This is a genomic window from Pedobacter sp. GW822-FHT03F06, from assembly GCF_058801365.1.
Genome location: NZ_JBXANE010000006.1, coordinates 347,198 through 404,868, shown reverse-complemented (window position 1 = coordinate 404,868; position 57,671 = coordinate 347,198). Strand labels below are relative to the sequence as shown.

General features: G+C 36.8%; 39 protein-coding genes (2 of these 39 running past the window's edge). 12 read left to right on the top strand and 27 right to left on the bottom strand.

Annotation, left to right across the window (positions count from 1 at the left end):
- From AC1RJ8_RS13240 to surE, 17 genes are all read right to left on the bottom strand, one after another.
- Positions 1 to 1,295, bottom strand: partial view of a 3-keto-disaccharide hydrolase gene (locus tag AC1RJ8_RS13240; protein WP_492953949.1) — the 5' portion only. Its footprint begins 109 nt before the window's first position; only the first 1,295 of its 1,404 coding nucleotides appear in the window; it begins with the start codon at positions 1,293 to 1,295; the stop codon falls past the left edge of the window.
- A gap of 90 nt (positions 1,296 to 1,385) precedes the next feature.
- Entirely contained in the window at positions 1,386 to 3,674 is a 2,289-nt protein-coding gene (locus AC1RJ8_RS13235) for a GH92 family glycosyl hydrolase (RefSeq protein ID WP_492953950.1), read from the bottom strand.
- 35 nt (positions 3,675 to 3,709) lie between these two features.
- A complete protein-coding gene (locus AC1RJ8_RS13230) occupies positions 3,710 to 4,381 on the bottom strand; it encodes a basic secretory protein-like protein (protein WP_492953951.1) in 672 nt (223 codons plus the stop codon).
- Positions 4,382 to 4,650: 269 nt separating this feature from the next.
- Complete coding sequence (locus tag AC1RJ8_RS13225; RefSeq protein ID WP_492953952.1) at positions 4,651 to 5,631, bottom strand: basic secretory protein-like protein; 981 nt, start codon at positions 5,629 to 5,631, stop codon at positions 4,651 to 4,653.
- 80 nt (positions 5,632 to 5,711) lie between these two features.
- Positions 5,712 to 6,683 (bottom strand): hypothetical protein, encoded by a 972-nt coding sequence (locus AC1RJ8_RS13220; RefSeq protein ID WP_492953953.1) that lies wholly within the window; start codon positions 6,681 to 6,683, stop codon positions 5,712 to 5,714.
- Between the two features lie 58 nt (positions 6,684 to 6,741).
- On the bottom strand, positions 6,742 to 8,574 hold the full coding sequence (locus AC1RJ8_RS13215; protein WP_492953954.1) for a RagB/SusD family nutrient uptake outer membrane protein: 1,833 nt from the start codon (positions 8,572 to 8,574) through the stop codon (positions 6,742 to 6,744).
- A gap of 10 nt (positions 8,575 to 8,584) precedes the next feature.
- Positions 8,585 to 11,806 carry a SusC/RagA family TonB-linked outer membrane protein gene (locus tag AC1RJ8_RS13210; RefSeq protein ID WP_492953955.1) on the bottom strand — a complete coding sequence of 1,074 codons (3,222 nt, stop codon included), beginning with the start codon at positions 11,804 to 11,806 and terminating at the stop codon, positions 8,585 to 8,587.
- A 129-nt stretch (positions 11,807 to 11,935) separates the two neighbouring features.
- Positions 11,936 to 12,496: a discoidin domain-containing protein gene (locus AC1RJ8_RS13205; protein WP_492953956.1), complete on the bottom strand. Its 561-nt coding sequence runs from the start codon at positions 12,494 to 12,496 to the stop codon at positions 11,936 to 11,938.
- A gap of 729 nt (positions 12,497 to 13,225) precedes the next feature.
- Positions 13,226 to 14,101 carry an ROK family protein gene (locus tag AC1RJ8_RS13200; RefSeq protein WP_492953957.1) on the bottom strand — a complete coding sequence of 292 codons (876 nt, stop codon included), beginning with the start codon at positions 14,099 to 14,101 and terminating at the stop codon, positions 13,226 to 13,228.
- Between the two features lie 69 nt (positions 14,102 to 14,170).
- Positions 14,171 to 16,438 (bottom strand): GH92 family glycosyl hydrolase, encoded by a 2,268-nt coding sequence (locus AC1RJ8_RS13195; protein WP_492953958.1) that lies wholly within the window; start codon positions 16,436 to 16,438, stop codon positions 14,171 to 14,173.
- 110 nt (positions 16,439 to 16,548) lie between these two features.
- Positions 16,549 to 18,993 (bottom strand): glutaminase family protein, encoded by a 2,445-nt coding sequence (locus AC1RJ8_RS13190; protein ID WP_492953959.1) that lies wholly within the window; start codon positions 18,991 to 18,993, stop codon positions 16,549 to 16,551.
- Between the two features lie 262 nt (positions 18,994 to 19,255).
- Positions 19,256 to 20,896, bottom strand: a complete 1,641-nt coding sequence (locus tag AC1RJ8_RS13185) for a RagB/SusD family nutrient uptake outer membrane protein (RefSeq protein WP_492953960.1) — start codon at positions 20,894 to 20,896, stop codon at positions 19,256 to 19,258.
- A 10-nt stretch (positions 20,897 to 20,906) separates the two neighbouring features.
- Positions 20,907 to 23,957 carry a SusC/RagA family TonB-linked outer membrane protein gene (locus AC1RJ8_RS13180; RefSeq protein ID WP_492953961.1) on the bottom strand — a complete coding sequence of 1,017 codons (3,051 nt, stop codon included), beginning with the start codon at positions 23,955 to 23,957 and terminating at the stop codon, positions 20,907 to 20,909.
- Between the two features lie 339 nt (positions 23,958 to 24,296).
- The gene (locus AC1RJ8_RS13175) at positions 24,297 to 25,301 is read right to left on the bottom strand and encodes a LacI family DNA-binding transcriptional regulator (protein WP_492953962.1); all 1,005 of its coding nucleotides are present in this window, start codon (positions 25,299 to 25,301) and stop codon (positions 24,297 to 24,299) included.
- 254 nt (positions 25,302 to 25,555) lie between these two features.
- Positions 25,556 to 26,659 carry a lipid-A-disaccharide synthase gene (lpxB, locus tag AC1RJ8_RS13170; RefSeq protein WP_492953963.1) on the bottom strand — a complete coding sequence of 368 codons (1,104 nt, stop codon included), beginning with the start codon at positions 26,657 to 26,659 and terminating at the stop codon, positions 25,556 to 25,558.
- Positions 26,660 to 26,878: 219 nt separating this feature from the next.
- Positions 26,879 to 27,151 carry a stationary phase survival protein SurE gene (locus tag AC1RJ8_RS13165; RefSeq protein WP_493008048.1) on the bottom strand — a complete coding sequence of 91 codons (273 nt, stop codon included), beginning with the start codon at positions 27,149 to 27,151 and terminating at the stop codon, positions 26,879 to 26,881.
- Between the two features lie 12 nt (positions 27,152 to 27,163).
- Positions 27,164 to 28,009, bottom strand: coding sequence for a 5'/3'-nucleotidase SurE (gene surE / locus AC1RJ8_RS13160; protein WP_492953965.1), 846 nt, complete (start codon positions 28,007 to 28,009; stop codon positions 27,164 to 27,166).
- A gap of 222 nt (positions 28,010 to 28,231) precedes the next feature.
- Here surE and AC1RJ8_RS13155 point away from each other — a divergent pair, with 222 nt between their 5' ends.
- The 6 genes from AC1RJ8_RS13155 to AC1RJ8_RS13130 all read left to right on the top strand — a co-directional run bounded on the left by AC1RJ8_RS13155 (position 28,232) and on the right by AC1RJ8_RS13130 (position 37,507).
- Positions 28,232 to 31,165, top strand: a complete 2,934-nt coding sequence (locus AC1RJ8_RS13155) for a M16 family metallopeptidase (RefSeq protein WP_492953966.1) — start codon at positions 28,232 to 28,234, stop codon at positions 31,163 to 31,165.
- 705 nt (positions 31,166 to 31,870) lie between these two features.
- Positions 31,871 to 32,305 carry a hypothetical protein gene (locus AC1RJ8_RS13150; protein WP_492953967.1) on the top strand — a complete coding sequence of 145 codons (435 nt, stop codon included), beginning with the start codon at positions 31,871 to 31,873 and terminating at the stop codon, positions 32,303 to 32,305.
- A gap of 37 nt (positions 32,306 to 32,342) precedes the next feature.
- Positions 32,343 to 32,663, top strand: a complete 321-nt coding sequence (locus AC1RJ8_RS13145) for a hypothetical protein (RefSeq protein ID WP_492953968.1) — start codon at positions 32,343 to 32,345, stop codon at positions 32,661 to 32,663.
- Positions 32,664 to 32,864: 201 nt separating this feature from the next.
- Positions 32,865 to 34,061, top strand: coding sequence for an HNH endonuclease (locus AC1RJ8_RS13140; RefSeq protein ID WP_492953969.1), 1,197 nt, complete (start codon positions 32,865 to 32,867; stop codon positions 34,059 to 34,061).
- Position 34,062: 1 nt separating this feature from the next.
- Positions 34,063 to 35,838 carry an ATP-dependent nuclease gene (locus AC1RJ8_RS13135; protein ID WP_492953970.1) on the top strand — a complete coding sequence of 592 codons (1,776 nt, stop codon included), beginning with the start codon at positions 34,063 to 34,065 and terminating at the stop codon, positions 35,836 to 35,838.
- Positions 35,831 to 37,507: a tetratricopeptide repeat protein gene (locus AC1RJ8_RS13130; protein ID WP_492953971.1), complete on the top strand. Its 1,677-nt coding sequence runs from the start codon at positions 35,831 to 35,833 to the stop codon at positions 37,505 to 37,507. The genes AC1RJ8_RS13135 and AC1RJ8_RS13130 overlap by 8 nt, the downstream gene beginning before the upstream one ends.
- Here the strand turns inward: AC1RJ8_RS13130 and AC1RJ8_RS13125 are convergent.
- The 3 genes from AC1RJ8_RS13125 to AC1RJ8_RS13115 are packed head-to-tail and all read right to left on the bottom strand — an operon-like array spanning position 37,497 to position 43,231.
- Positions 37,497 to 39,188: a response regulator receiver domain gene (locus AC1RJ8_RS13125; RefSeq protein ID WP_492953972.1), complete on the bottom strand. Its 1,692-nt coding sequence runs from the start codon at positions 39,186 to 39,188 to the stop codon at positions 37,497 to 37,499. The two genes, AC1RJ8_RS13130 and AC1RJ8_RS13125, sit on opposite strands and share 11 nt — an antisense overlap.
- Positions 39,181 to 42,138: an ATP-binding protein gene (locus AC1RJ8_RS13120; RefSeq protein ID WP_492953973.1), complete on the bottom strand. Its 2,958-nt coding sequence runs from the start codon at positions 42,136 to 42,138 to the stop codon at positions 39,181 to 39,183. Before AC1RJ8_RS13120 ends, AC1RJ8_RS13125 begins: the two co-directional genes overlap by 8 nt.
- Positions 42,128 to 43,231 (bottom strand): DNA cytosine methyltransferase, encoded by a 1,104-nt coding sequence (locus AC1RJ8_RS13115; RefSeq protein ID WP_492953974.1) that lies wholly within the window; start codon positions 43,229 to 43,231, stop codon positions 42,128 to 42,130. The genes AC1RJ8_RS13120 and AC1RJ8_RS13115 overlap by 11 nt, the downstream gene beginning before the upstream one ends.
- A gap of 112 nt (positions 43,232 to 43,343) precedes the next feature.
- On the opposite strand from AC1RJ8_RS13115, the gene AC1RJ8_RS13110 reads away from it, so the two are divergent.
- The 4 genes from AC1RJ8_RS13110 to AC1RJ8_RS13095 all read left to right on the top strand — a co-directional run bounded on the left by AC1RJ8_RS13110 (position 43,344) and on the right by AC1RJ8_RS13095 (position 48,164).
- Positions 43,344 to 44,324, top strand: a complete 981-nt coding sequence (locus AC1RJ8_RS13110; protein ID WP_492953975.1) for a hypothetical protein — start codon at positions 43,344 to 43,346, stop codon at positions 44,322 to 44,324.
- Between the two features lie 287 nt (positions 44,325 to 44,611).
- Positions 44,612 to 46,588: a hypothetical protein gene (locus AC1RJ8_RS13105; protein WP_492953976.1), complete on the top strand. Its 1,977-nt coding sequence runs from the start codon at positions 44,612 to 44,614 to the stop codon at positions 46,586 to 46,588.
- Entirely contained in the window at positions 46,575 to 47,423 is an 849-nt protein-coding gene (locus AC1RJ8_RS13100) for a hypothetical protein (protein ID WP_492953977.1), read from the top strand. The genes AC1RJ8_RS13105 and AC1RJ8_RS13100 overlap by 14 nt, the downstream gene beginning before the upstream one ends.
- Before the next feature lie 3 nt (positions 47,424 to 47,426).
- Entirely contained in the window at positions 47,427 to 48,164 is a 738-nt protein-coding gene (locus tag AC1RJ8_RS13095) for a DUF6339 family protein (RefSeq protein ID WP_492953978.1), read from the top strand.
- A gap of 245 nt (positions 48,165 to 48,409) precedes the next feature.
- Here AC1RJ8_RS13095 and AC1RJ8_RS13090 read toward each other — a convergent pair whose 3' ends face one another.
- The gene (locus tag AC1RJ8_RS13090) at positions 48,410 to 48,853 is read right to left on the bottom strand and encodes a very short patch repair endonuclease (RefSeq protein ID WP_492953979.1); all 444 of its coding nucleotides are present in this window, start codon (positions 48,851 to 48,853) and stop codon (positions 48,410 to 48,412) included.
- 66 nt (positions 48,854 to 48,919) lie between these two features.
- Between AC1RJ8_RS13090 and AC1RJ8_RS13085 the strand changes: the two genes are divergently transcribed.
- Entirely contained in the window at positions 48,920 to 49,969 is a 1,050-nt protein-coding gene (locus tag AC1RJ8_RS13085; RefSeq protein ID WP_492953980.1) for an HNH endonuclease domain-containing protein, read from the top strand.
- Positions 49,970 to 50,876: 907 nt separating this feature from the next.
- Here the strand turns inward: AC1RJ8_RS13085 and AC1RJ8_RS13080 are convergent.
- The 6 genes from AC1RJ8_RS13080 to AC1RJ8_RS13055 form a co-directional block, all read right to left on the bottom strand.
- On the bottom strand, positions 50,877 to 51,530 hold the full coding sequence (locus tag AC1RJ8_RS13080) for a hypothetical protein (protein WP_492953981.1): 654 nt from the start codon (positions 51,528 to 51,530) through the stop codon (positions 50,877 to 50,879).
- Positions 51,511 to 53,382: an NACHT domain-containing protein gene (locus tag AC1RJ8_RS13075; RefSeq protein WP_492953982.1), complete on the bottom strand. Its 1,872-nt coding sequence runs from the start codon at positions 53,380 to 53,382 to the stop codon at positions 51,511 to 51,513. Before AC1RJ8_RS13075 ends, AC1RJ8_RS13080 begins: the two co-directional genes overlap by 20 nt.
- Before the next feature lie 152 nt (positions 53,383 to 53,534).
- A complete protein-coding gene (locus AC1RJ8_RS13070) occupies positions 53,535 to 53,858 on the bottom strand; it encodes a hypothetical protein (RefSeq protein WP_492953983.1) in 324 nt (107 codons plus the stop codon).
- A gap of 169 nt (positions 53,859 to 54,027) precedes the next feature.
- Positions 54,028 to 55,101 (bottom strand): PD-(D/E)XK nuclease family protein, encoded by a 1,074-nt coding sequence (locus AC1RJ8_RS13065; protein ID WP_492953984.1) that lies wholly within the window; start codon positions 55,099 to 55,101, stop codon positions 54,028 to 54,030.
- A 351-nt stretch (positions 55,102 to 55,452) separates the two neighbouring features.
- Positions 55,453 to 56,502 carry a glycoside hydrolase family 130 protein gene (locus AC1RJ8_RS13060; protein ID WP_492953985.1) on the bottom strand — a complete coding sequence of 350 codons (1,050 nt, stop codon included), beginning with the start codon at positions 56,500 to 56,502 and terminating at the stop codon, positions 55,453 to 55,455.
- Positions 56,503 to 56,569: 67 nt separating this feature from the next.
- Positions 56,570 to 56,755 (bottom strand): CsbD family protein, encoded by a 186-nt coding sequence (locus tag AC1RJ8_RS13055; protein WP_029276197.1) that lies wholly within the window; start codon positions 56,753 to 56,755, stop codon positions 56,570 to 56,572.
- A gap of 200 nt (positions 56,756 to 56,955) precedes the next feature.
- Here AC1RJ8_RS13055 and AC1RJ8_RS13050 point away from each other — a divergent pair, with 200 nt between their 5' ends.
- On the top strand, positions 56,956 to 57,671 hold the 5' end (the start) of the coding sequence (locus AC1RJ8_RS13050) for a SusC/RagA family TonB-linked outer membrane protein (protein ID WP_492953986.1). It continues 2,374 nt past the right edge of the window; 716 of the gene's 3,090 nt are visible here — the first part of the coding sequence; the start codon lies at positions 56,956 to 56,958; its stop codon lies off the right edge, out of view.

Here is a 57,671-nt window from a genome sequence, read left to right as displayed (position 1 = left end):
TAGTAAGATTTATCATCAATCAGGTATAAACCTTTAGCTACTTCTTCGACATTAGAAGCAGTTGCCAATAGGAAATATAGGTCTTTTGATGCTTTATCAACAGCAATCTCTCTCGTTAAACCTTGTCCATTTTCCATCACCTTAACCGCATCGGTAACATTTGTTCCATTAATGATGTACTTAAACTCCGGACGGTCTTGTTTATCCATTACATACCCTTTGGTTCTGAAACCAGTACCAGCAGTATCTGCAATCCATTTATCCTGATCGTTCGCTAATTTTGAAATGGCTAAAATTGGCTTTTTAGTAAAACGGGTAACACTGCCCAAAGCACGTGAAGTACCATTTCCACGGCCATCCCACATTGGGGTAGCATCGATAAAATTGCCATGCCATCCCTGTAATAATGTACCGTTATCTAAATCGTAGCTATAAGCAACTTTTTCTGGTCCGCCTACCGAAATAGCATGTACCGAACGTACCCTTGGCGCAACATCAACAAAACTTCTGATCATGTTGTTGCTTGCCGCTTCAATGTAAATTGGATCTGCCCCACCGTTTTGGTTGGGTTTTGGAATTTCTGAAAGTTCGTCAATCTGGATATTTCTGAACGCTACCGAACCATGATCGCCCTGTAAACGTAAAGGTCCTTTTGCTTTCTCAGCTCCTGCAGCTCCTCTGGTTGCACCAAATAGCTCAACATTTTCGTGAATCAGTACACCGTTTAGTTCGGCACTGATGATTTTAGCATTTTGCGTTTTCTTTCCTGATGCATCAAATTTTGGTGCCTGGAAGATAATTTTAATGTGCTGCCATAAACCTGGTGCTTTACTTGCATTCTGACGGGGAGCAACACCTCCAAACCCTTTTTCGGCTTCGGGTTTGCTATCGTCCCAACGTTGATAAATACCACCATTGTTTGATGAGCTTGGGTTTTTCAGTCCCCATGCATCGTCTATCTGAATTTCGTAATTACCTTGAAGATAAATACCAGAATTTGTTCCTTTTGCGGTTAAATAATCTAATTCTATAGCTACGTCGCCATACTCGTTTACGGTATATAAATCCGAACCCGCTTTTTTTGCGGTAGATTGATTAATTAATATCCCTTCACCTTTGGTTGTTTTTAAAACATTTTCGGCGTTTAGGTCGGCCACCACATTTTGGGCGAGTGACCATGAATTTGAAGGATTTTTAAAGGCTGAAAGATCTTTGAGATCAATACGCTGGCCAAATGCCAACAGGGTTCCGCAAAGCCAGAAAATGGCTGTAAAACCCGTCTTTGAGATGTTCATATACTTGGTTTGTTAGTTTTAGCCTAAAGCTAGATATTTCGTTTAAAATCCATCGGATAAATTGCTTTACCCGATGGATAATTATTTTCTCTATTTTTCTGTTGATAATGAATAAGGGAAATCAGCTGGGTTTGAACCTCTGGTTTTATTCGGCATTGCTGTCATATTGAAATTTAACACCGCACCTTTTTGCAAACCACTGTGGCTGATCCAGTTTTTAGAATATGGTTTACCGTTCATTTGTAACGACTGAACATAACGGTTGTTATCGCTATTGGCTGCCGCATTAATCACCACAGTTTTACCACTTTCTAAAGTAATGGTTACCTTTTTAAACAAAGGAGCACCTAAAACGTACTGATCAACCGCTGGTGTTACCGGATAGAAGCCCATTGCAGAGAAAACATACCAGGCAGAAGTTTGTCCGTTATCTTCGTCACCACAATATCCATCGGGAGTGGCTTTATACATTCTGTTCATGGTTTCTCTTACCCAGTATTGTGTTTTATAAGGCGCACCACCGTAGTTATAGAGGTAAATCATGTGCTGGATCGGTTGGTTACCATGTGCATATTGGCCCATGTTTGCAATCTGCATTTCGCGGATTTCGTGAATTACACCACCGTAAGCGCTTTCATCAAATACGGGAGGCATCGAGAAAACTGAATCCAGTTTAGTTACAAATTTACTATGGCCACCCATCAATTTAGCTAAACCATCAACATCCTGAAAAACCGACCAGGTATAGTGCCAGCTGTTGCCTTCGGTAAATGCACCGCCCCATTTAAATGGGCTGAACGGGCTTTGGAAAGTTCCATCCTGATTTTTGCCACGCATTAAACCCGAAGCCGGATCGAAAAGATTCTTATAGTTCATGGCTCTTTTCTTATAAATATCGATCTCCGAAGCCGGTTTGCCTAAAGCTCTTCCCAATTGATAAATGGTAAAATCATCATAAGAATACTCTAAAGTTTTAGCTGCATTTTCATTCTTTTTCACATCGAAAGGCACATAACCCAATTCGTTGTAATATTTAACACCATCACGGCCAACAGCTTCCATAGGTCCTTCATTGTTTGCGCCATGTTTTAAGGCCTGCCATAACGTTTCAATGTCGTAACCACGCATGCCCTTAATATAAGCATCAGAAACTACCGAAGCAGAGTTGTTACCCACCATAATATTTGCGTAACCCGGACTGCTCCACTCTGGCAGCCAACCGCCTTCTTTGTAATCATTGATTAAGCCTTGCTGCATTTCCTTATTAATTGAAGGATAAACCAGGTTTAAGAAAGGATATAATGCCCTAAAAGTATCCCAGAAACCCGTTCCAGCGAACATATATCCTGGCAAAACCTGTCCGTTGTAAGGACTCCAGTGTACAATCTGGTTTTGTGCATCAATCTCGTATAATTTATTGGGAAAAAACAACGTGCGGTACATTGCCGAATAGAAAGTACGCGTCTGATCTATAGTACCTCCTTCAACCGCAATTTTACTTAAGGTTTTGTTCCAGGTTGCTCTACCTTTTGCTTTCGTAGCGTCGAAACCATCGTTGGCTAATTCTCTTTTTAGGTTTAAATCGGCCTGCTCAAAGCTGATAAATGAAGAGGCCACTTTTGCAATTACCTGCTCTCCTTTTTGTGTGGCGAAACCAATAACAGCGCCAGCATGATCTACCGTTAATTCTAAATCTTTATCATTAAGTTTTTTATCATCCCAGGTTTTGGCCAACTTGAAATCTTTGTTGAAATAGATGACAAAATAATTTTTGAAATTTTTAGGCAGTGGGCCACGGGCATATTTAGTGGTATAACCAATAATTTTCCTTTCTGCCGGAATAATTTTAATGTACGAGCCTTTATTCTGTGCATCTACGACCACATAAGCACTATCTGTTTTAGGAAAAGTAAACCTAAACTGTGCAGCACGTTCTGTTGGGGTAATTTCGGTGGTTACATCAGCATCTGCCAAATAAACGCTGTAATAATATGGTTTAGAAACCTCTGCTTTATGGCTGAACCAGCTTGCGCGGTCATCATCTGTGAATTTTAATTTACCTGTAACGGGCATAAGCGCAAAAGCGCCGTAATCGTTCATCCAGGGCGAAGGCTGATGTGTTTGTTTAAAGCCACGGATTTTGTCGGCATCGTAAACATAAGCCCATCCATCGCCGTTTTTACCAGTTTGTGGCGTCCACATGTTCATTCCCCAGGGCAAACCAATTGCCGGGTAGGTGTTTCCGTTAGATAGTGATGGCTTGGATGCTGTTCCCATTAAAGGGTTTATCCAATCTACCGGATCTGTAATTTTGCCTATTGTTTGCGCGAAGCTTGTTGACGCCGCAACACTCAATAAAGCGATAAATAATTTTTTCATTTGTTGTGTTTGTGTTTTATATGCTTGTATTTATTTTAAACTTCCGAATTTTTAACGTAATCTGCCCAAAGTGCATCTAAATCTTTACCCGTTAATTTTGTCCAGATATCTTTGGTATAAGTATGATCTCTTAAAGAAGCATCAACGGTTTTAATAATACCCGGTTTCACACTTTTCTCCATCCAGGCAAAAAAAGCTGCTGTAATGCGGTAGCTGTTTTTATAACTGTGATCTGGTTTTAAAGCTGGAAGCGACCATTTAGCACCGGCATTATCGACCCCGAATTTATAGCGGGCATAATCGGCAATCCCCTCAGTTAACCAGCCAGGGCCAACGCTTCGGCCATAGTCTTGTACAATGTGCATTACTTCGTGGGTTACGACATCAATATCTTCAGGATGTTTCACCATCCAGATCGAACTGAAGGTTACTTTACCATCAGCAGTTGCCGCTACCCCTTTGTAAGCCGTATCTACAAAAAATTTCACTTCTTTTATGGTGGCTGGATTATACTCTTTTGCTAGTTTTGGGTAAACTTCGAAAAAAGTTTTGATTAAGCGCTTTTTCAATTGAGGATCTAATTCCTTAAAATTGCTCTCGAACGATAAGGCATAACCACTCTTCTTTGTTATGTCCTGTGCTTTTAAATGAGCTGAAAAAGCCATAACAAGCATTACGAAAATCGAAAAAGTAAATATTTTTTTCATCTGTTTATATTGGTATTGGTGAATGGATTTTACTTTGGTTAGCATGTTTAGTTCTGCAAAATAAATATAATATGTAAAACGATTTAGTAAATGATCAAAAATTTTACTTTAGTGATTATTATTTTTACAAAACAGCATGTCGTCATTTCGAGCGAAGTGCACCAGGGTTGAAAAATTTTGCTGGATGGATCGCTCCTCAAAAGGAGTTCCTTTGGAACATTTCACTGCGTTTCAGTCTAGATGACGACCGTTCTATGTAAATAAATTTCTTATTTTTTGCTGCTATAAGTAAGGCTTACCTTTTGCGGTTCTTTACCGTAATCTTCCCAAAGCTGGTCGACAGTTTTTCCGGTTAGGGCTGCCCAAGACTGTTCGTTGTATTGATGTGCCCTTAACTGTTGATCTAAAGTAGCAATTAAGCCTGGTTTAACATTTTGCTCCAACCAGGCAAAAAACCTGGCGGTAATACGATAACTGTTTTTATAGCTTTGTTTTGCATTATACTCTGGCAAACTCCATTTAGAACCTACATTATCAACACCATATTTATAGCGTACATAATCGGCAATGCCTTCGGTTAGCCAAACCGGGCCTGCACTATAACCATAACCCTGCACAATATGCATGGTTTCGTGTGTTACCACATCAATATCGGTTGGATGTGCTTTCATGTAACCGGCACTAAACAAAATTCTGTTTCCACTTGCTTCTGCCACTGCTTTATAAGCGGTATCCACTACAAATAACACATCGTGTGTAGATTTATCGTTAAATGTTTTAACTAAGGTTGGATAGATTTCGAAATAAGTAGCGATCAACTTTTTTCTTAACGTTGGATCTAAGTCCGGATCTTTGCTGATAAATGTTAATTCATAACCTTTGTGTTTTTCTTTACTGTAAGAAACCCAGTTTTTTGAGAGTGCAGAAAACAGTTCTTTTTGGATTTTCTTTTGTGATTTATTTTTAACCCACTGGCTGTTTACTTTAATTTCTCCAGCTTTGGCTTTTATTGTTGGCGTTTCTTCTGTTACCAGGTCTAACACTACACTTCTTTTGGTACGGTATCCATCTGCCTGGGCAAATTTTGGATAGACCTGAAAAAAAGCTGCCTTAAGTTTGGCATCTACGATAGCATTGGTAGCACTGTCTTTATCGTTAATGGTAATTTTGTATTCTCTTTCTCTATTCTGAGCAAAAGTATTTGCACCTATAAAAGATATAAATGCGAGAAATAATAACTTCTTAATCATGATTTTTTGTGTGGGTTTTGAAAAGCAGAAATGATCTTGCTGTTGGCAAAATCATTTCTATGGGTTTATTATATTGTAATTTAATAAGTAATAGCTGGAAAATCGATTTTAGCTTTGGCCAGCATTGGCGCCCAGTCTGCTCCTTTTTCGTCTTTCGATCCAAAAGCTGTTAATGCAAGTGGTGCCAAATCTACTTTCGCTGCCCCGCTCCAAAAGTGAATAAATTCACCGAAATTCATTTTTCTGGTATATTGTTGATAGCTTTTACCTTGTACAGTGAGTTGTTGTTTAGGAAATTGTTGAGATAACAAGGTAAAGAAACCATTTAAAACCTTTGCTTTACCGTAGTTTTCATAAATTGGAAGAAACCAATTCTTGAACCATTGTGTTCCTGCCTTAGGATAACTGTCGGTAACGGTCATCATTTTATTGTACCAACGTTGTGCATCAGCGGTTCTATTTAAGCCTAAATACACATCGTATTGATAAATCTCCATCCACTTACTATCATGCCAGATATCGAAAGCCGGCGATTCTTTTACCCCTTTTGATGCGCCTTCTACAATGTGGCCAATTTCATGCGTAGATAAATCAATGTCATTATCAATGCCAGTGGTCCAGGCATCAAGGCTACTAGCGCCGCAATCGGTTACGTTTCTATAATCGTGACCTGCATCCAGATAAGTACCCGGGTGCCCCCCGCTATATTTACCTGCATGATAAATTACAAATAAGCGGCTATCATCTCCGAATTTACCATAAGTTTTTTTTGTATAGTTCCAGGCTTCGGCCATATATGTTTTTGGCCAGGCAACAGTTGGTTTAACATCGCCGTCGTAATAAACCACTACGCTGGTATCGTAATAAATACGGTTTAACAATTGAACATGTTCAAACCAATGCTCCTTCCATGTTTTAGGTGGTGCATCTGGCGGATCTACGCTTTCTACGAACGGCGGCGCTGGCTTTACGGTTTCTAATGGTGCTTTTTTACTGTTGCAAGCTAACACAGCAAATAGTACAATTGCTGATAATGGTAAAATATTTTTCATAGCGCTAGTATTAATTGTTTAAAAAAAGCACCGAGTGAAACACCCGGTGCTATGCATTTTACCAGCCTGTATTTTGTACAATTACAGGAACTTTTTGAATTTCGCCATTTGGTATCGGCCACAAATAGTGTTTCTTTTGGAAAACCCTGTTTTCTACAACCACAGGCGTAAAAAATGCCGGTGCGTTTTGCGTGATATTTAAACCTCTGATTTGCGTATCAGTTGTTTCGGCAATTTTCCACTCTCTGGTGTAAAAATAACGGTCTAACTCGAAAGCAAGTTCAACGCGTCTTTCTCTGCGGATGGCTTCTCTCATGTTTGCGGGAATGGCAATTGCACCAGCACCACTGCCATAAGGGGCAATACCAGCTCTGGTACGAATTCTATTCAGGTAAATCAAAATATCAGGATCTGATGGATTTGTTTCCTGTAAAGCTTCGATATAATCCAGGTAGATTTCGGCTAACCTGATTACAGTAAAAATTGGTCTTCCTGTTGTCCAACCTGCAACGGTTAAGTGTTTTCTTGAAGTATAACCCGTTTTGGTATAATCGTTATTCGCAATTGCGCCTTTACCTGCATTACCACTATTGGTGAAATCGGTAATGATATTTGATTGCGGATTAATCCATTTACGACCGCTGTAAGTAATGCTCGAGTAAAAACGAGGCTCACGGTTTACAAACATATTGCTTATCGCTCTTGGTGTATTTTGATCATTGGGATCTGGTGCCTGATAACTAGAGGTTCCATTGGCCGTGTAAGTTGGGTCACTTTCTATAGGTAGGCCATTCGCGGTAAAAAATGCATCAACCAACTGTTGAGATGGTGATAAAAAAGAACCGCCTTTATCTCCACCGGAAGCACCATTATGATTGGGTGCCAAAGAATATTGATAAAATGTTACGTCACCACCTCTACCGAAGATGATTTCAGAATTCCAACCGTTTAAAAACACATCTCTTGTAGCGATAAAAGCCCTGTTGAATGCCGTGTTTGGTAAGCCAGATGGCGTTGCTGAAACGTTATAAAGCGCATAGCTAGAATAATTTGGGTTATCTAAAAATGCTTTTGCAGCAGTGGCTAATCTAGTCCATTTTGCAGCGCTGTATGTTTGGTTAATTAATTGTTTTCCATCTGGATTTCTCAAACCAGCGTAATCAGCATTCCCATTAAATAATGGGCGGGCGGCAGTTAACAACGTTTTAATTTTGTATGCATCTGCAACTGATGCCGTGATGTGACCAAAATCTTCGTTTGCCTGTGGCGTAGCTGGAAGACCAGCAGCCGCAGCAGTAAGCTCACTTACTACATAATCAACACATTCATCCATCGAGTTACGTGGTTTACTGATTGCCTCAAGCGGTGCATCAGACTGAATTGGATCATTACCCAATAAAACTACCGGACCATATTGTCTGATTAAATGATAGTAATAAATTGCTCTTAAAGCTCTTGCTTCGTTAAAGTAACGGTTAACAATATCTATACCGCCAATATTACAATCTGTACATCTGGTAACGTTTGCCATAAAAGTACTGGCTGCCTGAATACCGCGGTAATAGTTTTGCCAGTGATAATTTACCTGTGCGCTGGTTGCATCCCAGGCACCTGTGTTTACGTTTTCGGTAAAGTTTGGCAATGTGTAATCTGCCTCATCAGAAGCGGCAGTCCATGGACCAATATTACCTGCTGCACTTGCCGAACGATCTTGATTTTGTTCTGGCAAAGTAGAATAAACATTGGCTAAGGCCTGATCTACAGTGTTCTTCCTTTGGTATAGTTGCTCAAAGGTTAACCTGTCGTCAGGTACTTGATTCAAAAATTTCTTACAGCCATAATTGCCTGCTAGCAGCAATGCACCAACTGTATATATAAGTGTTTTTTTCATTCTTTTAATTTTAGAAATTAGCTGTTAGACCTAAAGAATAGTTAGAGGTTAAAGGGTAACGGGTACCATTATTTGTGTTAAGCTCAGGATCCCAAAGTTTAAATTTGCTAATGGTAAATACGTTGTAACCCATTCCATAAATTCTGAGACGTTTGATACCTAATTTTTTGATACCCTCTTTTAAAGTATATCCAAAATCAGCATTTTTCAATCTTAAGAAACTGATGTCGCGAAGCCACCAGGTACTTGCCTGATAGTTGTTATTGTTTGTTCCACCATAAGATAAACGCGGATAAACTGCATCCTGACGTGGGTTGGTTGGTGTCCAACGGTCTGCAGCAACGGCTAACATATTACCCAAACCGCCAGAGTTTGCGAATGATGGAATACCTAAAATGATATCTGCATTATCCTGCCCCTGGAAGAATAATCCAAAATCGAAATTTTTATAGGTTAATGAGAAGCCGAAACCATAAGTTGTGCTAGGAAGATCTCCCCTACCAATGATTGTTCTATCGAAAGAGTCAATTTTTCCGTCACCATTTAAATCCTTGTATTTGATGTCACCTGGCATTAAAGTACCAAATTGAGTTGCACTTGCATTAATCTCTGCCTGGCTATCAAATAATTTTTCAGCAATATAACCTACACGAGTGGAAGCCAAAACGTTAAATCCACGCTGTTCCATCCAAGGGTAAGCCTGTGGAGCCTGATCGTTTTCGATTACTTTATCTTTGTTGAAAGTAACGTTCGCTCTCAAATTAAGCGACCAATCTTTACCCAATTGAGCATCATATTGAATGGTTCCATCGATACCTTTATTTTCTACGATACCCAAGTTACCAATTGGCGTGTTAGCCAAGCCAATATAATTTGGCACTGTTCCTCTGGAAATGAACTGATTTTTTCTACGTTCCTGAAAGAAATCGACGATTAATGATAAGTTATTGTTCAATGTTTTCAGCTCGAAACCTAAATCCTGTTTACGCGTTTCTGCCCAGGTTACATCTACCCCATAAGCTGTGACACCCAAGCCACCTGTAGTTGTACTGTTACCTGGCGTAATGTTTCCGTTCTGACCAAAAGTATAACTAGGAGAACCACCAACCTTGGTTAAATAATAGAAACGATCACTTTCGTTCTGTACGTAGTTTCCGCCACTACCACCACTACCTACAATACCATCAGAATAGCGGAATTTAACCATTTGAATGGCATTTTTTAATGGCTCAAAGAATTTTTCGTTTGACAATAGCCACCCCACACCAAATGCCGGGAAAAACCCGTAGCGCTTATCTGGTGCAAAGTTTTCAGAACCATTATAACCTACGTTTGCCTCGAAGAAGTACTTATCATCGTAGGCGTAAGTTGCACGACTGGCAATACCTTGTAAACGATAAGGTAGAGAAAGCGTTAAGTTACCAGCGAATGGCGTAGTATTATCGTTTTGATTATACAACAATAAACCCGTTACGGCATGTTTACCAAAGGTACGGTTGTAATTAATAGCAGCTTCTAAGTATATTTTTTTATCACCACCATTACCAATACCATAGTTTAAGAATTCCTGACCTTGAAGGATTAACCCGTATTTGTAACCCGAAGCTGGGTTTCCAGGTACGATATATGGATCGCTTGGGTTAATTCTATACAAACTTTCTCTTCTTGTTCTGTTCACCGAGCTATTGGTGTTCACATCAAAAGAGAACATGGTTGTGGCTGATAAGCCCGGTGTAATTTCTTTCAAATCCTGGGTTAAACGAATGTTAGAATAAAGCTGGGTGCTGTATCCTACTCTGTATCCATTTCTGGTTACATCACCATAAGGGTTACGTTGATCGGCCTGCGGGCTGATACCTGGCAAACTTCCATTCGGATATAAAACCGGGAAAGAAGTTGGGTTGATTAAAAAAGCCTGGTTAAAAATATCTTGAGCCAATAAGTTACTTGGATAACTGGTTTGCGCTAAAATACCCTTAATACCTAAATCCAACTTGGTGGTCCCGGTAATATCCCAGTTTAAATTGGCACTTACATTATAGCGTTCAAAATTCTGTTTAGCGGCATCATTTACAGCTTCATCTGTTTTGAATAAACCATTTTCGCCATAATAACCTAATGAAACATAGTATTTTGCATTACTTACACCACCCGATAAATTGGCGGTAACGGATCTGTTTCTACCAAAATCCCTATAAATAGCATCAAACCAATCTACATTTGGATAAAGGATTGGATCTGTACCCGCTTGTGTTTTTTGAATGGCATCGATAGAATAAGCTGGTGTAAAAGCTCCTGCAGCACCAGCTCTTAAATAATCAGAATATTTAGCTTCGTTGGCTAAGTTCATATAATCTACCCCATCAATTAAATCAGGCTTTTTAGTGAAACGACTAATACCTTCGTAATATTCAACATTGATACGAGGGGCGCCGATTTTACCTTGTTTGGTATTGATTAAAATTACGCCGTTTGCACCACGAATACCATATACAGCAGTTGCAGCAGCATCCTTTAAAACGGTGAAGTTTTCTACATCGTAAACACTGATATCGTTCAGGTTACGGTTTGGAACACCATCAATAATTACCAACGGCCCCCTATCATTCGCAGTTAGCGATGATACCCCACGAATAAAAATATCAGATCCAGTAGCACCTGGCTCACCATTTCTCGATACGTTTACTACACCTGGTATACGACCAGCCAATAACTGACTCATACTAGATACTGGTTGTCTTAACTCAGAAGCTTTAACTGAAGATTGCGCACCAACCAAACTTTCTTTTTTCTGCGTACCGAAACCCACAATTGCCACCTCTTGCAAATTAGCACCTGCGGTTTCTTTTAAACGAATATCGAGTACCGTTTGGGTACCTACTGTAATTTCCTGGGTATCGTAACCCACGTAAGTAATAATAAGAACAGTATTTTGATCAGGAACCGTAATGGTAAAAGCTCCATTTACATCAGCAGCTGCACTGATAGAGCTGCCTTTTACTTTAACACCTGCCCCTGGCAACGGTACACCTGTTTCATCTTTAATGATACCGCGTATCACAATATCGGCTTTAGCTTGATTAACTGAAACCGAACTGCTTATATTAATCGCTGAAGCATTAGCTGTTGCATAAAAACTGCTGCTTAAAGCTAAAGTAAAAGCGATAGCCTTAAAAGCACAATCTTTAAGCCTGAGCCTGCTCCCAGTTAAATTTGTATTTTTTTTCATCATAAAATTAGTTTGTTGTTAACAGAAATACTGTTGGGTCTATTGATCAGTTGAAATAAATTTTATTGCCTACCGATTAATCCGGCAGAATAAATCTTAGTATGCTTATTTACAGCACAGTTTAACTGCAAATTACTGTTGCTCCTCAGGCACTTCAATTACGCGCCACTCAGATAACTGGAACAAAGAGCCGTTATTATTTGCCGTGATACTAAGTCTGTAATATTTATACAGGACTTTGTTTTTGAAATTGTAGGTTTTAGTCATGTTACGGCCCGAAAATGTTTCACCTGTTCTCGTATCAAGATCTACCCAGCTGCTACCATCTGTAGAACCGCTTAATTTCCAGTTTTTAGGATCCCTATCAGGAGCATCGCCACCTGATGTTAAAGTATATGATGCCACTTGTTGAGGTGAAGGAAAGCTTAACTGGATATAAAGGCTCGACTGATAAGGATTGATCAGGAATTTCGAGTTAATATCATTATCCACTACCTTTAAAGATCCTTCTCCGGCAGAAGCCCCACCAGAGTTCTCTACGTTAACAGAGAGTGCGGCTTTTGCCGTTACATCAACTTTGGCTTTCCAGGTGAAAAGATCCACTGCAGGATATTCTTCTTTACCGCATCCAAAAAGTAAAGCCAGAGCAATACAGAGTCCGAAAGTGCTCCTGGTCATTTTTAAAAGATTCATAATTGATTAATTTATAGTTTGTTGGTTATTAAAATGTGCAATAGTTAATCGCAGATCAATGAATGATCAGGAATTTTAATTGATTTTTCAAGAATGTCTGATAGTTCTGAAGCCTTCTTCCGACACCGCACATATTCTACAGTAAAAACCCGTATTGAGACATAACCCCGTCTTAATACTAGTTACTTTAATTAAAATATCACGTAGCCTGCGGCCATACCAAAGCTGATTCAGTATTTTATTTATAAATGATTATTTAGTTTGTTTTGGTTTTTCCGTTGAAGATAGATCGGGGATAAATTATTATGTAAATTTTACTTCATTTAGCTCCTCCTTGTATTTCTGTATAAGTAGTTAGTTGCTTATTAGTTAAACTAAAACGTTTTAGTATCCCTTGATAAAAAAAAGCCTTGATTTTCATCAACACTTTACTACCTATTAAGTGATTGTAATCACTAAAACACTAATACTAAAACGTTTTATTAAACAATAATAAGAATATTATTGCAAACGAAAAATTTATTTCGATTTTTTTGAAAAAATAAACCAAAATAAAGCTAATTGCACTAAAAACAAATGAGATACACACAAAAAAGGAGACACAAAATAGTATCTCTTCGTGTTAAAGAGCAAAAAACTGCAGAATTAATTGATTAAATTACAGTTCTGCAGTTTTTTCTTAAATAATCTATTCCAAACAATGAGATTCCGACTATTAAAACCTAAAGTTTAGGTCAAACTTAAATCACAACAGCTGGCCGCACCAATTAATGCAGCATGTTCTTTCAGTTCTGAGATTTTAATTTCTGTTTCAACCTCATTACCTTTAAGTGTTGCAATTAATTCAGGGGCAAATGCACTAAACGATTGCGCAATATTACCGCCAACGATCACCGTATCAATTTTATGCTGTTTAATAATCGGAATTAAAAACTGAGCCAGGTTATAGCCAAATTCCATAAAAACCATCGTCGCAAAATGATTGGTTTCTACAATCGCAACCAATTCTTTAACGCCTTCTACGTCTTCACCACTCAATTGCTTAAAACGTTTTACGAACCAGCGCGTAGAAAGGTAATCTTCAGCAATTCCATCTAAAAATTCGGAGTTCCACAAGTCTGCATCATAAGCTTTAAAGTTTAAACAAAGTGAAGATCCAAGTCCGGTTCCTAAAGTTAATCCCAATACGTTTGCATTTCCTTTGGCAGCGCCGGCAAAAACCTCTCCTTGTAAAAAACCTGCGGCATCGTTTATAAAGTGGATATTCTCTGCCGGAATATCCAATCTTTCAGACAATTCTTCTTTTACATTGATCTGGTAAAGTGATTTAAACTTTTCCTGATCTTTAATTAATGAAATACCTTCGCTATAATTAAAAGGACCTGGCATGGCAATCCCAACATTCCGGGCACCATTTTTAATATTTTTAAAAGCCTTATTGATGATATCGCACCATGCCGATAAAATCACTTCCTTACTCTCCTGCGAATTCACAGGGCTACGTTTGATAGAATCTTTAACCAAAGTTCTTGTTTCTAAATCCACCAATGCGGCCGTAATATGCGAGCCGCCAATATCTACACCTAATGCAACAGGCTTTTCCATTCTATATATATTTCTGTTATCTATTCTTTATTAATCTGAATTAATTCGCCAAAAGTAGCAATTCAATCTTTATTTACTCATTGAAAATGGCTTATCTTCTGCTAATAACCCTCTATTTAACGAAGGTTTAACATTCATCTCTAATTTTAACACCCCTCCTTTTAATAAATCGCTATGATTTATAAAATTTTTGGTATAATTTTTACCATTTAAGCTTGCCGATTTGATATAAACATTGGCAACATTATTGGCAGGCGCCTCAATGACGAATTTTTTGCCATTTTCTAAATTAATGGTCGTTTTTTTAAATATAGGGCTTCCTAAAACGTACTCGCCTGTACCTGGTGTTACGCTATAAAACCCTAATGCACTTAACACATACCAGGAAGAGGTTTGTCCCTGGTCTTCATCTCCCGGATAACCATTTTCTGTCGCATCGTAGAGTTCATGCATCACCTTGCGGGCATAAAATTGTGCTTTCCAGGGTTGGTTGGCGTAATTATACAAATAAACCATATGCTGTATGGGTTGATTTCCATGTGCATATTGCCCCATGTTGGCCATCACCATTTCGGTCATTTCGTGAATCATGCCACCATACGAACCTACATTTACTTTATTGGGTTCGCTGAAAACAGAATCGAGCTTGGCGATGAAATTATTGTTCCCTCCCATCAAATTAATTAAACCTTTGGTATCTTGAAAAACCGACCATTGCCAGTGCCATGCATTTCCTTCGGTAAATGGGCCACCCCATTCCGTTGGATCGAAATTTGGCGACCAGTTCCCTTCTGCGTTCCTACCCCTCATAAAACGGGTAGAAGGATCATAAACATTTTTATAATTGAACATCGGTTTTTCAAAAACCTCCATATAATGTTTATCGCCGGTCATTTTAGCCAAATGGTAAGCGCAAAAATCATCATAAGCATATTCTAATGTTTTAGCGGTAGCTTCCCTGTATTTTGGATAGGGAACATAACCCAATTGATTATACTCGGTTACGCCATCCCTACCATTTGCCGGCCCCCATGGCCCTTTGTTCATTGCTTCGTGATAATAGGCATCCAGCGCCTTTTTCGGATCAAACGTTCTGATTCCCTTTGCCCAGGCATCGGTTAGCAAAGAAATAGCGTGGTTCCCAATCATACTTCCAGCTTCGCTGGGAAAAGACCACGATGGCAACCAACCACATTGCTCATAGGCATCGAGCATGGCCTGCATATAACGACCGTGCATTTCTGGCTGCACCAGTGTGTTTAGCGGAAATTGCGCACGGAAGGTATCCCAGAAACCCGTATCGGTAAACATATAGCCATCATGCACTTTACCGTCATACGGACTAAAGTAATATGGTTGTCCGGCTTCATTTATTTCATAAAACTTTCTGGAGAACAAACTTGCTCTGAAAAAGCAGGAGTAAAAAGTCTCCATGTCTGCTTTTGATCCGCCTTCTACTTCTATCTTACCCAGCGATTTATTCCACACCGCAGCAGCATGGGCTTTGGTATCTTCTAAAGTCTTATCATTGCCGAGTTCTCTTTTTAAATTAAGTTCGGCCTGTTGTAAACTAATATAAGAAGAAGCGGTTTTCACCTGTACCTTTGCCCCCGATTCGAACTGTACAAATGCACCTTTTCCCAGTCCTTCGGCAGAAATAGAATCTTTTGCAATGGTATTACGTTTGTTCTCCCAAGTACCGTAAGATTTAATCGGTTGATCGAACTGAATTACGAAATAACTTTTCCAACCTCTTTTAAAGCCTTCGCCGTTGTTTACCCAGCCCGTTATTTTATTTTCTTTGGGATGGATCTGAACGCCACTTAACCTGTTATATCCATCTAAAATTAAAAAGCTTCTTTTGCCTTTCGGATAACTGAACCTAAGGTGCGCACCACGCTCTGATGGTGAAATTTCGGTGGTGATATCGTTTTCGAAGGTTACTTTATAATAGTTTGGTTTAGCAATCTCATCCTGATGACTAAACTTAGTTTCGCGTTTATCTTCATTTACAATCAGTTCATCAACCATTGGCATTAAAGAAAATACCGCATAGTCTCTCGTCCACGAACTGCATTGATGCGCTTGCTGAAAACCTCTGATTTTATCTTTAAAATACTGATATTTCCAACCATCGCCATTTCTACCGGTTTGCGGGGTCCAGGTATGCATGCCAAATGGTAATGCTGTTGTTGGATAGGTATTCCCTCTGGTGAGTTCGTGTTTGGAATTTGTGCCCTGAAGTGTATTAACATAGTGAACCCAATCTTTCTGCTGCGCCAATAAACCTTTGGCAGCAAGGCAGCATAAAATGGATGCGATTAATTTAAGTTTCATTTGTTTGTGTGTTTATTCTTTCCAGCTGATTAACCAAAGCCAGGCTGTATATTTAAAAAAATCAGCATTTGCAAGCCTATATGGGTGCTTGCAAACGCTGATTTATATTGTTACTTCATATTCCATTTATCGGCTAACATTTTGATGAAATAACCGCCAACAACACTTCTTGCCTGAAAGCCTGTCATTTTTCCATTGGTGGTTTCATGCCAGTCGCTCAATGGCACTTTACTTTCTGTTTCGGTAGCAAAACGATATATCGGGCTTATAAATTTTTGAAAATCGGCTTCGTTATCGGCCAAGGTAGCTGTCCACATAATCCAGTCAGACTTGGTGTAAGTCCTGCGACTATCCAACGGTAATCCGAAATCTTTTTGTTTAGTTAAATAAAAGTTAATCTCCTTTTTATATACTTCTTTAGGGAAAAGATCCAGTTTTAAAAGTTTGTCCCAAACGAGGTTGTACTTCTGGCTCCAGGTATTTTTATCATTAAAAGTTAAAGCGTAATGATTGCCATCATCAGCAAGTTTCATCCAGTTCTGAGCCATTTGTAAGGCTGCTGTTCTGTATTTTGTAGTCACATCGGTTTTACCTAACAATTGCGCCATTTGTGCGTAAGCACCTAAAGCTACAATGGCCTTTACCGATAGATTTGAATTTCTGGCCAAATGCCCCGCAAAATCGTCGGTACATAATTGATTGGCCGGATCGAAACCTTCTCTTAGTAAATAATTTGCCCATACAGACATTACCTCCCAATGTTTCTCCGCATACTTTGCATTACCTTCAGCTTTGGTAATGGCAGCCGTTAAGATGATCATATTGCCAGCTTCTTCTACCGGCATATCTTCACCATAGGTTTGGCCGTTGGCTAAGGGATAAGTACCTAAATCGTGTGCAGCAAAAGGTTTCTTCCATTTTCCACTTTCTGAATAATAGAAAATACCATTGAGCATTCCTTTTAACAATTCGGGATTGTACACCAAAAATTGCGGCGCTGACGGATATGTTACATCAACCGTATTGATTGAGCCATTACTAAAATTTTCTTTTGATAGGAATAAGATATCGCCATTTGAGGCATAGACAATTTTGTGTGCTGCAATAGCCTGTCTATAAGCTAATTTACACATATCAGCATATTCTTTTCCACCAGCTTTTTCGGAATCGGCGTATAATTTAGCATCAAAAACGGTGCACTTGATTTTTAATGAAGGGTATTGGGTATTCGCCTCGGCCAGCTGATCTTCAAATTGCTGTGAACCGGCCTGTCGCCAAACGGGCTGCAGTTTTTCGCCAAAGTATTCAACCGATTTTAGGTCATCGTAACCCAGCATCATATATTTATCTACCGGGGTTGAAGAAACAGAACCGAAAGGAATAATACTGCTTAGGTTTAGGTTTTTCGAGTTTAAAACCTGTGTTTGTGTTGGATATTTGGAACCGACGAAACTTTTTAAGCTTTCGTTCTGCGTAGCTATAAACTGAGTGGCATTAAACCGGGCAGGAACGGCCACGTATAAATAACCCCAATCGATACGCAGATCATCGCCCCTTTTCTTTAACACCGGCTGTTCTACCGTTCCTGTTTTTAAGATAGAGAGGTTGTTTTTCGAACGCTTCCAGGCCGATACACTTTGGTTTGGTGTATTTACAGCCAGATTTGATGACGCGCCAAAGAAAATATCTACACTGTGCGGCCTGGCATCAGTAGATTTTACGGTGTAATTGATATAACTGATGGGCCTTGCGGTTAATTTAATATCATTGAGTAATAATGGAGAGGTAAAAGCTACCTGTAGTTCTACATGGCCACAGTTAAAAGTATATTTGGTAGTGGTAGCCTGAAGGGATACATTGGTTTGAGTGGCGGGAGCAGTTTTTACCTGATCTGCATCTTCTTCTACAATCCCGGCATCTAAATGCCTGCCACCGGCTGTGTTTTTGCAATGGATGGCCAATACATTTTTTCCTGTTTTTAAAATCCCATCTTCAATTGGCAAATAGATATAATCAGAAACCCATCCGTTCTTTTTGTAAATTACTTTACCGTTTAAATAAACAATTACATTATCATCGTGATTGAGTTTTAGGTATTTTTTTGCGGCTGATACATTGGCGAGATCGAAGGTTCTTCTGAAATAAAGATCATCGCTATTCCATTTTGTTTTGGCAGAATGATCATCTCCAAAAGGAGCTTCAGCTTTTTTCCAGGTGTTATCGTTATAACTATTGCTTTCCCAGTTTGCTTCAGGCTTATCAAAGCTGTAACTAGCCTGATATTTTAGCACATCGGCAGTTGGGAGTATTTCTTTAAAGGTTTTGCTTTCTTCGCCTAAAAACCGGTAAAATTTACCGTCTACTTTTATAATGCCCAGCAAAGATTGCTCCCTCCCTGTCCAATGTTTAGTTACCGATTGGTTAAGTCCATCGCCGAAAGACCAAATACTGAAATAAGCATCGTGTGTAATTAATGGATAAGCAGGTGCTTTGTCTTGTGCTTTTGTAATTAAATTAAAAAAAAGACAAAGTGCTACTAAGGAAAGATTTCTCATAATTAATATTTGGTTTCATTCATAAATCGTTTTACCTAATTCTATCGCTTAATTTTCTAATTCCGACAACAGAAAAAATGTAAAATGACCGCTAGATTAAATGGATTATTGCTGTTTGGTAGTCGATTAAAGTAAAACGTTTTACTAATTCAATATTAGCAAAAAAATATTCATCTTTTACCCCTTAAATCCGTAACATATAGGTTACAAAGAGCTTAATCAAAAAAAGGTGTCCAAAATTGGACACCTTTTTTGATTTTTATTAATAACCAGGATTTTGTTTTAGATTGGTATTAAGTGTTAATTGCCTTAAAGGAATTGGGTAGAGCGCCTTGGTAGCTGTTGATGGTGTATGATCCCACCAGCTAGCTGTTGCAAATTTACCAAAACGGATTAAATCGTCTCTTCTCATACCTTCGAAGATAAATTCTCTTCCTCTTTCAGCCAAAAGTTCATCTAAAGTTAAACTTGTTGTCGTGTAGGCACGGGTAGCAAAATCTGCCTCACTAAAAGCGCGTTTTTTACAATCGTTGATTAATTGAACGGCCTCTGCTGTAGCTACGCCTCCATTTTTACGCATAATTGCCTCTGCTTTAGCAAAATAAATCATCGTTAAGCGATAGATATTCCAGTCGCCATTATTATAATTCACATCAATGGCAGGTACTCCACCGGGGCCAGGGAACTGATTACCTAATTTGTATTTGTTAAAACGTACACCCGAATTTTCTTCACCTTCGCTCATGTTGCTTACAGTAGAACCCGCTTTGTTTTTCCTGATATTATCAACAAATGTCAGTTGCGATCCATTGTATTCTTCAGATGCCAGAACCGGCTGGGTTGGGGCAACAAACTGGAACATAGGTCCTTCTAAAAGCCAGCCTCTTTTTCTCAAGTCAGCCTCTTCATAAGTGGTAAAAACACCAGGGATCAATACAATTCCATCGTTACCATTCCTACCACCACCATAAATCTGTTGTTGTTTAAAGTGATAGAATTCTCCCGGCCAAGAAGGCTGGAAATTGGCAATCGAATAATTATAAGCAATAGAGAAAATAACCTCTTTAGATAAGTCGTTAGTGGTTTTAAACTGGTCCGTAATGTTAGGATCAAGCGCCATAACACCATTCTGCGCTCCTGCTTCGCCAGAGATGAGTTTATTTGCTGCAGCAATACAATCATCCCAACGTGGAGTTCCTGTCCATACCTCTGCATTTAAATAAAGTTCTACCAACATAGCATAACCAGCAGCCTGGCTTATCCTGCCCACCATTGCACGCGAAAGTTTAGGTGCTTTATCAATGTTGGTTTTGATCTCCGACTCGATAAAGTTGAATACCTCTTTTCTCGGCATGGTTTCAGGCCTTTCAGGAATCCCTACTTTTGTTACTACAGGGATATTACCAAACAGATCCATTAATTTAAGATAATGGAATGCCCTTAAAAGTTTTAGTTCAGCAATATAAGCGTCCTTTTCCGCTTGGGTGATACCCATCTGCCCGATATCTCTTTTCTCGATATTCTCAATAGGGTCATTACATAATCCCATACCCCAGTTCATTAATACCCATGCCTGGTTAATTCCACCCTCATCAACGGTCCAGGTGTGGTAATGTAATCTTTTCCATTTACCTCCATCTTCACCATGGCGACCTTTAGTAGGCCAGGCCAACTGATCACCAGATAATTCGGCAAGGCGCCACCAACCATCCTGACCAGATGGGGTAACCCATGCATTAGCATGTGTGTATGGCCTTAGTACAGCCGATAAAACCTCTGTTTTGTTATTATAAAAATTATCAGTTAACAACTGATCGTATGCGTTTTCATCAAGCTTGGTACAAGCACTTGTAATACTTAATACACCGGCAAGTACGCCATATATGATTGATTTATTTTTCATTTTCAAGTTCTTAGAATCCAACATTTAATCCGACAACAAATGATCTGGTACTTGGGTATGGACCTCTTGTATCAATACCTAAACTCTTACCATCAATTTCGTTTCCGATACCATTATCCTGTACAAAATCAGGGTCGTTTCCGGTATAACCTGTAATGGTACCCAAGTTTTGTCCGGTTGCATAAAGGCGCAGCTTGCGGATGTATTTATTCTTAAATTTAAAATTGTAGCCTAAAGTAACCTCATCAAGTTTTACAAAGCTTCCGCTTTCTAAATAGTAATCAGAATACATATAGGTATCGTTGATGTCTTTATATTTATCAAAAGTGCTTCTCAATAAATTACCAGACCAGGTTTTGTTGGCGTAAGTTAATGCCGTTGTGTTTAATACATCAAAACCAAATTTACCCCTTAAAAATATGCGAAGGTCGAAATTCTTATAGGTAAAACTGTTTGTCCACGAAGCATAGTATTTAGGAATGGCGTTACCGATAACGGCTAAATCTGTTGCATTTAAATCGTTACGTGAGGTATTGATCTGACCATTTAAAACTTTTTCACCATTTCTGTTATAGAATAACCATTTACCCTCTGGTGTGAAACCAGCAAACCTTTTACCATAGAATTCGCCGATTTTTCCGCCTTCAAATATGGTAAAGGCATCACCTAAATCTCCTGCACCGCCAATTCCACCTCGGGTGATAAATTTAACTTTAAATACATCATTCGAGTAGCTATCCAACTTGTTGCTTAAGGTACTGGCCGTAGCATCCATGTTCCAGCTAAAGTTATCGTTTTTAATTACCATGTAGCTTAAACCCAACTCTATACCTTTAGACGAGATCTGACCAACATTGGTTTGCAGGTTATCGCGAACATATGGTGGCTGAGGCGTTGTATAACTATCTAAAAGATCTTTTGTTGTTCTCTTAAATACATCAATCGAACCTGTTAAGCGGCTGTTAAGCAAAGTAAAATCTAAACCGATGTTTGCCTCCTGTTTGCGTTCCCATCTTAAATTCGGATTTGGGTTTCTATCAGGGCCATAGGTTTCATAGTAGTTACCATCAGGATACAGGTATTTACCGCCACCACCAAGCGTAACACGTGATACGTTATTTACAGTAGGTGCATTACCGGTAACCCCGTAACCAGCTCTCAATTTCAGGTAGTTAACAAAAGGAACATTTTTCATGAAACCCTCTTCAGTAATATTCCATCCGGCAGAAACCGCAGGGAAGTTACCCCATTTGTTATTCGCACCGAACCTTGATGAACCTTCTCTTCTTAAGATAAACTGAACCAGGTATTTGTTATCGAAAGCATAGTTTACCCTTCCGAAGAATGCAATTAAAGTATTATCGTTTTTACCACTGGCCATTGTAGCCTTACCAACGCCCAATGCTGCTCCCTGTGATATATTATCTTCATGGAAAAGATCGTTAATGAACCCCCGGTTAGACAGGTTTGAGCTCTCTTCCATATAATAACGGTAGCTATAACCTGCCAATGCCGTAATATTATGTTTTTGAGCAAATGTATTATTATAATTTAAGGTAGGTTCAAGGGCGTATGCCTGTGAAAGAAAATCTCCTTTGTAAGCATAACCACCGCCAGGAAAATCGGTATTTTCGACAGAGTTTTCACTTGCTTTTAGACGGTACTGACCATCCAGGTATGAATTTCGCACTACCGAACCAAAAATTGAAGCCTTTAACCCTTTAATGATATCTAAATCTGCCTTCACATCACCTGAGGTTGTCTGCTGCTTTCTGTAATAGGTTTCCTGGAATAAACGCGCATACTCGTTGGTACTCGTTAAATCAAAACGATAAGAACCATCTGGATTAAAGTTAGAAAGTGTAGGGTTTTTTGCAGATTCACTTTCCCAACCGCCACCACCCAATAAATTGGCTTTATTAAAATTGGTAACCAGGTTCATTTGAATGTTCAAGCGGTCATCCAATCCTTTTTGGTTTACATTTAACCTTAAGGTATATTCCTCTCTACCGTTCTGCTTGGAAATACCTTCCAAATCGCGATAGTTTAAACTCGCTCTGTAGTTTGTTTTATCAGTTCCACCACTGAAAGAAAGGTTGTGATTCTGTGATAGGTTATCGTGATTAATCAATTCATTATAAAAGTCGGTAGAGCTACCAAAATTCTGTTGTTTAATCTGTCCGGCTGCTATTTTTTCACGATACTCATCAGCAGTTAAATAATCAGGACGGTTTTGCAGATATTCCTTTCTCAGATAGCTAGAATATTCGAACACGCCTGGCCCTGCTTTACCTTTTTTGGTCGTAATTAAAATTACACCCGCATTGGCACTGGTACCATATATTGCTGCTCCCGAACCATCTTTTAACACATCGATCGACGCAATATCGTCCTGTTGCAATAAATCAGGATTACCACCAGGTATTCCATCAATTACAAACAAAGGGCTACGGCTACCGGTTACGGTTACAGATCCCCTTAGCTGTACAGAAACGCCACTATTAGGGTTACTACCGCCTGGTCTGGTTAAGTTTAAACCAGCAATTTTACCCTGGATCAGATCCAGAGGATTTCTGGAGCCACTTTGCCTAAAGTCTTCAACACCGGCATGGCCTACTGCTGAAGTGGTTTCTTTGATACCCTGTGTACCATAACCAACAGCAACAACAGTTACTTCCTGTAGGTTCGTATTTTTTGAAACTGCAAATTTGACATTAACAACTGAAGATTGGCCAACAGTTATATCTTGTGTATCGTAACCAATGTAAGTAAAACGGAGCACCTGCCCTTCGCTGGCCTCAATAGCAAATTTTCCGTTAGCATCGGTAACGGTGGTTTTACCGGTGCTTTGATTTTTAATACCTGCACCCGGTACTGGCTGGCCATTTTCATCGACAACGGTTCCTGTTACATTTTTTTGCGCCTGGATGCGCCCGGTAAATGCGTTTGCGTACAAGCCTCCCCCTGTACCTTTCCACTCCGGGTTCATTGAAAACGCCGGGCTATTTAGCAACACTATTGCAGCAGACAGCCCCGTAATTTTAAGTAAATTAATTTTCATTAACGGTTTTGTTAAATTATAAATGATTAGTTATTTGATTTCCTGGTAATATTTTATCTGTGATGGAAATGACCAGACTGGATTGATTGCCTGACATTTTCGAGTGCTTTATTGATTTAAAATTTTGATTGGCAATAGCAGAAACGAACTTCAAGCATCAAGTTTATCTCTGCAGTCTTATAGAGCTGTTAAATTTCAGAAGGGGATGCTGTAATTCTCATAAAAACGACTTGGTTATGCTAAAACGTTTTAGCCAGTCAATTATAAGGATTTTAAATTATAATAAATCGTTTTAGTAAGTAAAAAAAATATTACAATCGAGCGAAGGATGATTTTTTTCTAGTCTCTAATAACTAAACGGGCGGGGATAATTACCTCTTCAGCAGGTGATTTACCTTTTGAAGAAAGCTGGTTTAAAATGAGTTTAATGATCGTTTCTGCTATTTCTTCCAGGGGTTGTTGGACAGCAGAAATACGAGGGGTATGCAGTTCAAATGCTTCATGATCATCATATGCGATCACTCCGAAATCGTCTCCTACTTTTTTATTGATTTGTTTTAGCGCTTTTAGGCCACTAATTGCCAAATAATTGGTTGCAAATAACACTGCATCGATTTTTTTATTTTCGAAGAGTTCTTGGATCTGAGCAATTGTTTCGCCTTCTTCCTGATTAAAGTGGATTTTTAAAACCAGCTTGTCATCATATTTGATTCCATTATCTTCCAGCGCTTTTTTATAACCATCGTACCGCTCTATAATCTGTTCCACATTTATATCAGTGGTAACCAGGGCTATATTCTTTTTGCCCTGATCGATAAAACTCTGTATTGATTGGTGCGAGGCATTAAAATGATCTGCTCCAACATAGCTGGTATTAACGTCCGACAAATTTCTATCAAACAGGATTACGGGGTTTCCATCATCAAGGAGCATTTGTATATCTTCTTCTATTCCTTTTATTGGAGAGATGATATAGGCATCAACTTTCCGCGATTTGAACATGTTGATCAGCTCTTTGGCTTTGTCGATACTGTTTTCTGTACTGGAATAAATAATCTTATATCCTCTTTTATAGGCTTTATCTTCGATTAACCTTGCAATCCTCGAGAAGAATGAATTGGAAATATCTTCGATAATTAAGCCGATGATATTGGAGTTGCCGGTTCTTAAGCTTCTCGCTATCTGATTAGGCTTATAACCGCTTTCCTCGATAATTTTTTTAACCTTTTCTATTACTGCTTCGCTTATCGATTTCTCTTTTGCTTTACCGTTAATAATGAATGATACTGTGGTAATGGATACATTTGCTTTTACGGCTATATCTTTAATAGAAAGCGATTTCATTTGCTTGGGATTTCTTTTGAGTTAATCATTTCAAAGCTAAATAAAAATTATAGCTTTTAAATTTTTGCCAGTATAAAAACGCAATTTAACATTTTTTATGTTAATCGTTTTAGAAACGTTTGTGAAAGGATGGTACAATGTTAATATGAATGCCTAAAACAACAAAAGGCGCCATTAAAGTGCCGTTTGTATCAAAATTAATATCCTAATATAAGTAAGTCCATCTTTAAATCCCTTCTGTCTTGTTGAACTGTTTAGTTCAGGTAGCTCGTAATCAATCTGGCCGTTTTTGCCGAAGCGCCGGGTTTTCCCATGAGCAAAAGCAGCTCGTCGTATTGCTTTAACATCTCGTTCCTCCCCTCGCCTGTTAAGATAATTTTGAGCTCTTCGTTCACCTTTTGGGTATTGCAATCTTCCTGGATAAGTTCGGTTACGATCTTCTTGTTAACGATAAGATTAACCAGTGAAATAAACTTAATCTTCACCAATAGCCTGGCAATGGCAATTGAAATGGTGCCGCCCCTATAAACCACCACCTGTGGCACTTTAAACAAAGCAGTTTCTAGCGTAGCTGTTCCCGAAGCTACAATTGCGGCATGGGCATGGTGCAACAAATTATAGGTACTGTTAAAAAGAAGATAGACTTTTTTATCTCCCGTAAACTGGCGGTAATAACTTTCGGTAAAAGTTGGTGCTGCTGCAATGGCAAAAATATAATCAGGGTGGTTTTCGGTAATGCTCAACATCACCGGCAGTAAACGTTCTATTTCCTGCTTTCGACTACCAGGCAACAGGGCGATAATTTTTTCATCTCCTAATTGATGGTTTTCGCGAAAATTTAGATCTGGCGTAAACTGCGCAATTTCATCTAATAAGGGATTGCCAACATAATCTACCTTCATGCCCCATTCTTTGTAGAAATCTACTTCGAAAGGTAATATACAGAACATATGATCGACCACCTTCTTGATTTTCAGTACCCGTTTCTGGTTCCAGGCCCAAACCTTAGGCGAAATATAATAGCATACTTTTATACCGTTTGCTTTTGCAAACTCCGCGATTTTTAAATTAAAACCAGGAAAATCAATCAGAATCAGCACATCGGGCTTCCATTTTAAAATATCATCCTTACAGGCTTTAAGATTTCTGAAAATGGTTCGTAAATTTAAAATCACCTCGGTAAAACCCATAAAAGCCATATCGGCATAATGTTTAACCAACTCGCCACCCTCGGCTTCCATTTTATCGCCCCCGAAATACCTGAACACCGCTTCGCCGTCCTCTGCTTTTAAGGCTTTCATTAAGTTGGCGCCATGTAAATCGCCTGAGGCTTCTCCGGCTACGAGGTAGTATTTCATGTTATAATTTTTATAGAAAAACCGTTATTATAAGTAAAAAAAGCGATCACTGTCAACAAAAGATTCTAGAAATCGGCGTCATCTCGACCGTAGCAACGCGTAGTGGAGAGATCTTTGGACTATATTAAAAGATCTCTCCGCTACGGTCGAGATGACGATTCATTGTGACCTGTCATCCAGCTTTGTTTTTGGCTAAACACTAACTTCTCTTATATTCTTTCAAAAAACTTTATACGCAAAAAACACAAAAGCGCATAAAAAGGTTGCTGCCAATATGCCTCTTCCAATATTTTCTTTGTTGTATTTAAAAAAGTATTGCATGGTATAAGCATTTATGGCAATACCACCAATGTATAACAAATCTGCTTTAGCAAGAGAAGCCACATGGTGAATGATATACCAGGCCATGGAACAAAATATTGCCGGCACAAGCAAACCTATGCCCAAACCTATCCATACCGAATTATTTAATCTTTTCAACCGATCAATCATAAGGACAAGTGCTTAACCTAAATTAATGCCATCGGGCGCTGAAACTTTGGCTCCGGCACTTTTAGATTTCGTAGCATTGTTACCGATAAAATCCCAACTGTTTATTGCTTGTATCGCGTGATGGGCCGTTAAATCAAACTGGACCGGAACAATAGAAATATAATTGTTTTCCAATGCCCAAACATCGGTATCTTCTCCTTTATCAAAATTTTCGAAAACACCGGTTAACCAATAATATGGTCGTTTGTAAGGATCAGTTCTTTCATCAAATTCTTCCATCCACTTGGCATTGGCCTGGCGGCAAACCTTAACGCCTTTTAGCTGATCGCCCTTCGGGAAATTCACATTTAAAAGGGTTCCTTCTGGTAAACCATTCGCTAAAACCTGCTCACAGATGTTTTTAATGTATTTTTTGGTATGACTAAAATCGGCATCGGCTGCAAAATCATCTAAAGAGAAACCAATAGATGGAATTTTTTCTATCGCGCCTTCTACTGCCGCAGACATGGTACCCGAATAAAGTACATTAATCGAATTGTTTAATCCGTGGTTAATTCCCGAAACGCATAAATCAGGTTTTTTACCTTTAAAAATCTTATTTACAGCAATTTTAACACAATCAACCGGAGTTCCACTGCATTTATACATTTCTACACCCGCATAAAGATCAACCTTATCAAAACGGATCGGTTTGCCTATGGTAATGGCATGTCCCATACCGCTTTGCGGACTATCTGGTGCAACCACCACTACATTACCCAGCTCCTGCATTACTTCCATTAGATTCTTTATGCCCGTAGCTGTAATCCCATCATCATTTACAACTAAAATATTTGGTTTTGTGCCCTGCTTTGTCATGCCGGTAAAAATACAGATTATAAATTCAAGGCACAATAAACCATGATTGATATGCTAAAATCATTTATTCCTAGATTTTTAGTTTTGAAATCAAAATTATTTCATTCCCTGCCAGAAAGCATATATATTTGGATAAATAACTTATTAAAAATGAAGGCTGTATTTGAGATCATACTTAAACGAACAGGTACGCACTCATGATCATAAACCAAAACCAATTCAATGAAATTCAAACTATTTACTTTGGCTTGTTTTCTAATTACAGGTTCTTTAGCGAAAGCGCAAACAACCTATCAATGGAAAACAGGAACTTCTGGTGGCTTTAGCTACAGGTATGTAACCAACGATCCGACCAAAACACGTTTTTATACGCTAAAAAACGGTTTAACTGTAATTTTATCCCAGAACAATAAAGAGCCTAATATTACCTATAAAATGGCGGTAAGAGCGGGCAGTAATACCGATCCGCGTACCAATACCGGCCTGGCGCATTATTTAGAACACCTGTTATTTAAAGGAACGGATAAATTTGGAACCTTAAATTATGCCAAAGAAAAACCGCTTTTAGATAAGATCGAAGCACTTTACGAAACCTACAACAAAACTACCGATCCGGTTAAACGTAAAGAGATTTATAAGGAAATTGATAAAACTTCGGGCGAAGCTTCTAATTATTCTATCGCAAACGAATACGATAAAATGATGAAATCGATCGGGAGCAACTCTACCAACGCCCACACCTCGGTAGAAGAAACCGTTTACGAAGAAGATCTTCCATCAAATGCCATTGATAAATTCTTGGCCGTACAGGCAGAACGTTTCCGCGCGCCTGTTTTCCGTATCTTCCATACTGAGTTAGAAGCGGTTTACGAAGAAAAAAACATCGGTATGGATAACGATGGCCGTAAAATGTATGAGAAAATGCTGTATGCTTTGTTCCCAACACATAACTACGGACAACAAACTACCATTGGCACCATCGAACATTTAAAAAATCCATCCTTAATCGAAATCAGAAAATACTACAACAAATATTATGTGCCCAATAATATGGCCTTAATTATGAGTGGTGATATTAATTATGATGATTTAATCAAAAAAATCGACAAGGACTTCGCTTATATGGCACCTAAACCTTTGTCGCTTTATAACCCTGCACCAGAAAAACCGTTAACACAGGTTCAAACGGTTGATATTTATGGTCCAAGTGCCGAAAATTTATATGTTGCGTATAGGGGTTTTGCCCAAAATACGCACCAAAGTTTATTGTTAGATTTAATCGGCAGCATTTTAGCCAACGGTAAAGCGGGTTTAATGGATATCAACATCAATAAACAGCAAAAAATGTTGAGGGCGGGCGCCGGTTATAACTCGATGAAAGATTATGGAATCTTCATTTTATCTGGCTCACCTAAAGCTGGCCAAAGTTTAGAAGAAGCCCAAAAATTATTGTTAGAACAGGTAGAACTGCTTAAAAAAGGCGAATTCGACGAAAGCCTGATTAAAGCAACTGTTGCGAACATCAAATTAGCGGAGTTACAGAGCTTCGATAATAACGATGTGCGTGCAGATTTCGCGATGAATGCCTTTATCCAAAACCGTGGTACGGAGTGGGATAAAACCCTGGCATCAACCGATGCAATGGCTAAAGTAACCAAAAAGGAAATTGTAGATTTTGCCAATAAATTTTTCGTCAACAACTACGTTTCCATCTTAAAACATAAAGGCGAAGATAAAAGCATCATCAAAGTAGAAAAGCCAGCCATTACCGCTGTAAAAACCAATGTTAATGAGGTTTCTCCATTTACAAAAGGTATCATTGCTGCTCCGGTAAAACCGATAGCCCCTAAGTTTTTAGATTACACCAAAGATCTTAATTTCGGTAAAGCAGGCATTGCTGATGTAATTGCGGTTCAAAACACCGAAAACGGAATTTTCCGTTTAGGCTACCGTTTTGATATGGGCTCGTACAACTACAAGTTATTGCCTTATGCCGCTCAATATTTAGCGTTCTTAAGTACCGATAAATATTCGGCAGAGGATATCAGTAAAGCATTTTACAACATTGCCTGTAGCTATAGCATAAACGTAGGTACCGATGTAACTACAGTTTCCATCAGTGGTTTACAAGAAAACTTTGATAAAGCAGTTGCCCTGGTAGAAGATGTACTGGCAAATTGCAAAGCAAACGAAAAAGCCTTAGAAGATTTAAAAGGCCGTTTGTTAAAATCGAGGGATAATGCAAAATTAAACAAATCATCAATTCTTGGTGGTTTAATGAGTTATGCACAATACGGTGCCGATAATCCTTTCAATTACGGATTAACGAATGATGAGATCAAAAATATGAAATCGGCAGATTTGATCTATATCTTACACAACCTCACCAATTACAAACACACCATTACTTATTATGGCCCTAAAACCTTAACAGCATTTTCTGCTGATATTGTAAAAGCACACCCATTGGCCAAAGCATTTACTGATGCGGCGCCAATTAAGAAATTTGTATACACCAAAACCGATTCGAACAAAGTTTACTTTGCCGATTACGATATGGTGCAGGCAGAAATCCGTTGGGTACGCAATGGTGGCTTGTACGATCCGGCCAACGCTGCAAAAATTGCCTTGTTTAACAACTATTTCGGCGGCGGTATGGGTTCAGTCGTATTCCAAACCATCCGCGAATCTAAAGCTTTGGCTTATTCTACTTTTGCAGTATATTCTTCTCCAAATACCAAAGAAAAAGAAAATACCATTATTGCTTATGTAGGTACACAGGCAGATAAAATGAATGAGGCCGTTGCCGGTATGAATGAGTTATTAACCACTTTACCAGAGTCTGATAAATCATTTGCATTATCAAAAACCAATTCATTAAATGGCCTGGAAACCAGCCGCATCACCAAAGACGGAATTATCTATAGCTATTTGGCAGATAAAAAATTAGGTTTCGATCACGACTCGAGAGTTGATGAATACGCGAATTTAAAACCATTAACTTTTAATGATGTAAAATCATTCCACCAGACCAATCTTTCGGGCAAACCTTACAGTTATTGTATCGTAGCTTCCGAAAAGAAAATCAACATGGCCGATTTAGCAAAATTTGGTCCGGTAACTAAATTAAGCCTGGAGCAGATTTTTGGATATTAATAAGGTTGAAGGTAGGAAGGCGGAAGGTTTAAGGTAGAACCTGATGCTTTAATATCAAAATTACCAGCGATTCCCGGAAACGGGGATCGTTTTTTTTGTTAATTGGTTAATTAGTTTATTGGCCATTGGTTCATTGCCTCTCAGCAGTTCAATTTAACTTTCGAGCTGGAAATTAGAGGTATTTGGTACAAGGAATGACCTGATGCTATGTAGAGGCCAATTGCCTGAACCGCCACCGCTGTTTGTTCCTTTTTATAATGGTGATCAGGATGATGAACTATACTATCTCACAATATGTAATTATCTTATACTCAATTATGAGTAATCGATCCGATATGACTTGACATTTGTCTTATTTTGGTTTCGAATAATGGATTTTATGTCTACCTTGAGCATGCGCTCTCTGACTATCAATTCTCTGCCCCCAATAATTTGCCAGGTAAAATGCCGGAAGATTGATTATGATGAGGTGTTATATAAGCTTTAATCAAATAAAACTACAAAGTCATTATTGCTGATATTAGTTGCTATAGGAAAATTCTATTTTTTCTAATACCGAAAGAGATAAGGTTACAACTTATTGATTCGGCTAAATTATTAATCGTTCCAGCAAGACTTTTAAGGAAGATATTGAAAAAATAGATAGAAAGGGATCACGGCCAAAATCTGTATATTATAAGTTGGTGAAGATCATATAAAATAAAGATGGCAAAAATTATCGCACTCAGAGGAGATTCTAATAGGGGAAAGTCCAAAACATTAAACATCGTTTACCAGTATTTATTGCTCTTTGGATATGTGCAGGTACCGAAATATTTTGGTGTACTCGGCAACCTTGACCAATATGACTTTATCGACATTGTTGAGAAAAAAGGAGTAAAAGTGGGCATAGCCACTATGGGTGATTATCAGAACGGTTTACAACGCAAAAGAAAAGGTAGTGTAGAAAGCATGATAGATCATTTAGTTGGTGCAGGGTGTGACGTAGTGGTGTGTGCAGTAAATTCAGGTTTAACCAGAGCAATCAGCCATATATCTTCCTATCCAAACGAGTTTGTAGACAAGAGGGTTTCGGTTTCAGATGATGAAGAAAGAATTAGAAATGGTGAAGATGCTGAAAGAATCTACAAATTGATTTAAATACAAGTTTATATAATTAAAATAAATAACGTTCTCAATGAAAATTAAAATCCCCACAAAACAATCAGCGACCTTACATAGAAAGATATTTGCCGCGGTAGAAGATGAAACATTAAAAACATGGGTGGTAAGGAAAAGCCAAAATGGAAATAGCTATTTAACCCATAAGCCCGAGCAGTGGTATGATCGAGCCATTCTTATTTTCAATACTACAAATGATGCTCTTGAAATAAGTGTCGATCATTGGAACGGAAAGCAGGGGGATCTCTCGGTCTACGGTTACTATTTAGGAAGATTTACCGAGGCGCTTCTCGTTCACTTCTCTTCCGATTATGAAACTTTCGAGATTCATAAATAACTGGATGTATGGATGTTTTAATAGAAACGCAAACAGTTAACTATAGTGATTCCTTTAAACAATTTCCAGTGGTAATATTAGTTTGTTCGAAAATAAAATTTCCAAATAACTGATTGAAGTTCACCTGATATTTCTCTAGGATTAAAAGCAATTTAACATTATCCGTTACTATGCCCACGATGGCATCATCTCAAATACACAATGGAGGAAACTAGTTACTTTAGTGAGATTTTCAAAATATTTGAGGAAATACAAACCCCTCTTTCAGCAGAAGAGGTAGCCATAAAATTGAAAGCCAATGGATTCTTCCGACGAAGCAATAATCTGGACGAAATAACACCAAGCCAAGTTAGAGATAGAATAAGAAAGAACAAATCATTATTTAATATTATAAAGACCAAACCATTTACCTATAGTCTTAAAAATAATGTCTCAAACCTGTGGGTGCTGAAGACGGTAGATAAGACTAAACAAGCCTCTCAGATTGAAAGCTATGGAGATAGTTTGGGAGAGTTTTATAATTATGACAGCAACGTTGCCAATTGCAAACAGATTATGGAAGGAGATGTTGCTATTCTTATTGACAAGGAGAAAATTCTTGGATTTGCTCATATAGAAAGGATAAGCGAAAGTACTGGAGAGAAGAGAATAAAGCGATGTCCATTTTGTCCTAGTACAACTATTGATAAACGCTCCAGGCTTAGACCTACCTATCGATGTAATAAAGGGCATGTTTTTGAAATACCAATTGAGACAAAAGGATCTGTAATAAAATATAAAGCTCAATTTGATAAGTTCGTAAATATTGGAAGCTATTCGAGCGATCTTATGCAGCTAAAACCTTATTATGTAAATCGTTACAATAAAAATATGTCTATGCAATTGCTTGATTCGGGTGCTTTGAGGCATTTTAAAGGAATAGGTGATCACTTGCACTCAGTGCAAAAGTATGGGAGTATCGGACCTGAAGACGCATATGTTGAAGAAGAATATAAAAAACCGTATCTACCCATTGATCGTGATAAACGGGATACGATTGATAGAGCTATTAAGTTAAGAAGAGGTCAAAAGCAATTCCGAGACAAGCTTCTAAAAAGATTTGATAATACATGCGTAGTCACTGGGTCTAAAATTATAGATGTCCTTGAGGCTGCTCATATCAAACCTTATATAGGAGAGAATGATAATCATTTAAGTAATGGAATTTTATTGCGAGCTGACATACACACACTTTTCGATTTGAACTTGGTTGCAATTGATCCAGAAACGCTATTAGTCCATTTTCACCCAAAAGTAGTCAGTGAGTATTCAGAATATCATTTGCGAAGAATTTTGGTGGATGAGAAAACTTTAAGCTTAATATCTTTAATATGGAGATGGAGTAACAAATTATTTTAGAATGACAAGTAACGAAAAAACAGAAAAAATAATCCAGAGAATAGACCAAGCATTTAATTCCGGAGCTTTTAAAAATTATATCGAATATATAAGATTTCCTTTTTTCAAAAATTTGAAAATAGACAGTCGCATTGATTTTAATTTTCCATTCACGGTTTTAACCGGAATAAATGGATCTGGTAAAAGTTCGGCTTTGCATGCTCTTTTTGGAGCCCCTCAGGGTAAAAGTACCAGTAGTTTCTGGTTCTCTACTTCCCTAGATCCTATCATAACCGCTGCCGGACGAAAACCAGCATTCATATATGGCTATAAAGATAACAGTAATAATATATTAGAAGTCATCAAAACTAGGGTCGGTAAATCTAAGGGGGCTGATTACTGGGAACCATCTAGACCGATCAGAAAATATGGGATGCAGCTTTTACCTGATGGTGCAAGAAATGCTGCAATAGAAAAAGATGTAATTTACTTAGATTTTCGTTCTGAACTTAGTGCATTTGACAAATATTTCTATTTCGGGAATTTTCATTCAAGTACGACATTGAAGACCAAACAAGATGTTTTAAGAAAATACTCTAAGCACATTGAACGAACAATTAAAGAAAATAAGCAAATCACCTCGAGAAAAAGAAAAAGCAGCATTCCTATAACCCTCTCGCCTCCTGCAGTTAAAGCAATAGCTGAAATCTTAGGAAAGCCATACAAGGAGTGTAAAATAATAAATCATGATTTCTACGATGGGCCAGGTTCGACGGTGTATTTCACAACGAATCACCTAAAGTACTCAGAAGCGTTCGCTGGAAGAGGCGAGTATGCGGTTGTTAAGCTTGTACATGCAATTTTAGGGGCTCAAGATCATTCCCTAATTATCTTAGATGAACCCGAAGTATCATTACACCCAGCGGCACAAGAAAACTTAAGATACTTTTTACTAGAAAATTGCTTGGCAAAAAAATTGCAAGTCGTAATATCCACGCATGCACCAAAGTTGGTGGAGTTTCTGCCGAAGAATGCAATTAAATTATTTTATACTGAGAGTGACAAATTTAATATCCTAAATAGTGCAAGCTACTTGGAGGTATTCGATAATATCGGAGAACGTATAAGTTTAGCACATCAGAAAAATATCATTGTAGAAGATAAAACGGCAAAAACCCTAATTGAAGCCATTATAAAAGAAATCGGAGGTGATTACCCATTGTTATTTAATGTATTGTTTTTTCCAGGAGGAGCCGATCACGCTAAAAAATCAGCTGTATTTTACAGTCAGGAGGGCGAATTAAATAAATATCTTCTACTAGATGGAGATAAAAACATGCCACATTTTGATCCATTAAATTTTAGCCAAAGAGAAAGTAATGACATTACCTTCCTCGAAAGTAGATTACGTGACAGTACCGGCTCTGATTTTAGATCTTTAGGGTTTAGAGTAGATGGCAATACAAGTGGTGGAAATTTAACGCAAAAGAAACAGATCATCACTGAGTTTTTACGCTATCAAACTACTAACATGGATTATCTCCCGTTAAATATTCCAGAAGAATTCATTTGGGATGAAGACGCTGCGAAAAATCTACTCGAAGCTGTCGGAAAAGAGACTGTTGAATATTCAGATGATTTTAAAGAAAAATTTGTGGAATTCTCCAATCTACTTTTTGGGAATACAGATAGTGAAACAATTGAGCAAGCTCAAAAAATTTTCATTCAAAAATTTATTTCCAAAAAAGATGAGAACTATGACGCTATTGTTTTAATACTTAAAAACTTCCATGGATAATCATTGCACAATAGATGAAATTGTTGGTGAAATTAAAAAAGGTAAATTATCAATCTATTGTGGCGCAGGAATATCTTTTAATTCAGGATTACCTGTTGTAAATCAACTACTTGATTATTTATTTAAAAAACTTAACTTATCTAATACCGAATGTAATGCCCTTTGGGATAGTGACACCCCATTTGAAAACATAATGGAAAAGCTTCTAAGTGAATCAGAATTAACAGAATTCCAAAATATATTCGCGGAAGGTACCCCAAATATAAACCACTTATTCATCGCGAAATTAATAAAGAATGGGTTTGTCAAAATTGTATATACGACAAATTTTGATTTATTAATTGAAAAAGCGCTAGTTTTAGAAGGATTAGAACTTGATAAGGACTTTAAAGTATATAAGACAGAGAAGGAACTCCGGGAAATAAACTGGAATGAAACTTCAGTGAAAATTATTAAGATTCACGGGTGTGCATCTGCTCAAGAGGAGATGGCTATTACTTTATCACAATTAGCCTCAAATAGATATCTTGATTTAAGAACAGATCTTTTGACACAAATTTTTTCTTCCGCAGCCTCTAGTTCCGTATTGGTTTTAGGCTACAGTTGTTCTGACTTTGATCTAGTACCCATCATAGCATCATTAAAAAATCCATCTTCACAAATCTTTTATGTCGAGCACAATTCCAGTGATTCTAAAATTGAGCCTATTCGCTTAAAAATTGAGAAAAACCCTTTCAAGCGGTACAAAGGTAAAAGACTAGTACAAAATACTGATGCCTTTATTAAAAATTTGATCGATGAATTTCAATTGAAACTTAAACACCGTGGAAGTATTTCAGAAACGAGTTGGAGGTCAAAAATAGACGCGTGGTTTTCTATAAATACCGAATTAAGTGGAAAAGGATTTAAACATCACATAGCTGCTCGACTATTATATGCTATTGGAGAAAATCAAACAACTATTGCGCATGCTGGAAAAGCAATTAAGATTGCTTTTGATGATAATAACGCCAAAGCATATTCAAGTGAACTTGGAACCATGGGGATGGCACATAACCGTCTTGGTAATTTTGAAGAGGCATTGCGATGTTTTGAGAAGGCACTTCCAATTACAGAAGCAATTGGATATGAATATAATATCTCTGTACAATTACAGGCATATGCTAATATTTTACATCATGTCGGCAGAAACGCAGATGCTATCCAATATTTTAAACAAGCTTTAGAAATATCTCGGGCCAACGGCAATAAATATACTGAGAGTAATATATTAGGAAATATAACTAATTGTCATATAGCTCTTGATGAATATTTAAGCGCTCGATATTGTGTTTCTAAAGCACTGGAAATATCTGGTCTTATAGGAAACAAACAAGCAGAAAGTAGTCAATTAGGCATGTTGGCTCAGATTCAAACAAAGACTGGTCAAATTACAGAAGCATTAAAAACTATGCTTTCAGCAATAGAAATAAAAACAATGTTAGCCGATAACAATGAGCTATGTAAACTTTACTTAAATTTAACTGGAATTTATATTATGCTAAATGGCACTGAACAAGCCTCACAAAGTGCGAATAAATGTTTATTGCTAGCTAGGAAAATTGCAAATCAAAATATTGAGAAAATGATTCTTTTTGTAATTTCTAGCAACAACTTGACTAAATTTTAACAAAGTCAACCCCAACTCTTACAGAATGACCAAATGCATGATTAGCAATTCTTTGCGCATAGTCAGTTCTAAGAGTAGTTACATACTCGACTTCAATATAATTCAATTTTTGATCAATTACTTCTTCGAAAATTTTATTAGTGATATCCCATATTCGGATTTTATTGTCTATTAACTTATTGTTTTCCACATTAAAAACCTTTGGCTTAATGTAGAATGGTTTATATAGAAAATTCTTATACCCATTAATTTCATTCTCCAACTTCCTAAGACGGTATTGATCCATCGTCTCTTCTTGTCTTTTGGGTTCTATCTTTTCCGATTTAGCACTCTCAAGATCACCCCAATAAACCGCGGTGTTATTAGGTAGGAAACTGACAAAAGCCGTGTCTCCAAGTCTTAGTGCAGCATCTCTATCCTTTAATACGCTGCCTTTAACAAAATAAAAATTAAATTGAATTTTACCTGGTTCATAACAGTCACATAAGGCTGTAATACATAGATAGTGGGTATTGCTATTATCCTTGAATACATCACCAAAGTTCAAATTTGGCACGTCATCAACATTAAGACTTTTAACTTTTACTGAATTGTAGAACACATTTAATTGAAAAAGATCGTCCTTCTCTATGGGCTCACCCCTCAATTCATTACTCTTAAAGTCGAGAAATTCAGGCTTCAATAATTCAAGCTTGGCAGTCCGCAATTTCAACGTAGCTTGTTCCATCAACAGTTTTTTGATAATTGTTCCAAATGCCTTATCATTCTTCAAATGATTTCTAAAACGAAAAAGAGCTTCAGTAGAACTTTTCAAAATTTCCTCGTCAATAAAACGTTCGTTTGAGTTAAATATGGACTGCATTTCTAAGCCTAATAGTTGAAAAAAGCTTCCCTTATTCTTAATGATAATTTCTGATATCCTCTTTAAAAGATTGTTATAGTCTGAATCTTCAGCTGCATCTTTTTTTAATGTCAAGATAAATGTATTGTTTATAATAAACGAGTCGTTACCAGCATTTAAAACTTCATGTTGATTTACGGCAACTTCCGGTATCAGAAACTTATCAAGTGATAACGAGATATAGATATACTTAATTAACAGGGCAGCTGGTTTATTCTTTATGCTTGCTACTGGAAATGTTTCCAAATCAATCTGATTTTCTTCAAAAAAGCGATTGACGTCAGAGCCTTCACTATTCCAAAGTTTTAATATTTCTTCTCTTTCAATATATTCATAGCTATTTTTAATATTTTCAAAATCTCCTTTATTCAGGCCAGAGAAATAACCATCCAGAAAAAGTGGAATTTCGTTGAAATTGTTAGAGTTTGAATAGATACAACAAAAATTTATATGCGAAGTATTGAGAGCTTTGTTCAATAGCCTTAAAGAGTATTCTTGACCTGAGAGATCCGCCAATTCCCAATCTAGAAGTATGAGATCACGTCCTTTAAATAAATAATCTAATGTCTTATCGTTGTCCAAATTCGTAGGTTCAAATCGGTGTACAGATAAACTTTTTCCATTATCTTTAAAAGTCTTAAAGAGTTCAATAGATAATGCTTCTTCAGGTATATTATTATTAATGGGCTGATCCGAAAAGAAATCTCGGGCCTTATCATCAATAAAAACGGCGGATGTAATTGATGCATTAAGTATATCGAATGCTTTTTGATTATACATTTTGAGAGGTTAATTTGGTTATTACAAAACATGCACCTTTTAAAGTGTTATAAATTTTATCATTGGTAGCGTATATTTCCAGTCCAGCATCATTGAGACTTTGTTTAGATAGATATAATCCAATTCCTCTTCCGCTCGGACGTTGTGAATAAAATAGCTCAAAAATTCTTTCTAATCTGTAATCGGGTATTTTTTCACCAGAGTTAGCGATAATTATTTCGTCATTTTCGTCTAAATAATCGAGTTTAATACACCTATCTTCTTTATTCCGCATCCAATAAATAGCATTATTTATTATATTGATAAATACAGTGTAAATAACGGGCTCTTTTATATTTATAGAATGACTAGCGAAACTTTCAGAAACGTCAAAATAAATGTTATACTCCTTTATTTGGTTCTCAAAAAATTCTTGCAAATAATCTAATATAGCTCCGCATTTTACTTCTTTAAATTGAGCACCGGATATTCTGTATAGAGGAGATAGTAATGCGTACTTGTCCTCTAACTGTTTAAAATTCTTTTCTAAAAAATTAAATTCTTTAATATTTTTAACGTCAGCATTAGTACTTAAAACATTTAACTGATTATTGATTTTTGCATAAAGTTGATTAAACTCATGATCAATAATTTCAACAGCAATTCCTAATTGCGCAGTATCACGAGTCTGCTCCCATTGATACTTCATCTGATCAAATTGAGCTTTGTAAGCTCCCTGAACCTGCTCTTCGTCGATATCAAAAGACAGTCTACTTATATGTTCTACTAGGGGAAATAGTGTTCTTTCTAATTCCTCAACCAAACTATTATAGTTTTTTTCAACTTCCTGATTTAAGGCAAATACCTTTTCTTTGGAAATTATACTATCAATTATACCATCTTTATTTTCTTTGAGTGCATTGATTAATCTTTTCGATCTTTCGCTGTAATCGTTAGATAAACTTTGCGATTTCGTGTGTAATCGTTGTTGATACTGCTTAATTGATTGTTCTAAAGCAGAGATATAACCATTATATTTTTTGGTAAAATCGATTTTTAAATCCCTTACTTCTAATTTCTGTTGAGCTCTTTGATTTAACTCTTCCCGTTGTGGATGTACCAACTCGATAAATCTAGTTAGTTTATCTTCAAATTTATATAAACGTTCTTTTTGAGTTTCTGTAGGTTTGTATCTTTTTGGGACTTTCGGAATTAGTAACTTAAATTCCATGTCCATCTTTTGAAGTTCGTCTAATATACCTTCAACTTCTGAGTATCCTACGCCAATTTGATTTAATTTTTCATCTAGCTGAGTAAGAAGCTCTTGGTATGTAGCCTGATGGGCTTCCAATTTTTTTGGATAATCATTTAATGCCTTTGTAAAAGCAATTTTTTCGGCTTTCTCTCTAGCCTTATCTGCTTGTAAAGCTTCATTTTGATCATTTATTTCTTTTTGTTTATCCCTAAATAATGAAAATTTAGGATTCGTTTGAAAATAGTCTTGTGCTAAAGTGACAAAAAAATTAATTGCATCGCTTGTAAACGCTCGATATTGAGCATTATTAATTAAGCCTTCTCTGCTTGATTTATCTTTAAGATGTTCATTCCTTTCTCTGGTAAGATCTAAATATCCGTACATTCTACGGTATGAAAAGTAATAAGTTCCGGCTCTTTTTGATCTTCTTTGTTCGAAGTTTAAAAAATCTGCATTTTCCCTACCATAGGGTAAAACTCTAAAATCGTCTCTGAATATATATAACCCACCGTATTCTTTTACCTTTGCACTTATATAATCAAATTTAATTTCTTCCAAACTTGTGGATTTTTCTTCCCCTTGCGAATAACCTAGTTCAATTGGTATTATCCCATAGAATGATCGCTTGTCCTTTTTTCTTGGATTTATATATGAATAATCAATAACGTCATTATATATTCTAATTTTTCCAGAAAAGACACCATTGCCATCAAACTCACCTTTAATATAAACATCAGCTAAATCGAAATCAGCCTTAGTAAAAAAGTTGCCTCTTGAATTTAACAAATCATAACTTTCGGCTTCGCTATAAATATTAAATTCAGTGGAAATTTTAATATCGGTATCTTTGAATGGGTTTGTGAAACCCGTTAGACTAGAAATCACAAACTGCCTGTCTTCTAACCCATCGCTATCACTTTCAGATAGTTCCAAAATTTGATTGATGGGATTGAAGGTGATGAACATTGTACCATTACCGTCTTCCTTATTGAAAAATTCCTGTATTTTATCCAAAATAGGCAATTCGAGAATGGCATTTTCCGTTTCATCAATGATAGTTTCTTTTATTTCGATTTGTTTACCCTGCCAGTCACTTAATTCTTTAATTTCAGATAAATCATCAACTATAATCCCCCAGTTGTTAACTGCATATTTCTCTTTATAAGATTCTCCTTTGAAATTAATTAAGAATTCAGATTTTATTTTTTTAAAATGATCTTCTATTTCACCTAGGTTATCAATAGTTACTATTGGGATTGCTATATCATCTAAAAATAGATTATAGTTCTCCAATAATCGCCAGTCAAAATAAACGGCTTGTAAAGGGTAACCAGTTTTTTTGGTGAGCATCAACATCGGATTGCCGAGATAAGCAACTGAAAGTCTGCCAATACCCTTTTCACCTGCCTTAATCCTAGGGCGTTTCCAAAGAGTATCTTCCGATTCTATATCTAATTCTGCACGCGATTTGGAATCAGTTCCTAAAACTAACCATTTTTCGATAATATCTGTGCTTGACATTCCTTTGCCATCATCAGAAAGAATAAAATATGGTTTGGATAAACTGTTGTAGCCTTCCTTATATAAATCAGCTTTTAAATTATCAGCGTAAGCATCATAGCCATTTTTCCATAATTCAGTTATAGCTGTAGGCAAATCTGCAATTTGGCCTTTACCTAATAAATCAACTGCTCTAGCTTTGGTTCTAAATTGCATTCAAGTGATTTTGTATAATTGCCTTACCTACGGCCTCTGCATATTTTGGAGGAACTGCGTTCCCGATCATACGAGCGGTATTGGCGATACTATTTGTTTTAAAGACATAATCTTTTGGAAAAGACTGTAATGTTGCCCCTTCTCTAAGAGATAATGCTCTATCTTCCTCTGGATGAACAAAGCGGCCATTAGAGATACTGAAAAATTTAGTAGTTATCGTTGGAGATGGTCTATGCCACCATAAACGCCCAAATGTATCTTTAAAAGAATCATCCTTGCCAATAAAACATTTTAGCTGAAGCTCTGAATCATTCGCGAAACCAAGTCTATCACCACCATCCTTCTCTACTTTTCTTAAACGTCTTTTGTTCACATCGGAAAGACTTGGCACAGTATGTAAATAATCCGTCTTGTCACGATACCCAGCATTAATCTTCGGAAATCCATTTTCTTCACCTAAAACGTCTATTACCCTTTTTATTGGTCCTTCTGCTTTAACAGGAATAATCTCATTACTTGTTATTCGGCTTGCGATCAGTGTAAATCTTTTTCTGTTCTGAGGCACACCATACTCTTTAACGTTATGTACCTTAAAATGCGGATTATCATATCCGTTAGCGTTTAACCAATCAATAAAATCACTTAGCCCGCTTTCTTGCTTTTTACTCAAAACCCCTGGAACATTTTCAACCACTACATACCCAGGTTTAAAATATTTAACAAATCTTGAAAACTCGATTAATAGATTTTTTGATTGCGATGATTTCGTTTTATCGGTATTGATAATTGACCAGAATTGGCAAGGACTACATCCGATCAGTAGCAAATTGTCATCATTTTTCTTCAAGGAAAGCCGGTGTTCAAGGTCTTCTTCTTTCAGATCAAAAACATCGGCTGGAATAAATTCAGCTCCTTTTATGTTAGCTTTATAGGTTGCTTCACAATTTTTGTCAAAATCAATGCCCGCCAATATTTCTATACCCGCCTGCTGCATACCATAGCTCATTCCTCCTCCAGAACAGAAGAAGTCAACGGCCTTAATAGTAGTGTTTCCCACAACGGCATCTGTAGATGTATTTTTTTCTGAGCCCATTTAATATTAGATATGGCAATTTATTATAAAATTACAAAATTACAAAAATTTAAGCGTGTTTTTTAGCTTATCGTAATTACCTCATTTAACGTTTTTTATTTATTTTTATATAATGAAGAAGCTGATCTACTATCCTAATTTCGAACCCCCATCAACCAATTGGCTAAAATTCGCAATCCTGTATTTAGATCGCTTGGAAAGCATTGTTCCATACAATCGTATCCATTTAATAAGTGATGATTACCTTAGATTACAAAATGAAACAAACCTTGTGGAGTTATTTTCTCCAACCGACAGTCAAGGTTATCGTGCAACACTAAACGCCATTACAGAAACTGAAAAGTTTTTACAAAAACCGTATCAATTCAGTGGCTTATTTAACAAATCAAATGTATTAAGGGATTGGAGAAATCCTGACACATGGAATTACGAAATATATGGAGGAAAATTTTCCTACTCATGGATAGCATATTGCGAAGAGCAAAAAATCGGCATACGTACGCAGGATGGAATTTTGTTAACCGAAAACCTCGCGTTCCTTTACATGACACATCTTGCTAAAGAAATAGCTTATGATAGAGAAGCGGATATTATTACAGACAATTTAAGTTATGACCATTATACTAGTTTTTCTAGAGGTAGAACACCTCTAGCACAAAGACACCAATTTATTAAAGGAACCATAGAACTTAAAGTACCTCAAAATCTAAATTCAATCAGCGTACAAAGTTTAATTGATTTTAGAAATAGAAACATCGAATTGATTAACAGTTTTAATCAACAGATTGATCTTGTTGAAAATGCTATTGGTAACGGAATTACTGAAGAGCAGTTTATAATAAATTATAACTATACGCTAAACTCATTAATTGCCGAAATTAAAAACTTGGCGATTAACAGTATATCTATTCCCCTAGGTTTCTACGCTTTAGCCACCCATGCAAATGTCTTAAATTATGAATATGCAAAAGAGATACTAACTGGTTTAGGAATAGTCCACAATGGCTATCATGCCATTAAAAAATCACTTCGTGATAGTCGAAACGAAAGAAATTGTCGAAAATATTTAGTAAGACTTAGCCATCTTAATTAATTAAATTTATTTTTTCAGTTAAAAAGCTTAAGTTTAATAAAATTAACCAAACGCTCTATGAACAGACCACCACTATTAGGTAAGCTGTTTCAATGTATCCCATATATTGAATGCCTGCCACAAAGAACTTTTTACCATTCTACTTCTTAAAGGTTTCCTTACATCTTGTTACATAACCAAATAAACGGATAGAGTATTCAGCTGGACATTTAAAGCACATGATACTCTAAAGTGAACTTTTATCTATTTAAATAATTAAGGGGATTTTATTAAAAAATAATTTCAATATGGAAAAAGGTTGTAAATGGCACTTTAAACCTGAAGGTGGACGAGACGTTGGTCCTAATGACCCCGTTGATGAAAAATTTAAAGGCCAGCCATATTATTCTATTGTTAGGGAAGCAATACAAAATTCATTAGATGCTATACAAGACCAAGCCGAGCCTGTTAAAGTTGATTTTACTTTTTTTGACCTAAACAGGATTGATTATCCTGGTTTTTTTTGCCTTGAAAATCACATCAATCAATGTCAAAAATACTATCCAAATGATGTCAACGCTGAAAGATTATTTAATAATATGCTTTATTATTTGAATGGAAATGTTGAACGGAAGAAAAGGCTCAGTCTTGCTTGTTTAAAAATTTCCGATTACAATACAATCGGAATGGATTATACAGAAAAAGACACGAAATCTCCATTTTACGCATTTTTAAAAGCTGGTGGAGTGAGCGCCAAAAGCGAAGGTTCCGGTGGTTCGTTTGGATTTGGCAAAGGTGCGTATTATACACTTTCTCCTATTAAAACCATTATTGTTTCCACTAAGACTGCAGTTGGAGATGTTTTTTTTGAAGGTTCTACAATATTAACCACCCATAACGATGACCAAGCGAACAAATTAACGGCATATGGATACTACGATAATAATGGTGGCCAGCCGACACAAAATGAAACTGACATACCGGAAATTTTTAGACGTGTAGAAATTGGTACAGACGTAAACATAATTGGCTTGTGGGATGAGCCTTCCAGAATCAGATTAATGATTAAATCTGTACTAAATAATTTTTGGATGGCTATTTATGATTGTCAACTTGTGGTGCAAGTGGATGACATTGTAATCAATAAGGAAAATTTAGAACAGAAAGTTGACGAGTATTTCCCAAATGATGGATTCGAAAGTGGAAATGCAACTGAAATTGGGTCATGGAATCCAAAATCTTATTTAAAAGCTGTTAAATATACCAATACAAGCGATCAGTTTCATCTCTTTGAAGACACCTTAGAAACTATAGAGAATGTTAAACTGTATGTATACTTAGATAAAGGCTTACCTAATAGGGTGTCTTATTTCAGGAAACCTAAAATGGTTGTTTTTAAACGGCCTAATGGAAAAGTAAATGGATATTCAGCGGTATTTATTTGTGAAAATGAAAAAGGAAATCAGATTTTAAGACTGATGGAAAACCCTGCGCATAGCGAGTGGAAAAAGGAAAACTATCCAAAAGATGAAGGCAAAATTTCCAAAACGGCTAAAAAGGCTGAAAGGGAAATAAACGACTTCATAAACAAATCACTGGAATCGCTATCGAAGATAAAAGCGGGGAAAAAAATTACTTTTTTGGGTTTAGAAGAATATTTGTCAATCCCGGAAGATTTGTTGGAGAAAGAAGAAGAATTCGACTATATCGGAAATGTTTCTAATTCATCCTCAGGAGTTTTGAGCAATGAAATTTCGGATGATGAAACCGGAATTCAAACAACAGAATACACACCTGTTAAAATTAAACCGACTATTATTCCAAAATCACATGCAAAAGAGGATGCAGAAGTTCATATTGCTGAAGATGGTGAAGAGAATATAATTATTGGTGGTGAAAATGAAAGCGATAATGGAGAAAGTGAAGAATTGCCTCCTGGCGATGGTAGTGATAGTAGTATGGGGGGGAAGTCAGAAGAATCTAACAATAATAAAGTTCTCGTAAAGGTAGGCTTAAGAGTTATAGCCCAAAAGGAAAATAATATACAATATCACATTCTGGTTATTAATTCAGATAGACTGATTAACAATGCAGAAATTGAACTAATGGTAGGTGCTGATAATGATAGAGATAGTGGCATAGCAATAGTTGCTAGTGATAACGGTTTAATTGAGAATAATGTAATTAAGAATTTGTCTTTGATAAACGGAAGCAACAAGATTAAAATTCAATTTTTAGATGCTCTAAAACATTCCATAAAAATTAAAGTGTATGAAGTTCAATGATGTTAGTTTCCCCCACCCTATATTAGGATTAAATGATTCAATAAATAGTGCTATTGATTTGCTACATCCAGAAATAAATTCACTCCCGGATGTTTACAGAATAGCTATTAACCTGCAGTTTAATAATAATGATTTAAAGCAAATATTAACCGAGGGCAAGGCAAGGTATTATTGTGAGGCGACATGTACCAACACCATTTATCGGAGAGCATTCTTAAGTAATTCATCCAAAATGGAGATAGAAATTCCAAAAAAAGAAGTTAAAGGCCGTGTGGAATTTACATGCTTATTAATTGCGTCTGAAAATATCGATAGCTATTCTAATTCAGATGTGCATTTAGATTACAAAGATTATTTTTTTGATCTAGAGGCAGGTGACATTTTAGCCTACTTTGGAGAGTTTTCATTTAATGCCGACATTAAATATGAAAAATTAAAAGCTGTTTCGTCTTTCATGGAAGTTGTGGGAAATGATGATTTAACATACACAAACATAGATTTAAAGAATAGTAAAATAGTAATACAATTACCATCTGACTCATATGACATATTCAGTAATGATGTAATTTCACAGGAAGAAAGATTTGCATCAGTATTTCATGCCTCTTTAGTTTTAAATGCTCTTCTAACTGCACTTTATAATTTTGACGATCACAAAGATTATTTATGGGCGAAAGTAATTGAATACCGCTTAAAGAATGAACCTGCATTTAAGAATCTTTCAATTGATGAAAAAGAAAATATCCCTGAAATAGCACAACGACTATTAGGTAATCCGTTTGCTCGTCTGATCGCTGGGTTAAATTCGATTCTAGAGTGTTCACAAGAAGATTAGCTTATGGAAAAGCAATTAATATTTAAAGACAAATATGTACAAAGACTCAAAGAGAATCTGGCAGATGGCTCATTACTATCTTTTTATAGAAGCAACCAGTTCATTTACGATAAAAAAGAAGTGTTGATGATGCCTAACATAAACGCATCACCCGATCTAGTTAACAAGCTTGATTTCGAAGATGATTTTAAAACCGCTGTTTTACTCTACGAAGCTTTTGAAAATTTAGCACCAATACAAGCTTCTGATGAACGTTTATGGACGTATTTGTCACATGCTGACCTTTATCCCTACATGATTAAAAGGTGGAGTAGCGTTTACGACGGCAGTGCAAAAAACAATATCGAATACATAGTGGAGCATTGGTTTTTAAGTTCATCCGCTCAAAGTAATTTATTGAGGCATGCACTATCTGGATTGTGGTGGTCTGTATTTTTATCGGTTGATGAATCCAGAGGGTCCAATAAATATGATTTAACAAAAATTTTATTTCGTCAGTTGGATTTTCCAACTAGAACTTTAGGCACATATAAATTAGGTCGCCATAGAGAAGCTGTTATTGGTATATTAGAGTTTATACAAGAAAATGAAAATCTCTTTAGTACAAAGTTTGAATATAAATCCCGTTTTATTACAAAACATTTAAATGTTATAGGTGGAGTGAAGCCAATAGCATATTACAATCGACATTTTTTTAAGTCAGAATTAGAAAAATTATCATCGACAATAGCTAAATTTTAACTATAGCAACACAAATAATTTTAGCTGGGTCTTGCACATGATCATTGATCCGCTATGGTATCCATGTAAAGAAAATGATTTTATATAAACAACTCCTTGTTTGTGCTGTAAATAAGTGGATAGAAACAGAGTAGAGGTGAATTAGAGTTAGTAAAAGAAAGTTTAGTCGAATAATAATTTATTTACGTCAATACGAGAGAATGTTGTTATAAAGATATGTATAGTTTGAGTAAATGACATTTACATTAGTTCTTGGCAGGTATTGTTTGATCTTTCGCGGTTTCGAGGTAAAGTAGAATTTGATTAATACATTCAGTCAAATTTTTAGTTACCTCATGATCCCAAAATCGCATTACTATATACCCAGCGTCTTCAAGCCTTCTTTGATTGATATTGTCGCGCTTCATGTTGCTTTCAATTTTCGGAACCCAGAAGTCAGCATTGCTTTTTATATTTAAGCTGTTCTTTTTCCATTGATACCCATGCCAAAAGCCACCGTCAACAAATATAGCAAGCCGATATTTATTAATTACTATATCAGGTTTTCCTGGCATGTTTTTAACATGTATCCGAAAGCGTATACCATTAGCCCATAACGCTTTTCTGAGAAGCACTTCGGGTTTCGTATTTTTGCCCTTAATGCGACTCATATTATATGAACGGGTTTCTTTGCTATGTACATCTGCCATGCTACTATAACAATGTGCGATTATTAAAGTTGGTCAATATTTAATCATAATGTATATTGCAGCTGGATGATCCCTTCTCACGAGCACTTACCTGTAAACCTTTTAACAGCCAGTTTTAACAATACGGCTGCGGCTTATAAATTTTATTGGTTTCTATCTATTTTAGATGAGGTAGAAAATGGTCATTATCATATTCCTAAACAAAGGATATTTGTGGGGATGGTTGCCGCTAGCTGGTACACCATCAACTATTTTCACATTAGTTTCGGCAAACAGGACCAGTTGCACGATAAAGTGAAAGAAATTGCAGCCGTTGAAGGGATTAGTATCGATGAAGATCGAAACAAGATTAAACAACGCTTGAACAATAGTAACCTATTGGCTACATACAAGTTATTATGGCATTTTGATAAACAGGTTCCCCACCGTTTTTTAAGTCCATGGTTTCCATTCATTGCAGAAAACCGAAGTGCCACCTACCAGGCATCACAAGCTTTTGAAAATGATTGTCTTTATGCGGTTGATCAAATGCATATTACCATTAATCCAATCTGGATTGATTACCTCAGTAGGAATTCAGGGATTTTAAAAAGCTTTTGTTACTGGAAACTAAGTTTGTATTTGCAGAAACACAATCCCAATGTACCAGATATTCCGAACAAGTTAATTAAGCCTGCAAAAAGAAACAGCTTGGTAAAACAGCGCAAGGTGTGGGATATTGTAATTGAAGAGTTAGGCGGCGTAGATTGCATCTACACAAACCAAAAACTATACAAAAATGGTTTTGCAGTAGAGCATTTTATTCCCTATGCTTTTGTTTCGCATGATCTGCTCTGGAATTTGATACCTGCAACCCCCTCATTTAACAGTTCGAAATCGGATAAGCTACCCCGGATGGATATTTACTTTGATGCTTTTTATCACTTGCAGAAAACTGCCATCGAAATAATTAAATATAAAATGCCTAAAGAAAAGCTACTAGAAGATTACCTGAGCATTTTTCCTAATTTGGAAAGCGTGAAGGAATTACCAGATGAGTATAAGCTTAAGTTTAAAACAACCATTGAGCCCTTAATTACGATTGCAAGAAATAATGGGTTTGAGTATATGGTTTAATGAATATGTAATTTCGCCATAGTGAGGAGAAAAGGTTGTTAATTATTTTCATTGGACCAAATAACTACTTCGCTAATATATTCAGTGATAACGAAGGGGAGCCGCTTCTGTTCAATGGATTACCAATGTAACATAAAAATATAGTCCCAAATCACATGAAGGACAAATTTCATGTTTACTTCTAAATCTGTGGTTTAATAAAACAGCTGCAGCATAAAAACAACACTGATAATCAATTTATTACAGAGATTTTCACGTTTTTGTCTCCTGTGGGCGCATACTTATAGGTAAGTAGTCAAAGCTTCTTCAATACCCTCTAAATCAACAAAACATTAATAATGAATCGATTACGTAATAATATTTTCGATTCAAATCTCAAAACGACCTATCGTTTACTCTCACTTTTTACTTAATATGTTCGTTTCAGGAGCAAGAGCGGCTTTTTAGCTGTCCTTTTGAATACTGGTGAAACCACTGAACTTCGCTTTACAATGAATTAACCGCGACTACATAATATTTAGCGTATGCGAATAAGAAATATCACTTTCCAGCAATTTATCCTTCCTGCTATCATAAGCGGCATTTTTAGTCTCTTGGTCTGCCTGTTGACGATGTGGTTGTCTAAAAGTGAAAATGAGCTAGTGAGCAGAGAAATAACAGAAACCAAAAACAGAGATGGGTCGGTCACCAAAAGACATATGAAATCTATAAATAATCGATTGAAAGCTGTGGTTTAATTCTATTATTAAAAACTTTGTAAGTAGCTAAACTTCTTGCTTAAACTTAAATGTCAAAAACCGATTCCCAATCAATTAACCCTGACTTCTCTTACCAAAACGCGTAACTATGAAAAATAGCAAACATATTGGAAGATTAAAAAGCAGCATTTTCAATGCATTTCGAAATTCTATATTGCTTCATCTTTAATACCCATAGTTTCTTTAAACTGCATTTCTAACGTCAATAGGATCGTATCTATTTGGTCAACTATTTCAGTCTTAAGTGCTTTTAACTCCTCTAGAAAATCTGGGCAATCATTAACGTCTACCCCATCAAATATTCCTCTTTCGATACCCGTTAAGTATTCAATCTCATCCTCAATAACGGTTATTAATTTTTTGCACAACGCCAAAAAATCCAATGAATTTGAATATATCTTTCTGCTTAGGAACAACTTCTCCTTCTTTAACAATGCAGTTATATCATCGTTTGAAGATTTTAATCTTTGGAAATCAATGCCTCTAAGACTTGTATTTCCAACTAAGATAGTATATAATGATTCTTTTAAAATTACAAATTTGGTATAAAGATCTTTTATGATAAGCGCCTTTTCTTCATACAGCTTGGAAAAAACTAAATTAGCTTTAGACTTTTCTATATCCAGAGCTAGCTTGGCAGTTTCTAATTCCAAATGCCGCTTCTGTTTGTATAGTTCTAAATTACTTTTTAGGAACTGATCTAAAAATTTTTTAACTAAATATACGATTGCTGAAAAAACAGTTGCACTGCCAATAGCCACGCCGCCAATGGTGCTTAAAATATTATGAAGGTCGTTTAGCATTTTTTAAATGTTGATATTGTGTGTAAGAAATTGTTAATCTGTTTGGCAGTCTATAGTTGGTTGCTAGTGTTATAGAATTTCTTCTAAAATAAAAATGATTTGTCTCTGTAACGCTCAGTACCGTGTTTTCTTCTAGGGTATAGTATTTCGTCAAAAGAGGTAATGAACACCATTTCCTTACCAGAGCGTGGGGAGCCAATCTAAAATCATAGTCAATAAGAATTGAATTGATCATCAGAACACATATTGAGGTGATTGCAGTCTCAGGAAAATCAGGCTTTTCAAGAACGAGCCTTGAGCATAATTTACTGAAGAACATAGCGTACTCCTTAATTAACTGTTTGGCATGTACTTGCTTAGTCCTTGACATGGCCCCGATATCACCAGATCCAATTTTTTCTATCACAGAACTCAACTGATCGAATAAGAGCGATTGAAAGTATAATACGGGAGAAGAGCAGAGTGAAATAGTCAGCGCGAGCTCATTAGGAAGTTTCAGAAGTAAGTTTACATCTGTTGGAATATTTGGGAGCCTCATTAAATGTTCAGCAGTTAAATATTCCTGCGTCGATTTATGGGTAAACTCGTATTGATCTTGCCCAACACTAATAATAATGCCTGTATGGGTTTCAATCTCTTTTATAACATTTTTGAGATCTTCTCGAGGTAGACCGAAATTTTTATAAATACCATTATAGATATCAATCAGTTGAGATTTTGTAAATATAGTTTTCTCGAATTTCACAGTTAATGAGAATGCAAAATTCGCTAAAAATTCAAATTTTCTGTCTTGTTCGAAATTCTGGTATTTCGAATCTCTAGTGATTTGACGCTGTTCATCCCACTCTTCAATTAATAGTGACACTACCTTTCGATGCACCGTCTTAGGTTTTTCGGGTATTCGGCCAATTCTTTCGTAAATTGCACATAAGTGTGATAAGGTTAACGGCCTGATTAATGCATCGTAATAAGGCGAGTTCCCAATTTGTTTAAGAAAATGGTCTGAAGTTTTCTGATCCGGTAGCCAGTTCCTTGCAAATTCCTTTAGCTGAATATGGTCAAGAGGACAAATTTCTAACACTGTCGAATTTTGTAATTCTAGTTGATAGTCGCTTCCTCTTGATGTTAAAACGAATTTTGATGTCTTTAAACTCTGCGCTAAAGATTTTAACTCTCGGTTTATATTTTTTTGAGCGTTTAGCGGAACTTCATCATATCCATCTATAATTAAAAGAATTTTATTAGTATTAAGAAAAAGAGAAAAGAAGCGAGAATATAAATCGAAATCTTCCCAAAAGTGGGTTTTCATAATTTTGGTGACTGTTTTTCTCACAGATTCTTCTGTAATGACATTAGTATCTTGATAGATTTCAATATTAATATTTAACTGTTTTGATAGGAAGTTAAATATTGAATAATCATAATCTTTTAGTTCTCTTAGTTTGACCAGTAGCGGAAAGGAAAACTTAGAAGTTAATTCTTGATTTGTAAACATCTGAAAAATTCTTTTCATTGATGTTGTTTTTCCTGCACCTGGTTGCCCTAAAATTATTATATTAGTCTGTATTCTCTGAAATGTGTCTAAAAAAGATCTTTTATGAGTTTTCTCAGAAACATCAACTTGTTGGCTAACAGGTGTCAGGTATAAGTCAAGGTCAACGTATGTTCTTGAAACTGTTTTAGACTCTTTTAGTCCATTAAATAGTATTTGGTTGGACCAGTCCGTTATATTCTCATTGTAAATTTTAAAACTGGAGGCGAAATCCGAATATTCCCAATTGAGATTTACAACCTTACTATTAAATTTATCTTTGATGTAAATAAAGTTTTTTTGTAGATCATCATGTTTCATAATTTGATATTGTTAAGCGCGAAATTTTTTCAATTTTTAAACCTATTCTACAAGCAATAAAAAGACAAGTGCTATCAAATGATCACATATACCTATCCTTAAATTCTATAGTTTATATATTTCCTGAGGGTTCTATAAACCATTAATACACGCTAAAGTGGATCTTCTTCAAACCTCCCACTATTTTTTAAATGGACGTTTGCATAATGCACAGCATTTATTAGTGCAATATTAATCTCCGCATTCATCTGTATGCCAGCTAAAGGATATTGCAGTTCAAGCTTCGGCTGTCCATCGTGAGCAGTAATTATTACGAAGACAGTAAATTTGTTCACCTTGTAAACTAGCCCTAATGTGTTAAAGGCGCCGAACAAATTGGGATAATATTCTATCCGTTGAAACGTATAGCTTACATGTAAAGCCAACTGGCTATCGATCAGTTTGATAATTTCTTTTGAGGTATAAGTGTTTTGCATTTTATAATGTTAATTAGTTTTAGAAATAGTTATTGGCAGCATCATAACCCAATGGGTTACTCGGTTAAATAATCTTAGAAAGATATTGTTCAGCATTCATTTAAAAATTAATGCTACTCAACAAAGATTAAAGTTTTTGCAATATTCTGACAAGCAACCGTATAAGCACTTACAATTCCTTTAGCTTATCCACCAAAAAGCTCGTCATCTTTTCAGCATTCGCAATCTCAGCATTGATAAAATCCTTTAGGGCAGATGGTTCCATCTTCCAGTAGTTGATATTAAGCTTTTTGGAAACTGAAACGTAGGCTTTTGACTTCGGCTTATTCAGTTTGCTGTAACCGTGCAAGTTTCCGGCCCTTAAAAGTTCCATCAACGGAACCGCATCCTCTATCCATTCCTTTTTGGAAGTCACATACCCCTCGCCAAATATGGCAAATGCGAACTTAATATTATCCTGCTGCAGCTGCAGAATAGTGGAATATTCACGTTTTTTATATAGAATACCAAATCTTATCGGAAAATCTATAAGTGCATCTCCCCTGGTATCGGAAACAAAGGCAATATGCGTATCGATCTGTTCAGAAAGTCCGTGTAAAAAACATTTCTGGAGAATAGTCTCAAGCTGATTTGATGCAATGAACCGCTCATTAGATGTAGCGTAGACAAAATCGATCTTATCAATTTTTTTCTTCTTGCCATCCATAAAGACCATATCATACTCATGTGGTCTACTGATAAAATCGTTCACACACGAAGTCAGCCGATAAAGAAAGACAAGGTATTCTTTCACAATAACTGTGTGGTTTTCATTTTCGCTCAGCGGAAGTTTCTGCAATTGTTCATACATCTGGTAATAGGACATTCTCATCCAGTTCACATCATTGGATTTTTCCCCTGTCAGGGTCAAAAAATAAAATCGCTTTGGAACCTGAGGAAACTTGTGATCACAATATTCTTTGTACTTGATAAGCTGGTTTGAATGCTGTGAGGATTTAAGTTTATTTTCAATTACAATGATTTCATTACTGGTTTGGATCAGAATGTCGATACCGCTTACTTCCGTATGTACTCTTAATATTTTACTTTCAGGGCCTGTTTTGAACAAAGCCATAAGCAACTTATGCTTGCTATTAGAATTAACGGCCAGACAGTCGGCTGAAAACATCCAGGCAAAAAACTGAGAGTGAATCCTTTCGACATCAGATATGCCAAGGTATTCGAAAAAAGATTTATTGTGCATTGAGAGCGTATAGGACTATTTGTTTATGTTACGCAAGTTATTCAAAAAAATCAATTTTTCTTAAAGAAGAATTGATTAGCAATCGTTTTGTCAGTGTAAATTTCCAGAACCAATTCACAATAGTGCATTAATGAATTTTAATTAACAGGGAATTGTCTCGTTCAAACCAGTCAAAGAAATTAGGGACGCCATTAGACCCCAGCATTGACGTGGTGAAACCGTTGGTTACCGTGGCGAAATACACATTAAGCTATTAATTCATTACAACAAACTACAGAAAAACCAAATCGTGTCTTGGTGGTAAAAAGCAAAAAACTTCCGTGTTAATCTGTGCTTCCGTGGCAAAAAGAACTAGATATATTTCAGTGCCTCCAAAATTTCCTTCACCGAAAACTTAGCCCCACAAACAAACTCATCAGCGGCGCCATAATAAATTGTTAATTCATCTTCGTTAACGATATGGCCGTTTGTAAATACGACTTCACCAAAAAAACCATGCAGTTCGTAATCTGCTGTTGGTACCATAATCGGTTCTTCGGTTCTGGCCAGTACTTTCGATGGGTCATTTAAATCCATTAGAAAGGCGCCTAAACAATATTGATGTTTTCCGTTTGCCCCGTGATAGATTTCGAGCCATCCTGCTGCGGTTTTTATGGGCGCTGCCCCGGCGCCAACACGTGCACTATCCCAGTGGTTAGGCCTGGTTTTAATGATACATTTGTGTTTGCCCCAATGGATTCCATCGGGAGATTCGGCCAGCCAGATATAATTACCACCCAAGGCTACACTACTAGGCCGGTGTAAGGCGTAAAATTTACCGTTAACGCGTTCTTCAAATATGGCGCAGTCTTTATTGTGCGGCGGGATAATCATGCCGTGTTTCTCAAAGCTTTTCCAATCTTTTGTTGTTCTTAAGCCAACCCCTACCCCATGGGCAGATACCGAAGTAAAGGTTAAATAGTAGGTTTTATCAATTAAGGATACACGGCAATCTTCAATACCAAAAGTTTCATCTTCTCCCTCACCCTGTAATAAAGGATAACCGGCCGGTTGATAAAAATGCACGCCATCATCACTGCAAACCAACCTTAAATGCGATAATGTGGTTAAATAATCAGCACCTTTGTAATTAATTACCCTTGGATCGGTCGCGTTTAGATATGGGTCATTTTCTTCGATCGCTAGAATTTCTATTCCATGTTTCTTTAAAATAGGAAAAGAGATTATACCCTCTGTTTGTTCGGGCCTTTCGGCTACACGGATCAATAGCCAAATTTTTCCTTCAAACTTAAAAACGCCTGGGTTTAGCAGACAAACAATTTCCAGACCGTCCCTACTGGGTGCGAGATCTTTTGGAGATAATATTGGGTTTTGAATAAACCGTTGTGCAATATCGGCCATAAAAAATGATGTTAAAGCAAACAGGCGACCAAAATTGGCCGCCTGTATCTTATTAATTAAACTGAGATTATAATGAATTGATCCATTTTACAAGCTCATCTCTTCCCTTGCCTGTTTTTTGCTGCAGTTTCCCCAACAATTCATCGTCTTGCCCTTCTTCGTGTTTTAAATCATCGTCAGTTAAATCGGCATAAGCTTGTTTAACCTTTCCTTTTATTTCATTCCACTTTCCTTTTAATTCTAACTTATCCATGCTCGTATTTTTTTGATTTAAACAATGTAATTTCTAAATCTATTAACAGTTTTCGCTGCTCTTTGTTTTGATTTAAGCACATTAGACCAAAGAATGGTCTGATTTTATCCTGATACAGATGGTTTTTCACATATTTTTAGTTAAATTAAGAGTATCATTTCTATGAATGAATAAACATTATTAACTAAACTACCAATTTGATGAAAAAACTACTCTTAAGTATGCTTTTGTATCTCGTTGCAATTTCGTTTGCTTTCGCACAAGGCAAAGTGATTACCGGGAAAGTTACGTCAACCTCTGGACCAATTCCGGGCGTTAGCGTATTTGTAAAAGGCTCACCTGCTAACGGCACACAGAGTGATGCCTCGGGCGCCTTTAAATTAACCGTTTCGGATGAGGCTAAAACACTTGTTTTTAGCTTTATCGGTTACAAAACCAAAGAAGTGCCTATTACAGGGCAAAGCATCAATGTAAACCTTGATGAGGAAAACAATACGCTATCGGATGTGGTGGTGGTGGGTTACGGTACACAGAATAAGCGGGACGTGACCGGATCTGTGGCCTCTGTTAAATCTAAAGACCTGGAAAACTTACCCGTAACAAGTTTTGAACAGGCCTTACAAGGAAAAGCGGCAGGTGTTCAGATTGCCGCTCAAAATGGAAAATTAGGGCAGGGAATAACGGTAAGGGTTAGGGGCGCTGCCTCCGTAACTGCCGGTAGCGAGCCACTTTACATCGTTGATGGAATACCCATTACTTCGGGAGATTTTTCAAGTACTACTGCCCCTACGAGTGCTTTGGCGGATATAAACACCAATGATATCGAATCTATAGAAGTATTAAAGGATGCATCAGCATCGGCAATTTATGGCGCCAGAGCTTCAAACGGTGTGGTATTGATCACCACCAAACAGGG

Coding starts and splice junctions, on each gene's coding strand:
- AC1RJ8_RS13230 (WP_492953951.1), bottom strand. CDS start 4,381: ATGAAAAAAATATTTACTTTTTCGATTTTCGTAATGCTTGTTATGGCT.
- AC1RJ8_RS13150 (WP_492953967.1), top strand. CDS start 31,871: ATGGCAAAAATTATCGCACTCAGAGGAGATTCTAATAGGGGAAAGTCC.
- AC1RJ8_RS13070 (WP_492953983.1), bottom strand. CDS start 53,858: ATGCAAAACACTTATACCTCAAAAGAAATTATCAAACTGATCGATAGC.
- AC1RJ8_RS13115 (WP_492953974.1), bottom strand. CDS start 43,231: ATGGGCTCAGAAAAAAATACATCTACAGATGCCGTTGTGGGAAACACT.
- AC1RJ8_RS13210 (WP_492953955.1), bottom strand. CDS start 11,806: ATGATGAAAAAAAATACAAATTTAACTGGGAGCAGGCTCAGGCTTAAA.
- surE (WP_492953965.1), bottom strand. CDS start 28,009: ATGACAAAGCAGGGCACAAAACCAAATATTTTAGTTGTAAATGATGAT.
- AC1RJ8_RS13190 (WP_492953959.1), bottom strand. CDS start 18,993: ATGAGAAATCTTTCCTTAGTAGCACTTTGTCTTTTTTTTAATTTAATT.
- AC1RJ8_RS13175 (WP_492953962.1), bottom strand. CDS start 25,301: ATGAAATCGCTTTCTATTAAAGATATAGCCGTAAAAGCAAATGTATCC.
- AC1RJ8_RS13125 (WP_492953972.1), bottom strand. CDS start 39,188: ATGTATAATCAAAAAGCATTCGATATACTTAATGCATCAATTACATCC.
- AC1RJ8_RS13145 (WP_492953968.1), top strand. CDS start 32,343: ATGAAAATTAAAATCCCCACAAAACAATCAGCGACCTTACATAGAAAG.
- AC1RJ8_RS13220 (WP_492953953.1), bottom strand. CDS start 6,683: ATGAAAAATATTTTACCATTATCAGCAATTGTACTATTTGCTGTGTTA.
- AC1RJ8_RS13215 (WP_492953954.1), bottom strand. CDS start 8,574: ATGAAAAAAACACTTATATATACAGTTGGTGCATTGCTGCTAGCAGGC.
- AC1RJ8_RS13075 (WP_492953982.1), bottom strand. CDS start 53,382: ATGAAACATGATGATCTACAAAAAAACTTTATTTACATCAAAGATAAA.
- AC1RJ8_RS13155 (WP_492953966.1), top strand. CDS start 28,232: ATGAAATTCAAACTATTTACTTTGGCTTGTTTTCTAATTACAGGTTCT.
- AC1RJ8_RS13105 (WP_492953976.1), top strand. CDS start 44,612: ATGGAAAAAGGTTGTAAATGGCACTTTAAACCTGAAGGTGGACGAGAC.
- AC1RJ8_RS13185 (WP_492953960.1), bottom strand. CDS start 20,896: ATGAAAAATAAATCAATCATATATGGCGTACTTGCCGGTGTATTAAGT.
- AC1RJ8_RS13110 (WP_492953975.1), top strand. CDS start 43,344: ATGAAGAAGCTGATCTACTATCCTAATTTCGAACCCCCATCAACCAAT.
- AC1RJ8_RS13235 (WP_492953950.1), bottom strand. CDS start 3,674: ATGAAAAAATTATTTATCGCTTTATTGAGTGTTGCGGCGTCAACAAGC.
- AC1RJ8_RS13135 (WP_492953970.1), top strand. CDS start 34,063: ATGACAAGTAACGAAAAAACAGAAAAAATAATCCAGAGAATAGACCAA.
- AC1RJ8_RS13065 (WP_492953984.1), bottom strand. CDS start 55,101: ATGCACAATAAATCTTTTTTCGAATACCTTGGCATATCTGATGTCGAA.
- AC1RJ8_RS13140 (WP_492953969.1), top strand. CDS start 32,865: ATGGAGGAAACTAGTTACTTTAGTGAGATTTTCAAAATATTTGAGGAA.
- AC1RJ8_RS13195 (WP_492953958.1), bottom strand. CDS start 16,438: ATGAAACTTAAATTAATCGCATCCATTTTATGCTGCCTTGCTGCCAAA.
- AC1RJ8_RS13080 (WP_492953981.1), bottom strand. CDS start 51,530: ATGCTAAACGACCTTCATAATATTTTAAGCACCATTGGCGGCGTGGCT.
- AC1RJ8_RS13100 (WP_492953977.1), top strand. CDS start 46,575: ATGAAGTTCAATGATGTTAGTTTCCCCCACCCTATATTAGGATTAAAT.
- AC1RJ8_RS13090 (WP_492953979.1), bottom strand. CDS start 48,853: ATGGCAGATGTACATAGCAAAGAAACCCGTTCATATAATATGAGTCGC.
- AC1RJ8_RS13060 (WP_492953985.1), bottom strand. CDS start 56,502: ATGGCCGATATTGCACAACGGTTTATTCAAAACCCAATATTATCTCCA.
- AC1RJ8_RS13225 (WP_492953952.1), bottom strand. CDS start 5,631: ATGATTAAGAAGTTATTATTTCTCGCATTTATATCTTTTATAGGTGCA.
- AC1RJ8_RS13165 (WP_493008048.1), bottom strand. CDS start 27,151: ATGATTGATCGGTTGAAAAGATTAAATAATTCGGTATGGATAGGTTTG.
- AC1RJ8_RS13095 (WP_492953978.1), top strand. CDS start 47,427: ATGGAAAAGCAATTAATATTTAAAGACAAATATGTACAAAGACTCAAA.
- AC1RJ8_RS13055 (WP_029276197.1), bottom strand. CDS start 56,755: ATGGATAAGTTAGAATTAAAAGGAAAGTGGAATGAAATAAAAGGAAAG.
- AC1RJ8_RS13120 (WP_492953973.1), bottom strand. CDS start 42,138: ATGCAATTTAGAACCAAAGCTAGAGCAGTTGATTTATTAGGTAAAGGC.
- lpxB (WP_492953963.1), bottom strand. CDS start 26,659: ATGAAATACTACCTCGTAGCCGGAGAAGCCTCAGGCGATTTACATGGC.
- AC1RJ8_RS13205 (WP_492953956.1), bottom strand. CDS start 12,496: ATGAATCTTTTAAAAATGACCAGGAGCACTTTCGGACTCTGTATTGCT.
- AC1RJ8_RS13180 (WP_492953961.1), bottom strand. CDS start 23,957: ATGAAAATTAATTTACTTAAAATTACGGGGCTGTCTGCTGCAATAGTG.
- AC1RJ8_RS13200 (WP_492953957.1), bottom strand. CDS start 14,101: ATGGAAAAGCCTGTTGCATTAGGTGTAGATATTGGCGGCTCGCATATT.
- AC1RJ8_RS13085 (WP_492953980.1), top strand. CDS start 48,920: ATGATCCCTTCTCACGAGCACTTACCTGTAAACCTTTTAACAGCCAGT.
- AC1RJ8_RS13130 (WP_492953971.1), top strand. CDS start 35,831: ATGGATAATCATTGCACAATAGATGAAATTGTTGGTGAAATTAAAAAA.